General features: G+C 19.2%; 58 protein-coding genes and 3 tRNA genes (2 of these 61 only partly in view). 37 read left to right on the forward strand and 24 right to left on the reverse strand.

Annotation, left to right across the window (positions count from 1 at the left end; all coding sequences use genetic code 11):
- Positions 1 to 162: the 3' end of an iron-sulfur cluster insertion protein ErpA gene (erpA, locus tag GJU05_RS00310; protein ID WP_208753570.1), read on the forward strand. 174 nt of this gene lie to the left of the window's left edge; 162 of the gene's 336 nt are visible here — the last part of the coding sequence; its start codon lies off the left edge, out of view; its stop codon occupies positions 160 to 162.
- Positions 163 to 194: 32 nt separating this feature from the next.
- Positions 195 to 893, forward strand: a complete 699-nt coding sequence (gpmA, locus tag GJU05_RS00315) for a 2,3-diphosphoglycerate-dependent phosphoglycerate mutase (protein ID WP_208753571.1) — start codon at positions 195 to 197, stop codon at positions 891 to 893.
- Positions 894 to 905: 12 nt separating this feature from the next.
- On the opposite strand, the gene pta is transcribed toward gpmA, so the two are convergent.
- Both pta and GJU05_RS00325 read right to left on the reverse strand, forming a co-directional pair.
- Positions 906 to 3,050 (reverse strand): phosphate acetyltransferase, encoded by a 2,145-nt coding sequence (gene pta, locus GJU05_RS00320; protein WP_208753572.1) that lies wholly within the window; start codon positions 3,048 to 3,050, stop codon positions 906 to 908.
- 32 nt (positions 3,051 to 3,082) lie between these two features.
- Positions 3,083 to 4,288, reverse strand: coding sequence for an acetate kinase (locus tag GJU05_RS00325; RefSeq protein WP_208753573.1), 1,206 nt, complete (start codon positions 4,286 to 4,288; stop codon positions 3,083 to 3,085).
- A gap of 151 nt (positions 4,289 to 4,439) precedes the next feature.
- On the opposite strand from GJU05_RS00325, the gene GJU05_RS00330 reads away from it, so the two are divergent.
- Both GJU05_RS00330 and GJU05_RS00335 read left to right on the forward strand, forming a co-directional pair.
- Positions 4,440 to 4,510, forward strand: a tRNA-Cys gene (locus GJU05_RS00330).
- A gap of 39 nt (positions 4,511 to 4,549) precedes the next feature.
- Positions 4,550 to 4,636: transfer RNA gene (locus tag GJU05_RS00335), tRNA-Leu, on the forward strand.
- 11 nt (positions 4,637 to 4,647) lie between these two features.
- On the opposite strand, the gene GJU05_RS00340 is transcribed toward GJU05_RS00335, so the two are convergent.
- Both GJU05_RS00340 and truA read right to left on the reverse strand, forming a co-directional pair.
- Entirely contained in the window at positions 4,648 to 5,118 is a 471-nt protein-coding gene (locus GJU05_RS00340; protein ID WP_208753574.1) for a CvpA family protein, read from the reverse strand.
- A 122-nt stretch (positions 5,119 to 5,240) separates the two neighbouring features.
- Positions 5,241 to 6,068 (reverse strand): tRNA pseudouridine(38-40) synthase TruA, encoded by an 828-nt coding sequence (gene truA / locus GJU05_RS00345; RefSeq protein ID WP_208753575.1) that lies wholly within the window; start codon positions 6,066 to 6,068, stop codon positions 5,241 to 5,243.
- Positions 6,069 to 6,224: 156 nt separating this feature from the next.
- Between truA and GJU05_RS00350 the strand changes: the two genes are divergently transcribed.
- From GJU05_RS00350 to lipA, 3 genes are read left to right on the forward strand one after another with little or no spacing between them, the layout of a single operon-like run.
- Positions 6,225 to 7,439, forward strand: a complete 1,215-nt coding sequence (locus GJU05_RS00350) for a serine-type D-Ala-D-Ala carboxypeptidase (protein WP_208753576.1) — start codon at positions 6,225 to 6,227, stop codon at positions 7,437 to 7,439.
- Positions 7,440 to 7,469: 30 nt separating this feature from the next.
- A complete protein-coding gene (lipB, locus tag GJU05_RS00355) occupies positions 7,470 to 8,096 on the forward strand; it encodes a lipoyl(octanoyl) transferase LipB (RefSeq protein WP_208753577.1) in 627 nt (208 codons plus the stop codon).
- Between the two features lies 1 nt (position 8,097).
- Positions 8,098 to 9,048 carry a lipoyl synthase gene (gene lipA, locus GJU05_RS00360; RefSeq protein WP_246228879.1) on the forward strand — a complete coding sequence of 317 codons (951 nt, stop codon included), beginning with the start codon at positions 8,098 to 8,100 and terminating at the stop codon, positions 9,046 to 9,048.
- 190 nt (positions 9,049 to 9,238) lie between these two features.
- Here the strand turns inward: lipA and cspE are convergent, their stop codons facing one another.
- Positions 9,239 to 9,448 carry a transcription antiterminator/RNA stability regulator CspE gene (gene cspE / locus GJU05_RS00365; protein WP_168820769.1) on the reverse strand — a complete coding sequence of 70 codons (210 nt, stop codon included), beginning with the start codon at positions 9,446 to 9,448 and terminating at the stop codon, positions 9,239 to 9,241.
- A 204-nt stretch (positions 9,449 to 9,652) separates the two neighbouring features.
- Between cspE and GJU05_RS00370 the strand changes: the two genes are divergently transcribed.
- From GJU05_RS00370 to GJU05_RS00380, 3 genes are all read left to right on the forward strand, one after another.
- The gene (locus GJU05_RS00370) at positions 9,653 to 10,417 is read left to right on the forward strand and encodes an enoyl-ACP reductase FabI (RefSeq protein ID WP_208753579.1); all 765 of its coding nucleotides are present in this window, start codon (positions 9,653 to 9,655) and stop codon (positions 10,415 to 10,417) included.
- A 109-nt stretch (positions 10,418 to 10,526) separates the two neighbouring features.
- Positions 10,527 to 12,074, forward strand: a complete 1,548-nt coding sequence (locus GJU05_RS00375) for a Re/Si-specific NAD(P)(+) transhydrogenase subunit alpha (RefSeq protein WP_208753580.1) — start codon at positions 10,527 to 10,529, stop codon at positions 12,072 to 12,074.
- A gap of 13 nt (positions 12,075 to 12,087) precedes the next feature.
- Entirely contained in the window at positions 12,088 to 13,494 is a 1,407-nt protein-coding gene (locus GJU05_RS00380) for an NAD(P)(+) transhydrogenase (Re/Si-specific) subunit beta (protein WP_208753581.1), read from the forward strand.
- A 113-nt stretch (positions 13,495 to 13,607) separates the two neighbouring features.
- Here the strand turns inward: GJU05_RS00380 and GJU05_RS00385 are convergent, their stop codons facing one another.
- Positions 13,608 to 16,091 carry an Rne/Rng family ribonuclease gene (locus GJU05_RS00385; RefSeq protein WP_208753582.1) on the reverse strand — a complete coding sequence of 828 codons (2,484 nt, stop codon included), beginning with the start codon at positions 16,089 to 16,091 and terminating at the stop codon, positions 13,608 to 13,610.
- Between the two features lie 358 nt (positions 16,092 to 16,449).
- On the opposite strand from GJU05_RS00385, the gene GJU05_RS00390 reads away from it, so the two are divergent.
- From GJU05_RS00390 to GJU05_RS00440, 11 genes are all read left to right on the forward strand, one after another.
- Positions 16,450 to 17,403, forward strand: a complete 954-nt coding sequence (locus GJU05_RS00390) for an RluA family pseudouridine synthase (protein ID WP_208753583.1) — start codon at positions 16,450 to 16,452, stop codon at positions 17,401 to 17,403.
- Positions 17,404 to 17,509: 106 nt separating this feature from the next.
- Positions 17,510 to 17,692 carry a 50S ribosomal protein L32 gene (rpmF, locus tag GJU05_RS00395; protein ID WP_208753584.1) on the forward strand — a complete coding sequence of 61 codons (183 nt, stop codon included), beginning with the start codon at positions 17,510 to 17,512 and terminating at the stop codon, positions 17,690 to 17,692.
- A 52-nt stretch (positions 17,693 to 17,744) separates the two neighbouring features.
- On the forward strand, positions 17,745 to 18,191 hold the full coding sequence (locus tag GJU05_RS00400; protein ID WP_208753585.1) for an ACP S-malonyltransferase: 447 nt from the start codon (positions 17,745 to 17,747) through the stop codon (positions 18,189 to 18,191).
- Between the two features lie 182 nt (positions 18,192 to 18,373).
- Positions 18,374 to 18,706, forward strand: a complete 333-nt coding sequence (locus GJU05_RS00405; protein WP_208753586.1) for an ACP S-malonyltransferase — start codon at positions 18,374 to 18,376, stop codon at positions 18,704 to 18,706.
- Between the two features lies 1 nt (position 18,707).
- Complete coding sequence (fabG, locus tag GJU05_RS00410; protein WP_208753587.1) at positions 18,708 to 19,460, forward strand: 3-oxoacyl-ACP reductase FabG; 753 nt, start codon at positions 18,708 to 18,710, stop codon at positions 19,458 to 19,460.
- 63 nt (positions 19,461 to 19,523) lie between these two features.
- Entirely contained in the window at positions 19,524 to 19,760 is a 237-nt protein-coding gene (gene acpP / locus GJU05_RS00415) for an acyl carrier protein (RefSeq protein WP_208753588.1), read from the forward strand.
- Between the two features lie 94 nt (positions 19,761 to 19,854).
- Positions 19,855 to 21,099, forward strand: coding sequence for a beta-ketoacyl-ACP synthase II (gene fabF / locus GJU05_RS00420; protein ID WP_208753589.1), 1,245 nt, complete (start codon positions 19,855 to 19,857; stop codon positions 21,097 to 21,099).
- 90 nt (positions 21,100 to 21,189) lie between these two features.
- Complete coding sequence (tmk, locus tag GJU05_RS00425; RefSeq protein WP_208753590.1) at positions 21,190 to 21,810, forward strand: dTMP kinase; 621 nt, start codon at positions 21,190 to 21,192, stop codon at positions 21,808 to 21,810.
- Between the two features lies 1 nt (position 21,811).
- Positions 21,812 to 22,840, forward strand: a complete 1,029-nt coding sequence (locus GJU05_RS00430) for a DNA polymerase III subunit delta' C-terminal domain-containing protein (RefSeq protein ID WP_208753591.1) — start codon at positions 21,812 to 21,814, stop codon at positions 22,838 to 22,840.
- A gap of 36 nt (positions 22,841 to 22,876) precedes the next feature.
- Positions 22,877 to 24,331 (forward strand): PTS glucose transporter subunit IIBC, encoded by a 1,455-nt coding sequence (gene ptsG, locus GJU05_RS00435; protein WP_208753592.1) that lies wholly within the window; start codon positions 22,877 to 22,879, stop codon positions 24,329 to 24,331.
- A gap of 16 nt (positions 24,332 to 24,347) precedes the next feature.
- Complete coding sequence (locus GJU05_RS00440; protein WP_208753593.1) at positions 24,348 to 24,698, forward strand: HIT domain-containing protein; 351 nt, start codon at positions 24,348 to 24,350, stop codon at positions 24,696 to 24,698.
- A 101-nt stretch (positions 24,699 to 24,799) separates the two neighbouring features.
- On the opposite strand, the gene gap is transcribed toward GJU05_RS00440, so the two are convergent.
- From gap to GJU05_RS00475, 7 genes are all read right to left on the reverse strand, one after another.
- Positions 24,800 to 25,798, reverse strand: a complete 999-nt coding sequence (gene gap / locus GJU05_RS00445; RefSeq protein WP_208753594.1) for a type I glyceraldehyde-3-phosphate dehydrogenase — start codon at positions 25,796 to 25,798, stop codon at positions 24,800 to 24,802.
- Between the two features lie 52 nt (positions 25,799 to 25,850).
- Positions 25,851 to 27,668, reverse strand: coding sequence for a signal peptide peptidase SppA (sppA, locus tag GJU05_RS00450; RefSeq protein WP_208753595.1), 1,818 nt, complete (start codon positions 27,666 to 27,668; stop codon positions 25,851 to 25,853).
- A gap of 31 nt (positions 27,669 to 27,699) precedes the next feature.
- Positions 27,700 to 28,509 carry an exodeoxyribonuclease III gene (gene xthA / locus GJU05_RS00455; RefSeq protein ID WP_208753596.1) on the reverse strand — a complete coding sequence of 270 codons (810 nt, stop codon included), beginning with the start codon at positions 28,507 to 28,509 and terminating at the stop codon, positions 27,700 to 27,702.
- A gap of 67 nt (positions 28,510 to 28,576) precedes the next feature.
- Positions 28,577 to 30,043, reverse strand: coding sequence for a cardiolipin synthase (gene cls, locus GJU05_RS00460; RefSeq protein WP_208753597.1), 1,467 nt, complete (start codon positions 30,041 to 30,043; stop codon positions 28,577 to 28,579).
- A gap of 87 nt (positions 30,044 to 30,130) precedes the next feature.
- Complete coding sequence (ychF, locus tag GJU05_RS00465) at positions 30,131 to 31,153, reverse strand: redox-regulated ATPase YchF (RefSeq protein ID WP_208753598.1); 1,023 nt, start codon at positions 31,151 to 31,153, stop codon at positions 30,131 to 30,133.
- Positions 31,153 to 31,752 (reverse strand): aminoacyl-tRNA hydrolase, encoded by a 600-nt coding sequence (gene pth / locus GJU05_RS00470; RefSeq protein WP_208753599.1) that lies wholly within the window; start codon positions 31,750 to 31,752, stop codon positions 31,153 to 31,155. Before pth ends, ychF begins: the two co-directional genes overlap by 1 nt.
- 25 nt (positions 31,753 to 31,777) lie before the next feature.
- Complete coding sequence (locus GJU05_RS00475) at positions 31,778 to 32,725, reverse strand: ribose-phosphate pyrophosphokinase (protein ID WP_208753600.1); 948 nt, start codon at positions 32,723 to 32,725, stop codon at positions 31,778 to 31,780.
- Between the two features lie 203 nt (positions 32,726 to 32,928).
- Here GJU05_RS00475 and prfA point away from each other — a divergent pair, with 203 nt between their 5' ends.
- From prfA to tyrS, 10 genes are all read left to right on the forward strand, one after another.
- Entirely contained in the window at positions 32,929 to 34,002 is a 1,074-nt protein-coding gene (gene prfA, locus GJU05_RS00480) for a peptide chain release factor 1 (RefSeq protein WP_208753601.1), read from the forward strand.
- Positions 34,003 to 34,015: 13 nt separating this feature from the next.
- Positions 34,016 to 34,858 carry a peptide chain release factor N(5)-glutamine methyltransferase gene (prmC, locus tag GJU05_RS00485; protein WP_208753602.1) on the forward strand — a complete coding sequence of 281 codons (843 nt, stop codon included), beginning with the start codon at positions 34,016 to 34,018 and terminating at the stop codon, positions 34,856 to 34,858.
- 147 nt (positions 34,859 to 35,005) lie between these two features.
- Complete coding sequence (gene thrS, locus GJU05_RS00490) at positions 35,006 to 36,262, forward strand: threonine--tRNA ligase (protein ID WP_208753603.1); 1,257 nt, start codon at positions 35,006 to 35,008, stop codon at positions 36,260 to 36,262.
- 12 nt (positions 36,263 to 36,274) lie between these two features.
- Complete coding sequence (gene infC / locus GJU05_RS00495) at positions 36,275 to 36,814, forward strand: translation initiation factor IF-3 (RefSeq protein WP_208753932.1); 540 nt, start codon at positions 36,275 to 36,277, stop codon at positions 36,812 to 36,814.
- A 26-nt stretch (positions 36,815 to 36,840) separates the two neighbouring features.
- Entirely contained in the window at positions 36,841 to 37,038 is a 198-nt protein-coding gene (rpmI, locus tag GJU05_RS00500; RefSeq protein WP_208753604.1) for a 50S ribosomal protein L35, read from the forward strand.
- Between the two features lie 46 nt (positions 37,039 to 37,084).
- A complete protein-coding gene (rplT, locus tag GJU05_RS00505; protein ID WP_208753605.1) occupies positions 37,085 to 37,432 on the forward strand; it encodes a 50S ribosomal protein L20 in 348 nt (115 codons plus the stop codon).
- A gap of 97 nt (positions 37,433 to 37,529) precedes the next feature.
- Positions 37,530 to 38,525, forward strand: a complete 996-nt coding sequence (gene pheS / locus GJU05_RS00510; RefSeq protein ID WP_208753606.1) for a phenylalanine--tRNA ligase subunit alpha — start codon at positions 37,530 to 37,532, stop codon at positions 38,523 to 38,525.
- On the forward strand, positions 38,522 to 41,008 hold the full coding sequence (gene pheT / locus GJU05_RS00515) for a phenylalanine--tRNA ligase subunit beta (protein WP_208753607.1): 2,487 nt from the start codon (positions 38,522 to 38,524) through the stop codon (positions 41,006 to 41,008). Before pheS ends, pheT begins: the two co-directional genes overlap by 4 nt.
- A 107-nt stretch (positions 41,009 to 41,115) precedes the next feature.
- Positions 41,116 to 41,739, forward strand: a complete 624-nt coding sequence (locus GJU05_RS00520; RefSeq protein ID WP_208753608.1) for a riboflavin synthase — start codon at positions 41,116 to 41,118, stop codon at positions 41,737 to 41,739.
- A gap of 19 nt (positions 41,740 to 41,758) precedes the next feature.
- Positions 41,759 to 43,042: a tyrosine--tRNA ligase gene (tyrS, locus tag GJU05_RS00525; protein ID WP_208753609.1), complete on the forward strand. Its 1,284-nt coding sequence runs from the start codon at positions 41,759 to 41,761 to the stop codon at positions 43,040 to 43,042.
- A 28-nt stretch (positions 43,043 to 43,070) separates the two neighbouring features.
- Here tyrS and GJU05_RS00530 read toward each other — a convergent pair.
- Positions 43,071 to 43,143 (reverse strand) — tRNA-Val (locus tag GJU05_RS00530).
- Positions 43,144 to 43,189: 46 nt separating this feature from the next.
- Positions 43,190 to 44,533 (reverse strand): MATE family efflux transporter, encoded by a 1,344-nt coding sequence (locus GJU05_RS00535; protein WP_208753610.1) that lies wholly within the window; start codon positions 44,531 to 44,533, stop codon positions 43,190 to 43,192.
- Positions 44,534 to 44,679: 146 nt separating this feature from the next.
- Here GJU05_RS00535 and grxD point away from each other — a divergent pair, with 146 nt between their 5' ends.
- Entirely contained in the window at positions 44,680 to 44,994 is a 315-nt protein-coding gene (gene grxD / locus GJU05_RS00540; RefSeq protein WP_208753611.1) for a Grx4 family monothiol glutaredoxin, read from the forward strand.
- 16 nt (positions 44,995 to 45,010) lie between these two features.
- Here the strand turns inward: grxD and rnt are convergent, their stop codons facing one another.
- On the reverse strand, positions 45,011 to 45,652 hold the full coding sequence (gene rnt / locus GJU05_RS00545) for a ribonuclease T (RefSeq protein WP_208753612.1): 642 nt from the start codon (positions 45,650 to 45,652) through the stop codon (positions 45,011 to 45,013).
- Positions 45,653 to 45,839: 187 nt separating this feature from the next.
- Between rnt and minC the strand changes: the two genes are divergently transcribed.
- Genes minC through minE form a run of 3 tightly spaced genes read left to right on the forward strand, consistent with a single transcriptional unit; the run spans position 45,840 to position 47,737 of the window.
- Complete coding sequence (minC, locus tag GJU05_RS00550) at positions 45,840 to 46,607, forward strand: septum site-determining protein MinC (RefSeq protein ID WP_208753613.1); 768 nt, start codon at positions 45,840 to 45,842, stop codon at positions 46,605 to 46,607.
- 34 nt (positions 46,608 to 46,641) lie between these two features.
- Complete coding sequence (gene minD, locus GJU05_RS00555) at positions 46,642 to 47,451, forward strand: septum site-determining protein MinD (RefSeq protein ID WP_208753614.1); 810 nt, start codon at positions 46,642 to 46,644, stop codon at positions 47,449 to 47,451.
- Position 47,452: 1 nt separating this feature from the next.
- Positions 47,453 to 47,737 carry a cell division topological specificity factor MinE gene (minE, locus tag GJU05_RS00560; RefSeq protein WP_208753615.1) on the forward strand — a complete coding sequence of 95 codons (285 nt, stop codon included), beginning with the start codon at positions 47,453 to 47,455 and terminating at the stop codon, positions 47,735 to 47,737.
- 21 nt (positions 47,738 to 47,758) lie between these two features.
- On the opposite strand, the gene tsaB is transcribed toward minE, so the two are convergent.
- Positions 47,759 to 48,439, reverse strand: coding sequence for a tRNA (adenosine(37)-N6)-threonylcarbamoyltransferase complex dimerization subunit type 1 TsaB (gene tsaB / locus GJU05_RS00565; protein ID WP_208753616.1), 681 nt, complete (start codon positions 48,437 to 48,439; stop codon positions 47,759 to 47,761).
- Between the two features lie 253 nt (positions 48,440 to 48,692).
- On the opposite strand from tsaB, the gene hslV reads away from it, so the two are divergent.
- Both hslV and hslU read left to right on the forward strand, forming a co-directional pair.
- Positions 48,693 to 49,220 carry an ATP-dependent protease subunit HslV gene (gene hslV / locus GJU05_RS00570; RefSeq protein ID WP_208753617.1) on the forward strand — a complete coding sequence of 176 codons (528 nt, stop codon included), beginning with the start codon at positions 48,693 to 48,695 and terminating at the stop codon, positions 49,218 to 49,220.
- Positions 49,221 to 49,240: 20 nt separating this feature from the next.
- Positions 49,241 to 50,560 (forward strand): ATP-dependent protease ATPase subunit HslU, encoded by a 1,320-nt coding sequence (gene hslU, locus GJU05_RS00575; protein WP_208753618.1) that lies wholly within the window; start codon positions 49,241 to 49,243, stop codon positions 50,558 to 50,560.
- Positions 50,561 to 50,635: 75 nt separating this feature from the next.
- Here hslU and hisIE read toward each other — a convergent pair whose 3' ends face one another.
- The 7 genes in view from hisIE to hisG are tightly spaced (at most 27 nt apart) and all read right to left on the reverse strand, a layout consistent with a single transcriptional unit that may run on beyond the window.
- Positions 50,636 to 51,244, reverse strand: a complete 609-nt coding sequence (gene hisIE / locus GJU05_RS00580) for a bifunctional phosphoribosyl-AMP cyclohydrolase/phosphoribosyl-ATP diphosphatase HisIE (protein ID WP_208753619.1) — start codon at positions 51,242 to 51,244, stop codon at positions 50,636 to 50,638.
- Complete coding sequence (gene hisF, locus GJU05_RS00585; protein ID WP_208753620.1) at positions 51,238 to 52,017, reverse strand: imidazole glycerol phosphate synthase subunit HisF; 780 nt, start codon at positions 52,015 to 52,017, stop codon at positions 51,238 to 51,240. The genes hisIE and hisF overlap by 7 nt, the downstream gene beginning before the upstream one ends.
- A complete protein-coding gene (locus tag GJU05_RS00590) occupies positions 51,999 to 52,739 on the reverse strand; it encodes a 1-(5-phosphoribosyl)-5-[(5-phosphoribosylamino)methylideneamino] imidazole-4-carboxamide isomerase (RefSeq protein ID WP_208753621.1) in 741 nt (246 codons plus the stop codon). The genes hisF and GJU05_RS00590 overlap by 19 nt, the downstream gene beginning before the upstream one ends.
- Positions 52,740 to 52,748: 9 nt before the next feature.
- Positions 52,749 to 53,339, reverse strand: a complete 591-nt coding sequence (hisH, locus tag GJU05_RS00595) for an imidazole glycerol phosphate synthase subunit HisH (RefSeq protein WP_208753622.1) — start codon at positions 53,337 to 53,339, stop codon at positions 52,749 to 52,751.
- Positions 53,336 to 54,406, reverse strand: coding sequence for a bifunctional histidinol-phosphatase/imidazoleglycerol-phosphate dehydratase HisB (gene hisB / locus GJU05_RS00600; RefSeq protein ID WP_208753623.1), 1,071 nt, complete (start codon positions 54,404 to 54,406; stop codon positions 53,336 to 53,338). Before hisB ends, hisH begins: the two co-directional genes overlap by 4 nt.
- Positions 54,407 to 54,433: 27 nt before the next feature.
- Positions 54,434 to 56,845 carry a histidinol dehydrogenase gene (gene hisD, locus GJU05_RS02300; RefSeq protein WP_211080471.1) on the reverse strand — a complete coding sequence of 804 codons (2,412 nt, stop codon included), beginning with the start codon at positions 56,843 to 56,845 and terminating at the stop codon, positions 54,434 to 54,436.
- Between the two features lie 4 nt (positions 56,846 to 56,849).
- Positions 56,850 to 57,671, reverse strand: the 3' portion of a protein-coding gene (gene hisG, locus GJU05_RS00610; RefSeq protein ID WP_208753624.1) for an ATP phosphoribosyltransferase. 78 nt of this gene lie beyond the right edge of the window; the window shows 822 of its 900 coding nt (coding positions 79–900); its start codon lies off the right edge, out of view — the gene reads right to left on this strand; its stop codon occupies positions 56,850 to 56,852.

Here is a 57,671-nt window from a genome sequence, read left to right on the forward strand (position 1 = left end):
ATAAATTTATCAGGTATTAATATTGTAATAGATAAAATAAGTATGCAATATTTATCAGGAAGTATTATTGATTATATTGAAAGTATTGAAGAATCTAGATTTATTATTAGAAATCCATATATGAAAAATACATGTAGTTGTGGTTCTTCTTTTGATATTTAATTTTAAAAACTTATTAATATGAGGAAAAATTTATGTCTAATACAAAATTAGTATTATTACGTCATGGTCAAAGTGAATGGAATAAAAAAAATTTATTTACTGGATGGCATGATATAGAATTATCTCCAGAAGGAGAAATTGAAGCAATACAAGCAGGAAAAATTTTAAAAAAAAATAATTTTAAATTTGATTATGCATATACTTCTTTTTTAAAAAGAGCAATAAATACTTTATGGTTAACTTTAAAAGAATTAGATCAACTTTGGATTCCTGTTAAAAAAACATGGAGATTAAATGAAAGACATTATGGAAAATTACAAGGAATGAATAAAGATGAAATTACAAGTAAATTTGGTATAGAAAAAGTACAAAAATGGCGTCGTAGTTTTACTACTGAACCACCATCATTATCAATTAATGATCCAAGATGGTCCAGATTTGATCAAAAATATTCTAAATTAGAAGATTATCAGTTACCTTTATCAGAAAGTTTATTTAAAACTTTAGAAAGAGTCATATATATATGGAAAAGTAGTATATCATCTAAAATTATGAATGGAGAACGAATTATTATTGTTGCTCATGGTAATTCATTAAGAGCTTTAATTAAATATATTGAAAACATTAATGATATTGATATAATTAATTTAAATATTGCTACTGGTATCCCTATAATTTATGAATTTGATAATAATTTAAATTATAAAAAAAAATATTATTTAAATAATTAATATAATTAAATATTATTTTATTTTTTTTTGAGATCCAGATTGGAGTACTGTAACTGCAATTGTATAGATTATATCTTCAATTGAAGCGCCTCTTGAAAGATCGTTAATTGGTTTTTTAATACCTTGTAATATAGGACCTATAGAAATTATTTTAGATGTTCTTTGAACTGCTTTATAAGTAGTATTACCTGTATTCAGGTCAGGAAATATAATAATATTAGCTTTTCCAGCAACTAAAGATTTTGGTGCTTTATATTTACCAATACTTTTTATAACAGCTGCATCATATTGTAACGGGCCATCTATTATTAGATTTGGTAATTTATTTTGTACTAATTTAGTTGCTTTATGTACTTTTTCAACTTCAATACCTTTACTGGAGGTACCTGTTGCATAAGAAATCATTGCTATTTTAGGTATTATATTAAATAATTTACTAGTTTTTGCTGATTGTATTGCTATTTCAGCTAACTGTTTATAATTAGGATTAGGATTAATTGCACAATCACTAAATATTAATACATTTTCAGGTAATAACATAATGAATATTGATGAAATTATAGAATATTCTGGTAAAGTTTTAATAATTTGTAATGCAGGTCTTATAGTATTAGCAGTTGTTGCATTAGCTCCAGAAACAATACCATCTACTTCATTATTTTCTAACATCATAGTAGCTAAAAACATATTATTTTTTAATAATTTTATAGCATTTTTTTCATTTAAAAACTTATTTTTTCTAATATACATTAATTTTTCTATATAATTATTTCTAATATGTATAGGATCAATAATATTTATATTATTATTTAAATTTATATTATTTATTTTTGCTATATTTATAATTTCTTTTTTATTACCTAATAATATACATTTAGCTATATTTTTTTGAGAACATATTACTGCTGCTTTAAGAGTACGTAATTCATTACCTTCTGGTAATAATATTGTTTTTTTAAGTTTACAAGCTTTATTTATTAAATTATATTTGAATATAAATGGAGAAATATAAAATTTATAATTTAAATATTTTTTATTATTAAAAATATTAGAAGGAATATATAAATTAATAAAATTAATAATATTTAATATTAATTTATTATCATTAATTGGGAAATTATTTTTATAAATATTTTGTATTTTTAAATAAGTTTTATAAAAATTATTTTTTGTATATAAAAGATATATATTATTATTAATAATTTTAGAAATTTTTTTTATAATTAAATCATATTTTTTTTCTACAAAATCTGTCAATAATATAGCTTTACAAAAAATATTTTTAGATAAAATATTATATATTTTTTTAATAGTATTATTATCTTTTATAGATATAATTATTAAAGATTTAACAAAAAATTCTTTATTTATAAAAATTTGTTTGCTAAAAAAAATAATATATTTAATATTACTATATTTTAAATCGATAGGTAAATTACAGTCTAAATATTTACATATAATTTTTAAATCTATTCCAAATACAAAATTTTTTAACCATGGAATACATATAATTTTTTCTTTATTAAAAGATAATAAATTATTATTTTCAATATTTTTTTCTTTTTTTAAAAAAAAATTTTTAAATATATTTATATTATAAAAGAAAGGATTATTATTTTGATTAATAAATAATTTTTTAGCAAAAGAAAACATATAATTTGATTTTAAATTAAAAATTTTTTCTTTAAAAATCATATCAATTATAGATTTTGTTTTTTTTAAAGTTTCATTTTTTAAAAACATAGATGTAACAAAAATAATTTTTGCATCAAATATATTTGCTATATCACAATTTAATTTAAATAATATTTGTTCAATATAAAGAGGTATTATTCCTTCTATTAGGATAATATCTGTATCTTTTATATTTTGAAAATATTTTTCAATTATATTTTCAATAATATTATTATATGAAGTATCATTATTTAATAAACTAATATCATTAATTTTTATTGAATCAATAGATTTTATATTAAAATTATATTTATTTAAAATATTATTAGTATAATTAAAATTATAATTTTCTATTTGAGAAACAGGTTTAAAAAATTTACATCTTAATTTCTTATTATTAAAATAATTTAATAATCCTATATTTATACTAGTAAAAAAATGAATATCAATATTTATTGGTATTGACATAATTATTTTTAACATTATTATATACCTTTTAAATTGATTAATTTTTATTATTTATTAATAATAATATTAAATGTATCTTGTGCTATCATTAATGCTTCATTTGTAGGAATAACTAATATTGGGATACTATTTATAGTATTTATAAATCCAGTTTTGCCAAATTTTATTTCATTATTTAATTTTTTATCAATAAAAATATTCAAAATTTTTAATTTTTCTATTGTTTTTTCCCTAATTAATACACTATTTTCTCCAATACCTCCTGTAAAAATAATTGCATCTATTTTTTTTTTCATTAAAATACTATAAGAAGCTATATACTTAGATAAACGATGTATAAATATATCAGCAGCTCTTTTTATTTTAGAATTTTTAAAATAATTATTTTCAATATATCTAAAATCACTAGTTATATTTGTTAAACCTAACATACCTGATTTTTCAGTTAAAATTTTATAAATTTTATCTATTTTAATATTTAAATTATTAAACATATAAAAAATAATTGCAGGATCAATATCTCCACATCTTGTCCCCATAACTAAACCTTCTAAAGGAGTTAATCCCATTGAAGTATCAATACTTTTACCATTTTTTATAGCAGTAATAGATGAACCATTACCTAAATGACATGAAATACAATCTAATATATTTAATGGAATATTTAATATTTTTGAAGCAATTTCAGTAACATATCTATGACTAGTACCATGAGCACCATAACGACGTATTTTATATTTCTTATAAAATTCTATTGGTAAAGCATATAAATATGATTTTTCAGGCATTGTTTGATGAAAAGAAGTATCAAATACAGCAATTTGTTTATTTTTTAAATGAGGTAATATTTTAATTATTTCTTTAATACCTATTAATTGAATAGGATTATGTAAAGGAGCGAAAATAGATGAATTTTCTATTGCTTCTAAAACTTTTTCTGTAATTATTACAGAATTTATAAATTTTTCTCCTCCATGTACTATACGATGACCTACTGCCATTATATTATTATATAATAAATTTTTTTTTAAAATAATATTTATTATATAATTTAATATTATTTTATGATTAATTTTTGAATAAAAAATTTTTTTTTTTTTTATGTTATTATAATTCCATTTAACATAAGAATGTTCATTATTGAAATTTTCTGCTAAACCAAATAATAAATTTTTTTTTTCTAAAATATTTATAACTGAAAATTTTAAAGATGAACTACCACAATTAATAACAAGTATTAATTTACTTGACATATATTTTCCTAAATAAATATTTATTTAATAAATAAATTTTATTATATATAAAAAAATAGTAAAATTATATATAAGATATATGATAAAAATTTTTAAAATAAAAAATATAATATATACATAACTACTAATTTAATATATTATATATGTAAATGGCGCATTGGCAGAATGGTTATGCAGAGGATTGCAAATCCTTTTATTTCGGTTCAATTCCGGGATGCGCCTTTTAATTAATATATAAAATAAAATAACTTACTTTATTTTGCCCAGATGGTGGAATTGGTAGACACAAGGGACTTAAAATCCCTCGGCATGTATATTGCTATGCGGGTTCAATTCCCGCTCTGGGTATTAAAAATTTTTTATAAAAAATATTTATATTTTTGTAAAATATTATTAAAATAAATAAAAAAAAAAGATTGTTTTTTAATTAAAAAATAATTATATAAATTTTGATCAATATGATTTAGTGAATATAATAGAAGAAAAATTATTAAACATCCTTTTAAAATACCAAAAAATAATCCTAATATCTTATTAAGATTATTTATATGATAAGAATAAATAATTTTTTTATTTAAAAATTTTTTAATCATATTTCCTGATATTATATTTAATATAAAATAGATAAATAATAAAAAAATTTTTTTAAAATAAAAATTAATTGTTGTAAAATTTTTTATAAAAAAAAAATAATTATAATATTTTCTAGATAAATAAAAAGATATAAACCAAATAAATATTGTTAAAATTTCTTTTACAAATCCTCTAAAAAAACTAAATATTGTAGAAAATAATAATATTAATATAAATAAATAATCAATTATTAACATATTTTTTATATATTTCTTTATTTGTATTAAATTATTTAAAATTTAAAATAATTTAAAATAGTTAAAGATAAAATAAATTATACAATTTATTTAAGGCAAAATCTTTTTTTACTAAAATTTTATTAAATTAATTTTTTAAAAAAAAATAAATTATGTTTTATATTTGGTATACCAAAATGTTTTGGATATTCTACTTCTGCTAAAAATAAACCATTTGGTTTTACTGTAGCTGCAGCTTTAGTTCTATCTTTAATTTTAATTAGTTCTAATAACCAATCTTCATTTTTATTACCAATACCTATTTCTATTAAACTTCCTACAATATTTCTAACCATATGATATAGGAAAGCATTTGCTTTTATATCTATTAAAATATAACGACCATATTTTTTAATATCACATTTTAAAATATTTCTAAAAGAAGAACCATTTAATTTTTTACCAGATTGAAAAGAAGAAAAATTATGTTCTCCTAATAAATATTTTATTGAATTTTTTATTTTTTTAATATCTAATTTGTAATTAGATAAAGTACTGAAATTATTAAATATTGCTGACCTATATTTATTATTATAGATAATATAAAAATATCTACGTGATAAAGCACTAAATCTAGCATGAAATTTTTTTTTTACAGATACTATCCAATTTATAACTATATCTTTAGGTAAAAGACTATTTATACCTAAAATCCATGATTTTTTTTCTCTAAAACTATATGTTTCAAAATGGATAACTTGTCCTAAACTATGTACTCCTATATCAGTTCTCCCTGCACAAAAAATAATTACATTATGATTAGCTATTTTAGAAATAGCATTTTCTAAATGTTCTTGTATAGTTTTTTTTTTATAATATTTTTTTTGTTTTTGCCATCCATGATAATTAGTACCATTATATTCTACACCTAATGCAAATTTATATTTTTTTTTAAATTTTAAATTTATCATTTTATATTTATATATCTTTAATATATTTTAAAAATTGTATTTTACTAAAAATTAGTTACATTTTATTAAAAATTCTATAAAATAATATTTTAAGAAATAAAATTTTAATAATTTGAATAAAATTTTAAAACATAATTATGCATGAGTATAAATATAATGAAAATATATAAAAAAAATAATAAATTTATTAATAAAGTATTAAAATTAATTGCTACTATATTTATAGTATACTCAACGATTATATATGCAAATGAAAATATATTTAATATTATATCTCAACCAAATATTAATGTTAAATCATATATTTTAATAGATTATAATACAGGTATTATTTTAACAGAAAAAAATGCAAATGATATTCAAAAACCTGCTAGTTTAGCAAAAATTATGACTAGTTATGTAATAGGAAAAGCATTATCTAAAAATAGAGTTAATCGAAATGATATGGTGATAGTAAGTAAAAATGCTTGGGCAGCTGGTAATAATGAATTTAATGGTTCATCGTTAATGTTTTTAAAAGTAGGAGATCATATTTCTGTAAAAAATTTAATTAAAGGAATTATATTACAATCTGGAAATGATGCATGTGTTGCTATAGCAGAGCATATATCTGGTAATCAACATAATTTTGTTAGATTAATGAATTTTTATGCACAAAAAATAGGATTAAAAAATACTTTTTTTAAAAATGTACATGGATTAGATGAAGATGGGCAATATACATCTGCAAAAGATATGGCTATTATGGGTAAATCTTTAATTCATGATTTTCCTTATGAATATAATATATATAAAGAAAAAAAATTTACTTTTAATCATATTTCTCAAAAAAATCGTAACTTATTATTATGGGATAAAACATTAAATGTAGATGGGATTAAAACAGGTCATACTGAAAATGCTGGTTATAATATAGTAGCTTCAGCAACAAAAAACAATATGAGATTAATTGTTGTTATTTTAGGAGATAAAACTGAACAATATCGTAAAAAAAATAGTAAAAAACTATTAAATTGGGGTTTTGAAACATTTCGTACCATTAATCCAATAAAAAAATATCAAAAAATATCTTCTATCCCAGTTTTATATGGTAAACATAGTTACGTAAGGATTGGAATTAAAAATAATGTTTTCTTAACAGTACTTAAAAATCAAGAAAAAAAAATAAAAATTTTGTATCATATAAAAAATAATAAAATATTTGCTCCAATTTATAGAAACCAAGTATTAGGTCATTTAACTTTTATGATTAATAATCATATAGTTGGTCATTATCCATTAATTGCATTAGAAAATGTACCAAAAGGTAATATTTTTATTTGTCTATTAGATTATATAAGATTATTATTAAGTAAATGGATTCATCAATAAAATATAATAATATTATTTATATAAAAAATAATGTATAAAAAAAATTTTATTATAAGAGATTTAGGTATAGAATCATGGTATATAACTTATAAAAAAATGTATAAATTTAATTATATAAGATCTAATAATACATTAGATGAAATATGGTTAGTTGAACATTATCCTATTTTTACTCAAGGAAAATTATCTAAAATAAAAGATATATTATTTTATAATAATAAAATACCAATATTTAATACCGATCGAGGAGGGAAAATTACTTATCATGCCCCAGGACAACAAATTTTGTATATTTTAATTAATTTAAAAAAAAGAAAAATAAAAATTAAATCATTAATTTTTATTTTAGAAAAAACAATCATTAATATATTATTATATTTAGGAATTAAACCTGATTATTCTTTTAATAATATGCCTGGTGTATATGTTAATAATAAAAAAATTGCATCTATAGGGATAAAAATTTCAAAAGGATTTACTTCACATGGAATATCATTTAATATTAACATGGATTTATTACCATTTAGTTATATTAATCCTTGTGGTTTATACAAATTAAAAATGACTCAAGTAAAAGATTTCATTCCATATATAAAAATAATTACGATTAAAAAATTATTAATAAAAGAATTTTTATTCTTAATTAATAATATTTGATATTAATTTAATTATTTTTTTTTTAAAATTTTTATTTTATAATATTATCATATTTTTTTTAAAAATAAATAATTTATATAATATGAAACAAAAAATTTTAAAAAAACCTAATTGGATAAAAATTAAATTTTCAGTAAAAAATATTAATAAAATAAAACAAATTAAATCTACATTAAAAAATAATAAATTATATTCAGTTTGTGAAGAAGCATCTTGTCCTAATCTAATAGAATGTTTTGGTAAAGGACAATTAACCTTTATGATTTTGGGTAATATATGCACAAGAAATTGTCCATATTGTGATGTAACACATGGTAGACCAAAAATAAAATATGATAAAGAAGAAGCTTCTAATTTAGCTAAAATAATTTTTAAAATGAAATTAAAATATGTTGTTATTACTTCTGTAAATCGTGATGATTTACATGATGGAGGAGCAAATCAATTTATTAATTGTATAAAAAAAATAAGAGAAACAAATAATAATATAAAAATTGAAATACTAGTTCCTGATTTTAAAAACTGTATAGAAAAAGCTTTAAACATATTAAGTTATGAATTACCTGATGTTTTTAATCATAACATAGAAACAGTAGAACGTTTGTATTATAAAATACGTCCTTCAGGAAAATATCAAAAATCATTAATATTATTAAAAAAATTTAAAAGCTTATTTCCTCATATTCCAACCAAATCAGGATTAATGGTTGGGTTAGGAGAAACAAAAAAAGAATTATTTAATACTATAAAAGATTTAAAATATAATAAAGTTGATATCCTAACCATAGGACAATATTTACAACCTAGTAAAAATCATATACCTGTCAATAAATATTTTAGTTTAAATGAATTTTCTCAAATTAAAAAAGAAGCAAAAAAACTTGGTTTTAAAAAAGTAATATGTGGTCCCTTTATACGTTCTTCATATAATGCTGAAAAATTTTTCTTTTAGAATTATTTTTAATAAAATATAAGATGCCTCTGATAAAATTTAAAAATTTTATTTTTAATTATTTATAATTAATAAAATAAAAAAATTTTTATTTATTAATTAAAATAAATAAATATTTTAAATAATTTTAATAAAAAATAAATTTTTCAGAGGCAATTTTATTAAACCTTTTCTTACTGACTAAAGAAATTTAAAGAGCAACAACATTAGCAGCAGAAGGTCCTTTGGCTCCGTTAGTAATTTCAAATTCTACTCTTTGGCCTTCGGTTAATGTTTTAAAACCACTACTTTGAATTGCAGAAAAATGTACAAAAACATCTTTACTACCATCTTCAGGAGTAATGAAACCAAAACCTTTAGATTCATTAAACCACTTAACGTTACCTTTAATCTTGGACATCAATTATTACCTTTACATAAAAATAGACACCAAATTTGTGTCATTTAAAAGTACATCAATTAATAATACATTTGTCTAGTGAAACAAATCAAAAAAGTGATAAATATCGAATTTTTGAAATATTTTTAAAAAAAAATATTTATTTTTTTTTTAATTATATTAAATTTATTGATATAATGTGGATTATTTTAGGATTAAATTTTTATGTATTTATTATCAGGTAAAAAAATATTAATTACTGGTATTTTAAATAAATACTCTATTGCATATGGAATAGCTTGTGCTATGTATAAACATAAAGCAAATTTAATATTTACATATCAAAATAAAAAAAATAAAGAAAAAATAAAAAAATTAGTAAAAAAAATGACAAAAAATCCAATTATAAAATGTGATGTATCTAAAGATACGGATATTAAATATTTGTTTTTTAAAATATCAAAAATATGGAATAAATTTGATGGTTTCGTACATTCTATTGCATTTACACCTAATAATAGTTTAAAAGAAGATTTTATTAAAAATACATCTCGTTTAACATTTCAAATTTCACATGATATTAGTTCTTATAGTTTATTAGGTATGGTAAAAGAATGTATAAATATATTAAATAAAAAATCTTCAATTATTGTATTAACTTATTTAGGTTCAAGAATAGTTATTCATAACTATAATGTTATGGGATTAGCAAAAGCTTCATTAGAAGCTAACATTCGTTATATAGCATCTAATATTGGTGATAAAAATATTAGAATTAATGGTATTTCACCAGCACCAATAAAAACTAGTGCATCTTCAAAAATAAAAAATATTAATAATTTTATAAAATTATATCAAAAAAATAGTCCTTTATCAGAAAAAATTACTATAAAACACATAGGTAATGTTGCTACTTTTTTAGCTTCTGATTTATCTTTAGGTATTACTGGAGAAATAATAAATTTAGATTCTGGATTTAATATAAAATAAATATTTGAAAAATAAATTAATAAATGATAATTTTTAAGTTTGAATAAATATTTTTTTATTTTATATATTTTTATAATATAAATAAATTTTTTATACTTAAGGAATAAATATGATAATTGGGATACCTAAAGAAAAATATTTTAAAGAAACAAGAATAGCAATGACTCCTTTAAATATTAAAAAATTAATAAAATTAAAATTTAAAGTATATGTCGAAAAAGGAGCTGGGATTCTTTCTTATTTTCAAGATCAAGATTTTATAAATGCAGGAGCAAAAATAGTAGAAAATAAAAAAATTTGGGAATCAAATATAATAATCAAAATTCATCCTCTTGATACAGAGGAAACTAAATTAATAAAAAATAATAGTATATTAATTAGTTTTATTTGGCCAAATAAAAATAGTATTTTATTAAATATTTTAGCAAAAAAAAATATAACTACTATTGCAATGGATACAGTTCCAAGAATATCTAGAGCACAATCTTTAGATGCTTTAAGTTCAATGAATAATTTATCTGGTTATAGAAGTATTATAGAATCTATAAATTTATTACAAAGAACACCAAATGGACAAATAACAGCTGCAGGTAAAATATTACCAGCTAAAATAATGGTTATTGGAGCAGGAGTAGCTGGATTATCAGCTATTGGTACTGCTAAAAGTTTAGGAGCAGAAGTAATTGCTTTTGATAAAAGAAAAGAAGTAAAAGAACAAATTCATAGTATGGGTGCTAAATTTTTAGAATTAAAAGATCAACAAGAAGATGATGATAATGAATATAAAACTCTTTCATCAAAAAAGAAATTACAACTAGAAAAAGATTATTTTAATAATATTGTAAAAACAACAGATATTATTATTACAACAGCAGTAATTTTAAATAAAAAAGCACCTATTTTAATTACTAAAGATATAGTTAAATTAATGAAACCAGGTAGTATCATTTTTGATCTTGCAATTGAAAATGGTGGTAATTGTGAATTAACAGAAATAAATAAAATAATTACTACAAATAATAATATAAAAATATTAGGATTTACTAATTTACCTAGTAAATTAGCACCACAAGCTTCACAATTATATAGTACTAATATTATTAATTTAATAAATTTATTATCTAAAAATAATTTAGGTAAAATTTTTATTAATTTAGAAGATGAAATTATAAGAAATATGACTATTATTTATAATAGTAAAATTATTTGGCCTGCACCAAAAATTATTTTAAAAAAAACAAAAAAAGATATAGAAGATAAAAATAATTTTGAAAAAAAAAAGAATATTGCAAATATAAAAAAAAATACATGTTTTTTTAAAAGTAATTATTTTTTATATACTATAGGATTATTTTGTATCTATTATATAACAAATTTTATTCCTTATAAAATAATACCTCATTTTATAATTTTTTTGTTATCTTGTATAATAGGATATTATGTAGTATGGAATGTAGATCATACATTACATACCCCATTAATGTCTGTTACAAATGCAATTTCTGGTATTATTATTATTGGTTCTATATTACAAATAAATAGTAATTATTTTACTATAATTATATTAGCATTTTTAGGAACTTTATTATCTAGTATTAATATTTTTGGAGGATTAACTATTACTCAACGTATGTTAAAAATGTTCCGTAAAAATTAAGGAGAATCTATAGATGTTTTTTGATAGGTCATTAATATTTATATATACTATATCAGCAATATTATTTATATTAAGTATTGCAAGTCTTTCAAAAAAAGAAACCTCTCAAAGAGGTAATTTACTTGCTATTTATGGAATGCTTATTGCTATTATAATAACTATATTAAAATCCCCGATTAATAATATTGGTTATGTCTTTGGGGCAATTTTTTTTGGCGCAATTATAGGAATTAGTATTTCTAAAAAAATTGATATGACTAAAATGCCTCAATTAATTGCAATATTACATAGTTTTGTTGGATTAACTGCTATTCTTGTTGGATTTAATAATTATTTATCATTAATTTATAATAAAATTATATTTTATGAAACTACTAATATTCAATTAGTAGAAATATTTATTAGTATTTTTATTGGATCAATAACTCTGATCGGATCTATTATTGCTTTTAATAAATTATCTGGATTTATTAAATCAGAAACTTTAAATATTAAACATAAAAATAAAATACATATTTTAACTTTATTTGTATCATTTGTATTTATGATAATTTTCTTAAAAACACATAATATAAAATTACAAATTATAATTTTAGGATTAATATTTTTAATTTCACTAATATTTGGTTTTCATTTAATAATGAGTATTGGTGGGGCAGATATGCCTGTAGTAATTTCAATGTTAAATTCTTATTCAGGATGGGCAGCTGCATCTTCTGGATTTATGTTAACTAATGATTTATTAATTATAACTGGGGCATTAGTCGGATCTTCTGGAGCTATACTTTCATATTTAATGTGTAAAGGTATGAATAGATCATTTATTAATGTACTTATTGGAGGAAATAATAAATTTTTTAATAAAAAAAAATCTCTTTTAAAAAATAAAGAAATTCAACATTATAAAAAAATATCTATTGAAAATACAGTAGAAATATTAAAAAATTCTAATAATATTATTATTGTCCCCGGATATGGGTTAGCTGTATCTCAAGCACAATATCCTCTTTCTGAAATAGTTAAAAAATTACTTTCATTAAATATTAATGTAAGATTTGCTATTCATCCTGTAGCAGGTCGTTTACCAGGACACATGAATGTTTTATTAGCAGAAGCTCATATACCATATAATATAGTTTTAGAAATGGATGAAATTAATAAAGATTTTATTAATACAGATACTGTACTAGTAATAGGTGCTAATGATACAGTTAATCCATCAGCACAAGAGGATATTAATAGTCCAATATCAGGGATGCCTGTTTTAGAAGTATGGAAAGCAAATAATATTATTATTCTTAAAAGAAGTATGAATCAAGGATATTCAGGGGTTAGTAATCCTTTATTCTACAGAGAAAATAGTTATATGTTATTTGGTGATGCTAAAGATTTAATAAATAAAATTCTAAAAATAATTTAATAGAAAAGTTTACTCACTGTATATAAATAAAAAAATACTAGAGTAAACTTTACTTATGTTAAAATAATTTAATAAAAATTTTTAAAATTAAATTTTTTATAAGATAAAAAAAATTAAGGTCTTTTTACTGGAGAAGTTGCATATCTTTTAGCTGCATGCCCACCAGCACCTTTTTTACTATTAAAATTAAATGAGGAATTAATTAATTTATTATTATAATAATTTGTAAAATTATTTTGTATTTTTTTCCCACTTGATGAAATATAATTTTTATATATTTTTCTTTTTGTTATAAAATTATTATTTTTTATTTTAGAATGATTTTTATTAATAAAATCAGATACAATAATGTTTGTCGTTTTAAACATTATCTTTTTTTTATTATGTGATTTAGTTTTATCTATTATAATTTTATTAATTTTAACAGGATTTTTGAATTTATTAAATTCTATCCTATTTTCCAAAGAAATATTAGACATATTATTTTTCTTATCATTATTAAGAATATTATTTTTATTAATAAGAGTATTAATATATTTTTTTTTACGAAAAAAATAATTTTGATCTATTTTTATTTTTAAAAAATTTTTTAATTTAATATAATTAAAATTATTTTTGTTATTTTTTGTTTTTTTTAAAATTAAATTATTATTTAATTTTATTGGTTTTAATTTATTTTTTATAAATTTTTTATCAGAAATAGATATAATTTTTTTTTTATTAAAAGTTAAAAAATTTTTTTCTATATTTAAATTAATTTTATGAAAATTATTATTAATATTTTTATTAAAATTATTTTTTTTATTATTTAAAAAATATTTATTAAAAATATTTAAAATAATTTTATTTATAAATATTATTTTTTGTATAAAAAAATTTTTTATTTTTTTTATATAAAAATATTTTTTATTTAAATAATTAAATAGTTTATTCATTTTAATAAATGAATATTTTTTTTGTTCTATTATAGATTTATTATATATATTTAATTTTTTAATTTTATTATTTTTATCTATTAAATTTTCATGTAAAAATTTATTTTTAAAATAATGATAATTATAAATATTTGAATTTAATTTATGAATTTTCTTTATTATAAAATAAACATTTTTTTTATCTTCTCCATGTTTTATTCTTAAAATAGAATAATTAGGTGTACTTAATTTATCATTAGGAATGATAAATGTTCTTATTTTTCTATTTTCAATTGCATTTACTGCATTTCTCTTTTCATTTAATAAATAAGATGCTATTTTAACAGGAACTATAGCATATACTTCTTTTGTATTTTCTTTAAAAGATTCTTCTTCTATTATTCTTAGAATAGATAAAGATAAAGATCTACTATCTCTCAAATTTCCATTACCTAAACATCTAGGACATAAATAATAATTAGATTCTTTTAAAGAAGATCGTAATCTCTGACGAGACATTTCTAATAATCCAAATTTTGAAATATTATTTATTTGAATTTTTGCTCTATCTCCACGTATATTATTAAATAATCTTTTTTCTACAGCTTTTTTATTTTCTAAAAGTGACATATCAATAAAATCAATTACAATTAATCCTCCTACATCACGTAATCTTAATTGTCTAATAATTTCATCTGCAGCTTCTAAATTAATATTTAATGCTGTTTCTTCAATATCTATACCTTTAGTTGCTTTAGAAGAATTTACGTCAACTGAAGTTAATGCTTCTGTAGTATCAATAACAATCGAGCCACCTGATAATAACCTAACTTTTCTTTGAAAAGCTGTTTCAATTTGTGATTCTATTTGATAATGACTAAATAAAGGTACAGTACCTGTATATAACTTAATTTTATGATTTAAATCTGATCTTCCTAAAATATTAATATGTTTTTTTGCTAATTTTAATATTTTAGGATTATCAATTAAAATTTCATTTATATCTTGATATAAATAATCACGTAACGCTCTTATAATTATATTACTTTCTTGATATATTAAAAAAGGTGCTGATTTATTTTTAGCTATTTTTTTTATCATTTTCCAATGTTTTAATCTAAATTTTAAATCTAATTTTAATATTTCTATATCTTTACCTAATCCAGCCGTACGAATAATTACACTCATATTATTAGGTAAATACAATAATGATAAAATTTTTTTCAAATTTTTTCTGTTTTCTCCTTCTATTTTTCTAGATATTCCATTAGAACTAGGATTATTTGGCATTAAAACTAAATAACTTCCAGCTAAACTAATAAATGTTGTTAATGATGCACCTTTATTACCCCGTTCTTCTTTATTTATTTGTACAATAATTTCTTTTCCAATTAATAAAGAATTTTTTAAATTTAATTTATTAAATAAATTTTTATTAGAATAATTAGATAAATATTCTTCTGTAATTTCTTTAATTGGCAAAAAACCATGTTTATCTACTCCATAATCTACAAAAACAGCTTCTAAACTTGGTTCAATCCGTGTAATTTTTCCCTTATATATATTAGATTTTTTTTGTTTATAATTAGAATTTTCTATATCTAAATCATATAACTTTTGTCCATCTACTAGAGCAACACGTAATTCTTCATGTTGAGTAGCATTTATTAACATTCTTTTCATAATAACTTACTCATGTATTTTTTTATAAATTGATTAATATTTTTATATAAAATAAAAAAATTATATAATAAGAAAATTATATTTAATATTTTATGAATAGGTTTAAATCAAAAATTTTAATTGTTTTAAAATCATAAAATATATTTTATGATTATTTATAATTTATAAAAAAAATTTATAAAATATTTTTTTTATTAATATTTTATAAAATTATTTACTAAAATAATAGTAACATAAATTTTTATTTTAAAATAATGATTTTGCATGAAAAATATATCAAATATTATTATAATTCTTTATAATTATTATTATATTAATAATAATGATTAATTTATTTTAAAAAAGTTTTTATAATTTTATGTATAAAATAATAAATAATAAAATAATAACGATTCCATCTACTATTGAACATCAAAGAATTGATAATTTTTTAATAAATAAATTTAAAAATGTTCCTAAAAGTATGATATATAGAATGTTAAGAACAGGAAAAATAAAAGTTAATAAAAAAAAAATACTCCCAAATTTTAAAATTAAATCTCAAGATTTAATAAAAATCCCTTTTATTTATATAAATAAAATTAAACCTATTAAATATCATTTAACATTAAATAAAATAAAATTTTTTAAAGATATGATAATTTTTGAAGATAAATATATTTTAGCTATTAATAAACCTTCTGGTATAGCAGTTCACGGAGGTAGTGGGATTAATTATGGTATTATTGAAAATTTTAGATATTTATTTAAAAAAATAAAATTTTTAGAACTTGTACATAGAATTGATAAAGAAACTTCTGGAGTTTTATTAATAGCTAAAAAAAGATCAATATTAAAAATATTACAAAAACAATTAATAGAAAAAAAAATACTTAAAGAGTATATAGCCTTAGTTAAGGGAAATTGCTTTGAAAAAAAAAATATCTATATTAAAAATTTTTTAGTAAAAAATTTTTTAAATAAAAAAATTAAAGTAAAAATAAATAATAATAAAGGTAAATATTCAGAAACTAAATTAAAAATAATTAAAAATTATAAAAATTTTATGTTAGTAAAAATCAACCCGTTAACAGGAAGAACACATCAAATTAGAGTTCATATGGCTTATTTAAAACATCCTATAATTAATGATCAAAGATATGGTGATAGTAGTTTAAACTTTAAATTTAAAAAAAAATTTAATATAAATCGATTATTTTTACATGCAAAAAGTATTCAATTAATACATCCTAAAAATAATAAAAAAATTAAAATTTATGCTCCATTAAGTAATGAATTAAATAATTGTTTATTAAATTTAAAACAATACTAAATAATATTGCATATATAAATAAACATATTTATAATGTATATTTAATTCAGTTAATATAATATATTATATAATATTTAATAAAATAAAAGGTATATAAATAAATAATATGGCTGTTCAAAAACATAAAAAATCAAGATCTAAAAGAGGTATGCGACGTTCCCATGATAAATTATCTCATAATAAATTTTTATTAATCAATAAAAAAACAGGTAAAAAATATTTATTTCATCATATGACTGATGATGGTTTTTATAAAGGTATACAAATTATTAATAAAAATAATAAATAATTATAAAAATTTTTTAAATTTATTAAATATTTATTATAAAAAAATATAAAATATGAAAAAATTTGCTGCTATTTTTCCAGGACAGGGAACTCAATTTGTTGGTATGATATCTTCATTATATATCAAATATAAAATTATAAGAGAAACTTTTGATTCCGCCTCCGAAATTCTTAAATATAATTTATGGAATATTATTCAAAATGGTCCATTAAAAAAATTAAATATAACATATTATACACAACCTGCTATTTTAACTACATCTATTGCTATATATAGATTATGGTTACAAAAAAATAATATTTTACCTGAAATAGTTACTGGTTATAGTTTAGGAGAATATGCTGCAATGGTATGTAGTGATATTATTAGTTTTATAGATGCTATTAGAATAGTACAATATCGAGGTAAATTAATGCATGAAATATCATCTAATTTAAATGATTTTCATATAAATGGATATTATATGCAAACTATTATTGGTTTAAAAAAAAAAAAATAGAAAAAATTTGTAAAAAAATATCTAAAAATAATTATATTATATCAATATCTAATTATAACTCATCTTATAATGTAACAATTAGTGGAAATAAATTAGCTATAGTAAAAGCTATTAAAATAGCTAAATCTTTAGGTGCATATATAATACCTATTAATATAAATATACCGTCTCATTGTTTATTAATGAAACCTATAGCATATAAATTTAAAAAATTTTTAGATAAAATTATTATTAATAAACCAAAAATTAAATTTATTAATAATATAAATTGTAAATATGAAAAATCATCTAAAAATATTAAAAAAAATTTAGTAAAACAATTATATTCTACCATTAATTGGATTGGATGTATAAAATTTATAGAAAAACAAAATATATTTAATATAATAGAATTTACACCTAAAATTATGCTTAAAAAAATATCAAAAAAGATTACAAATAATATGAATATAAATTCAATTTATAATTTACAAACATTTCTTTTAACATCAAAAAAATATAAAATTTATAAATAATATGTTAAAAAATTTTAATTTAAATAATAAAATAGCTTTAGTAACAGGAGCAAGTAAAGGAATAGGCTACAGTATAGCTAATACATTAGTAAAAAATGGAGCATATGTAATAGGTACATCCACTAATATTAGTGGAGTTAAAAAAATTAATAATTTTTTAGGTAAAAAAGGTGTTGGTTTAATTCTTGATTTAAAAAATAAATCACCTTATATTATTAATAATTTAATTAGATATATTATTAAAAAATTTAAAACTTTAGATATACTTATTAATAATGCAGGAATTATATATGATAAACTTGTATTAAATATGAAAGATTATCAATGGGATAATGTTTTACAAATTAATTTAACTTCTATATTTAGAATTTGTAGAGAAGTTATTTATTATATGATAAAAAAATCATTTGGTCGTATAATTAATATTGGATCAACTATTGGCATCACTGGGAATATAGGTCAAGCTAATTATGCAGCATCAAAATCAGGAATTATTGGATTTAGTAAATCTTTAGCTAAAGAAGTAGCTTCAAAAGGTATTACTGTAAATATTATATCTCCTGGTTATATTAAAACTGATATGACATTAAATCTTAAAAAAAGAGATCATGATAATATCATAGCACAAATCCCTTCCAAACGTTTCGGTTATCCTCAAGAAATAGCTGATGCTGTAATTTTTTTAGCTTCCGATAAAGCATCTTATATAACAGGAGAAACACTTAATATTAACGGTGGTTTATATATGGGATAATTTTATTATTTTATTTTTTAGAAAAATTATCCTAAAATAATTTTATAGGAAAATATAACGAGTATGAGTAATTCTATTACTAAACGTGTTAAAAAAATTATTATTGATCAATTAGGAATAAAAAAAAATATTATTAGTTCTTCCTCTTTTAAAGAGGATTTAGGTGCAGATTCTCTTGATACTATTGAAATTATAATGGCATTAGAAGAAGAATTTAATATTGAAATTTTAGATGAAGATGCTGAAAAAATTACTACTATTCAAGAAGCTATTAATTATATTAATAATTATAAAAAATAAAATTTAATTAAAATTATGGAATTAAGAGTAATATATTTTACTCTATTCCATAATAATAATTTTTAAAATATATGATCTATATAGAAAAAATACAATGTTTAAACGTAGACGTGTAGTAATTACTGGTATTGGAATGATTACTCCAATAGGAAATACAATAGAATCTAATTGGTATAATCTTATTAATGGTAATAGTGGTATTAATTTAATTAATACTTTTAATACTGATAAATATAAAACTAAAATTGCTGGATTAATAAAAAATTTTAAGTATATAAATAATCTTTCTAATAGAAAAAAGAAAAATATTGATTTATTTATTCAATATGGATTAATAGCATGTAATGAAGCTATTAATAATTCTGGTTTAATACTTAATAAATATGATAATCCTAGATTTGGAATTGCTATAGGTTCTGGATTAGGAGGTATTAATTTAATAGAAAAAAATATTCAAATATTAAATAAAAATGGTCCCAAAAAAATAACTCCATTTTTAATGACAGCAACTCTTATGAATATGTTAACAGGGAATATTGCAATTAATTATAAATTAACAGGACCTAGTTTAACTATTAGTACAGCTTGTAGTTCTGGAATACATAATATTGGAATTGCTTTTAAAATTATATCTTATAATGATGCTGATGTTATGATAACTGGAGCATCAGAAAAAGCTGTAACTCCTTTAAGCTTAAGTGGTTTTTGTTCAATGAATGCTTTATCAAAAAGAAATCATGAACCAAAAAAAGCAAGTAGACCTTGGGATAGAGATAGAGATGGTTTTGTTATTGGAGATGGAGCAGGTATTCTAATATTAGAAGAATATAATCATGCTAAAAAAAGAAACGCAAATATTTTTGCAGAATTAGTAGGTTTTGGTATGAGTAATGATTCTTATCATATAACTTCACCACCTATAAATGGAAAAGGTGCTCAGTTAGCAATGTTTAATGCATTAAAGGATGCTAATCTTAATCCTGAAAATATTAAATATATAAATGCACATAGTACATCAACAAAAATAGGAGATATAGCAGAAGTAAATGCTATTAAAAAAATTTTTAAAAATAACTATTATAAATTATTTGTAAGTTCTACTAAATCAATCACTGGACATTTATTAGGTGCTGCTGGAGCTATTGAATCTATTTATTCAATTTTATCATTAAAAAATCAAATAGTTCCTCCTACAATTAATTTAGATCATCCTGATAAAAATTTAGATTTAGATTTTATTCCTAAAATTTCTCGAGATGTTAATAATATGAATTATGTATTATGTAATTCTTTTGGTTTTGGAGGGTCTAATGCTTCGTTAATTTTTAAAAAAATATAATTTTAAAAATAAAATTTTAATTTTGAATATTTTTATTTAAAAAAATAAATATTAATTATAGTATTATAATAAATATTTAATTTTAAAAAAATGAATAATAAAAAATTTATTGTAGTAGAAGGAATAGATGGTGCTGGAAAATCCACTATTTGTAATTATATAGTAAAATTATTAAATAATTTTAATATTACAAATATTATTCAAACTCATGAACCTGGAGGAACTCCGATCGCAGAAAAATTAAGGAATATTATTAAATTTTCTCAAGGAGAAAAAATTTCTTACAAAACAGAATTATTATTAATATATGCAGCTAGATTACAATTATTAGATAATATAATAAGAAAAAATATTAATATAAATTGGATTTTATCCGATAGATATGATTTATCTACATATGCCTATCAAATAGGCGGGAGAAATATAAATAAAAAAATTATATTATTTTTACAAAATTTTATTAATAATAATATAAAACCAGATATTATTATTTATTTAGATGTAAATCCTGTAATTTCTTTACAAAGAATAAATTCTAAAAATTACGATAGAATTGAAAAAGAATCTATAAACTTTTTTTCTAGAGTAAGGAAATATTATTTAAAAATAGCAAAAAAAAATAAAATTATAAAAATAGTTGATGCTAATAATAATCTAAAAAATGTAAAAATATCAGTAAAAAAAATTATTAACAAATTAATATTAGTATAAAATGAAAAAATATCCTATATTATTATCAACATATCCATGGTTAAATTTTTTTTATAAAAAAATAATTAATCAATTTTTAAATAAAAAAAATTATAAAGCATATATTTTTTGTTCTTTAAATGAATTAGGTATAAATAATTTAATTTATGCTTTAACTAAATGGATTTTTTGTATTAATAAAAAAAAAATATATAGTTGTTCTAAATGTCAAAATTGTATTTTAGTAGAAAAAAATATTCATCCTGATTTACATATTATTAAAAATAATAAAGAAAAAAATAGTATTAGTATAGAAGTAATTAGAAATCTGACTGAAATTATTTATCAATCATCTTATAAAGATGTTGGTAAAATTATATGGTTTCCTTATGCTAATCAATTAAATATTTCATCTAGTAATGCTCTTTTAAAAATTTTAGAAGAACCTTCAGATAATATTTGGTTTTTTATACAATGTAATAATAAAAATGAATTATTACCTACAATATATAGTAGATGTCAATTTTGGCATATATATCCTCCTAATGAAAAAATAGGTATATTATGGTTAAAAAAAAAAGTACAAAATTATAAAATTTTTCAAAAAGAATCAATAAAAACTGCATTACGTTTATGTAATAATTCACCAATTGATGCATATCAATTATTAAATAATATAATATGGAAAAGTAGAAATATTTTATATACTATTTTAGTCTCCTCTTTAGAGGAGGATATAATGAAATTATTATCTATTTTAAATAATAAAAATATTCTGTTATATTTAAATTGGATTTATCTAATTTTATTAGATGTAGTTAAAATTCATCTAAATATAGATAAAAAATTTTTATATAATTTAGATCAAATATATTTTATACATAAAATATCTAATTTAATTGTAGTAGATAAAATTTTATTAATGATAAAAAAAATATTATTTTATAGTAATATTTTAATAAAAATTAATAATATTAATTATGAATTAGTATTAATTAATTTATTATTATCTTTAGAAAAAATATATACATCTAATAATAAATATAAATAATATTTATTAAATTTCATTTAAAATAGGATATTTATAATGTTTAGTAATACATTCGCTAATATGCAAAAAATAGGTAAATCTTTAATGTTACCAGTATCTGTCCTGCCTATAGCAGGAATATTATTGGGTATAGGATCAGCTAATTTTTCTTGGTTACCTAATATTATTTCTAATATTATGGAAAAAACAGGTAGTTCTGTTTTTGCTAATATGCCATTAATTTTTTCTATTGGAATTTCTTTAGGATTTACTAAAAATAATGGTGTATCTGCATTAGCATCTGTTGTTTCTTATGGTATTTTAACAAAAACTATTGAAGTTATGATTCCTATTTTATTACATAATAATTATACACAAGAAATGGTTATTCAAAAACATCTTGCAAACACAGGAGTATTAGGTGGAATTATTGCTGGTTCTATCGCTGCATATATGTTTAATCGTTTTCATAATATCAAATTAGTTGATTATCTTGGTTTTTTTTCTGGTAGTCGTTTTATTCCTATAATTTCAGGTTTAACATCAATTTTTGTTGGGTTATTATTATCTTTTATATGGCTTCCAATTGGAAAAATAATTCAACATTTTTCATATTGGGCTGCTTATCAAAACCCAGTTTTTGCATTTGGTATTTATGGAATAATAGAAAGAACTTTATTACCTTTTGGTTTACATCATATTTGGAATGTTCCATTTCAAATGGAGATAGGTTCATTTATGAATATATTTACTAAGCAAGTATATCATGGTGATATTGCAAGATATATTGCTGGAGATCCATCTGCAGGTAAATTAGCAGGAGGTTTTTTATTTAAAATGTATGGATTACCAGGAGCAGCTATTGCTATATGGCAAACATCAAAAAAAGAAAACAAAAAAAAAATTGGTAGTTTAATGTTTTCAGCAGCATTAACATCTTTTTTTACAGGAATTACTGAACCAATAGAATTTTCTTTTATGTATGTAGCACCATTATTATATATAATACATATTATTTTATCAGGATTATCTTTTCCTATTTGTATTTTATTAGGAATGAGAAATGGAACAAGTTTTTCTCATGGATTAATTGATTTTATTATTTTAAGTGGTAATGGTTCTAAAATATGGTTATTCCCAATCGTAGGTTTGATTTATACATTTATATATTATTATATATTTAAAATAATAATTATTAAATTAGATTTACAAACTCCTGGTCGTGAAAAAATACAAAATAATATATATAAAGAAAATGATATATCATTAAATTATGGAAAAAAATTAGTTGAAGCTTTTGGAGGTAAAAATAATATTACTAATTTAGATGCATGTATTACTAGATTACGTATAACTGTTCTTAATATCAAAAAAGTTAATGAAAAAGAATTAAAATTGTTAGGAGCTTCTGCTATTATTATTTCTGGTAATGGTGTACAAGCTATTTTTGGTACTAAATCAGATAATTTAAAAACAGAAATGGATAATTTTATAAAAAAAAATAACTATTAATAAATATAAAAATATTATGAATAATAAAAAAAATATATTTCAACAAATTCTATCTAAAAAAATAATTACTAATATTATTTATCAAGATGATTTAGTAACAGCTTTTAATGATATAAAACCACAAAGTCCAATACATATTTTAATTATACCTAATATTTTTATACAAACACTTAATAATATTAATCATAAACATGAATTAATTCTAGGAAGAATGTTATTAGTGGCATCTAAAATAGCAAAAAAAAAAAAAATTCATAAATCTGGTTATAGAATTGTTATTAATTGTAATGTTCATGGATGTCAAACAATATTTTATTTACATATGCATTTATTAGGTGGTAGACAAGGTGTAAATATTTTCTTTTAGTTTTAAAAATTATATTTTTTATTTTTAATAATATTTTAAAAAATACAAATTGTGTATTGCTATGTATTTATTAAAATAATACATAGCAAATGTTTATATTTTTATTTAAAAATATGTAAGATTAAATCTAATATTTTAGAAGAATAACCTGTTTCATTATCATACCAAGCAATTAATTTAAAAAAATTATTATTAATAGCTATACTTGCTTTTTTATCAAAAATAGATATTAATGTTGAACCATTAAAATCACTAGATACTACATCATCTTCTGTATAACCAATAATTTCTTTCATATAATTATTAGATGCAAATTTAATAACTTCACAAATATCTGATAATGTAGTTTTTTTTAAAATTTTAACAGTAAAATCAACAACAGAAACATTAGCAATCGGTACTCTTAATGATATTCCTGTTAATTTATTATTTAATTCTGGTAAAACAATTCCTACTGCTTTTGCAGCTCCTGTACTTGAAGGAATAATATTTTGATATGCCCCTCTTCCTCCTCTCCAATCTTTCATAGAAGGACTATCCACTGTTTTTTGTGTAGAAGTTACTGCATGAATAGTTGTCATAAGACCATTTTCAATAATATAATTATCATTGATAATTTTAGCTAATGGAGCTAAACAATTAGTAGTACATGAAGCATTTGAAATAATATTTTCTCCATTATAACTATTAAAATTAACTCCTTTTACAAACATAGGGATTGAATTATCTTTAGGAGGAGCTGTAATAATAACTTTTTTAGCCCCAGCAATAATATGTTTTTTTGCTAATTCTTTTGTTAAAAAAATACCTGTAGATTCAACAACAATATCAATATTTAAATCGTGCCATTTTAATTTACTAGGATCTGATTCAGAAAATACGTGAATAATATTTTTATTTATAATTAAATTATTTTTATGAACTTTAATTTTTTCTTTAAAAGATCCATGTGTTGAATCATATTTTATCATATATGCCATATAATTGATTTCTAATAAATCATTAATAGCTATAATTTTAATTTTCGTATTTTTTTGAGCAGCGCGAAAAAAAATACGTCCTATTCTTCCAAATCCATTAATAGCAACTCTAATAGACATTAATTATCTCCTAATCATAAATACAAAATTATGAAAAAATAAAATTTTAAATTTATATAACATATAAAGAATATATTTTTTCGGAATTTAAAAATTTTTCATTATTTAATAATGAAAAATTTTTATTAAAAATAAAATTTATATAATTTTGAATTAAATTAGATATAATAAAATTATTTGATTTTATAAAATAATCTAATGGAGAAAAAGTATTTACATTTATCCATTGTAATTTTACTTTTTTTATTTTTGTTAATTGTGCAATTTTTATTATTGCACTATCAAAATCACCTAAATCATCAACTAATCCATATTTTTTAGCATCTTTACCTAAGATAACCATACCATTAGCTATTTTTTTAACTTTTTCAATAGGTAAATTTCTGTCTTTAGAAACTAAATAAATAAATTCATCATAACCAGTTTTAATATTTATGCTCATTATCTTTTTTTCTATAGAAGATAATTTTTCATTAATAGAATTATTAAATCTATCTGATATATTAATACCATCTTTTTTTATACCAACTAAATCTAAAATATCACTAATATTATATACAACACTAAAAATACCAATAGAACCAGTTAAACTTACTGGATCTGCAATTACAAAATCAGCTATTGTAGAAATCCAATATGCACCTGATGCAGCCATTTTCCCCATAATAACTACTATTGGTTTATGAATTTTTTTTAATAAAATTAATTCATTATAAATTGCTTTTGCAGCTAAAATATCTCCTCCTGGACTATTAATTTTTAATATTAATCCTTTAATTTTAGGATTTCGATAAACTTTATTTATTTTATTTGTGATAATATCACTTCCATTTTTACCATACATCATAATTCCATCTATTGTAATAACTGCAATATTACCATTATTTTTTTGTATTCCATTATCTATATATAATTTTATATAATCGTTAATATTAATTTTATTATATGTATTTTTAATTTTATCTAATCCAAAATTTTGAATCATTTCTTTTTCAAAATCATTATTATTAGAAATTTTATCTACTAATTTATTTTGTAATGCAAATAAAGCTAAATTTCCATGAGATTTTTTAAGAGATATTAAAAAATTTTCATCTGTAGGAAAAATTTCTTCTTTAGTTAATTGTCTATTAATTGATATAGTTGTTAAATAATCATCCCATAAATTATTTATTAATTGATTCATCACTATTTTATCATCATTAGACATATCTTTTCTTAAAACAGATTCAACTGCAGATTTATATTGTCCAACTCTAAATACATGAGTTTGTATTTTTAAATTTTTTAAAAAGTTTTTTATAAAAAACTTTTTAAAATTTAGACCATATAATTTTACATGACCATATGGTAATAAAAATACTTTATTAGCAAAACTAGCTAAATAATATTGATTTTGGTCATACATATCTGAAATTGCATATATTTTTTTACCACTTGCTTTAAAAGCATTTAAATATTTACCTATATATCTTAAATTAGGAATATCATAAATATTTAAATTATGAAGTTTTAATATAATACCATGAATATTTTTATCTTTTTTTGCAAAATTTATAGCATTAACAATATTAATTATTGGATCATTATTTTTTTTACTTGAGAATATGTTAAATAATTTAAATATTAAATTATTTTTATAAAAAGATTCATTATCAAAGTTTTCATTAAAATTAATTTCTAATACTTGATTATTTTTCCTTAAAATTTTGTTATTTATATTTTTTCTATGATTAACATTATATATGTAATAACATAATAATGATATTAATAATATAAAAATAATATTTATTATTAATATTCTAGTAAAATTAATTAATGACCATAAATAACAACAAAAGAATTTTATTATATTCAATAACTTAATCATTTTTCACCTAATTTTTTAAAATAAAAATTTATTAAATATTTTTAAACTTTACCCAAATAGGAACATGATCTGAAGGTTTAATTAAATTACGAATAGAATATTCTATTCCTGAATTTAAATAATATTTTATTAATGAATAAGTAATTAAAATATTATCAATTCTTAATCCTTTATTAATAAGAAATCCTTTTGATCTATAATCAAACCAAGAAAATTTATTATTTGTTAAAGGATTCATTAATCTCCAAATATCAAATAGACCCCAATTAAGTAATTGATTCATATAAAATCTTTCTTTTGGTAAGAAAGAACATTTTCCTTGTTTTAACCATTTTTTACGATTTTTTTCTCCTATTCCAATATCCAAATCAGAAATACTAATATTAATATCTCCCATAAGTATAATATGATTTTTTGGATCTAAATTTTTTTTGATATAAAAATATAAATTTTTTAAAAAATTAATTTTATATTTAAATTTTATATTATTTTTTTGATTATCTCCTTGAGGAAAATAACAATTTAAAATCTTTATATTACCAATAGAACTATCTAAATCAATCATTATTAATCTTTTTTGATTATTAAATAAATCTTTTAAAAAATTTTTTTGAATATTTAAAGGTTTTTTTTTGCTTAATAAAGCTACTCCATAATTTTTCATTTGGCCACATATATAAATGTGATATCCTAATTTATATATTTCTTCTTTAGGAAAATCTTTATTATTTACTTTTATTTCTTGTAACCCAATTATATCAGGATTATATATTTCTATAATTATTTTTAATTGATGTATATGCGCTCTTATTCCATTAATATTGAATGAAAAAATTTTCATAAAATTAAAATGTTAATATAAATTCTTATAATAAAATAATTTTTTTATAAATATCATTTTTTTTATTTTATAAAATAAATTTAAATAAAAAAAATAATTTTTCTATTATTTTTTTCCAATACGGTCTTTGTATCCATAAATTATATTCTAATTTTTGTGATTTTGAAATATATTTATTTTGTATATATAAAAGTGATTTATTAAATATAATATCATCAATAATTAAATTAATTTCAAAATTTAAATAGATACTTCTTATATCTAAATTTACAGTACCTATAAAACTAATTTTTTTATCTATAATAATACTTTTTGTATGTAAAAATCCTGTTTTTAATTGATAAATTTTAACTCCTTTTTTTAATAATTTATAAAAAAAAAATTTACTAGCCCAATAAATAAAAATTGAATCATTATATTTAGGAATAATAATTTTTACATCTACTCCACGTTCAGAAGCTATACAAATAGCAGATAATAAATTTTTACTTGGTATTAAATAAGGTGTTGTAATAATTAAACTTTTTTTAGCTAAAAATATAGCTGTAATTAAAGAATTATGGATTATTTTTTTAGATAATTTTAATCCTGAAAATATTACTTGTATTCTATTAATATTATTTTTATTTTGATATTTTACTAAGTTATTTTTTAATTGATTAATAGATAATATATTTTGTCCCGTTTCTATTTCCCAATCATATGAATAAATAATACTGATTGTATTAACAATAGGTCCAGTTATACGAATCATTAAGTCAATCCATTTACATATTTTAGTATTTTTTTTAAAATTTGTTGAATCTACCATATTCATACTGCCAACATAAACTATTTTATTATCAATTAATATTATTTTTTTATGTTGTCTTAAATCTATTCTAGAACAAAAAAAATTAAAAATTGTAATATTTAATGATTTAATTATAAAAACACCAACTTTTAACAAACGATAATACCAAGAACTATAAAAAAAATTTTTACTGCCAATATAATCTAACATAATATAACATTTAACACCTCTTTTAGCTGCTATTATAATAGATTCTGAAAACTTATTTACTAAGCCTCCTGGTATCCATATATAAAAAACAATATGAATACTATATTTTGCTGATTGTATATCATTAATTAATGATGTAAATAATTTAAATGATGAATTTAATAATTTAATAGAATTATTAGTCATACTAAATAAATTTTGTTTATTTTCACATAATTGAAATAATGTTTCTATTTTTTTATTTACATGCATATTTTTAATATATAATTTATAATATAATTGTAATTTTTTTAATAATTCGCTATAACGAAACCATATTTTTTTAGCTTTCTGAGATTTATATTGTGTTTTTGAATAAATTTCTCCAAAAATAAAATAAAAAATAATTCCTATTTTAGGGAAAACATATAAAATAAGATACCATAATATATAAGATTTTATATCTTTATATTTTATAAAAATTCTAATTATAATTAATATTAATAATATATTAATGCTATATAAAAGAATTAAATTTAAAAAATTAATCATACTATCTAAACTATTTAAATATAGTTTTAACAAAATTAAAATATAAACATTTTAATATCAAATTTTAAAATAAAAAATATATATTTTTTAAATTTTAAAAAGAAAATTAATAATATCACCATCTTGTATTATATATTTTTTACCTTCTATTTTCATTTTACCAAATAATTTTGCTTTTGTTTGACTTTTATAAAAAATAAAATCTTTATAATGTATTACTTGAGCTCTAATAAATCCTCTTTGGATATCACTATGAATTTTTTTAGCAGCAATTAATGTAGTTGTACCTTTTAAAATACTCCATGATCTAGTTTCTTTAATTCCTACTGTATAAAAAGTATGTAAATTTAATAGTTTAAAACTACAAAGTATTATGTTTTTTAAATCATCATTATTTATTGATAATATTTTTTGTTTTTTATTAAGATTAATAATACAAATTTTTAAAACTAAATATTCTTTCTTAAGAATATTTATTTCATCTAAAAAAAATTGGTTATTAATATTATTTTCATCTGTATTAGCAATAATAATTATTGGTTTAATTGTTAGTAGTTTTAATTTTTTTAAAAAATCTATTTCTTCTATCTTTAATTTTAATAAATTTAATAATCTACCACTTTTTAAGTGATTTAAACAAATATCTAATAAATATTTCCATTTATTAAAATATTTTTTATTATCTTTTAATTTACATAATAAATTTATATCAAAATTAATAATTTCATTATTTATGATATTTACATCTTTTATAGGTCTATATGATAGACTTAATATATTTTTTTTTTTAAAACAACGTATTACATGAATAATAGCATCAACTTCTGATATATTATATAAAAATTGATTTCCTAATCCTTCTCCTTTAGAAGCTCCTTTTATTAAACCAGCAATATCCACAAAAGTTACTGTCGATTGTATCGTTTTTTTAGATTTTATTATTTTAGATAAGTAAAATAATCTGTTATCAGGAACTGTTACTATACTAGTATTCGGTTTTATTGTACAAAAAGGATAATTTAATGCATCTACATTAGAATTAGTTAATGCATTAAATAATGTTGATTTACCTACATTTGGTAAACCTATTATACCACATTTTAATGCCATTATTTTATTCTCTTATTATTATTAGAATGTAAATAATTTACTGCTTTATTATAATTATTAGTTTTAATAAAAACTAGTAAAGCTTTAATACTATTTTTTATAGTAAAATTAATATTTTTTTGTTCAGTTAATGTAGGAGAATTTAATACAAAATTATTTACTTGATTTTTATTTCCAGGATGTCCTATACCTATACGTAATCTATAAAATAATGTATCATTAAATATTTTAATAATACTATTAATTCCATTATGTCCTCCACTACTTCCTCCATATTTAAATTTGATAATGCCAGGTAAATAATCTAATTCATCATGAATAACTAAAATATTTTTTAATAAAATTTTATAAAAATTAGAAACAATAAATATTGATTTTCCTGAATTATTCATAAAAGAGTTTGGTATTAATAAAATTATTTTTTTATTTAAAATATTTAAATAACCAATATTTTCATTTAATTTTTTTACTTTTTTAAATTTAACATGAAATTTTTTAGATAAATTAATTATGTAATTAGAACCTATATTATGACGAGTTTTAATAAATTTATTATTTAAATTATTACCTAATCCTACTATCATTTTTATATTATTCAAATATTTACCTATTTATTATTTTAATTTATTTAAACATTACAGATATAGATTCTTCATTATTAATTCTTCTTATTGTTTCTGCAAGCATATAAGATAGAGTTAATACTCTAACATTTTTTAATTTTTTTATTTTCTTTGTTAATGGGATACTGTCACAGACAATAATTTCATCTATTACAGAATTATAAATATTTTCAATAGCATTTCCAGAAAAAATAGCATGAGTAACATAAACAAATACTTTTGTTGCTCCATTATTTTTTAAAGCTTTTGCTGCTTGACATAATGTTCCTGCAGTATCAACAATATCATCTATTAAAATACAATCTCGTTGATTAACATCTCCAATAATATTCATAATTTCTGTAGTATTTAAATTATGTCTTCTTTTATCTATAATAGCCATATCTGTACCATGAAATAATTTTTTTGCTATCGATCTTGCACGAATTACTCCACCAATATCAGGAGAAACTATTATAGGATTATTATATATATTTTTTGATATATCTTTTAAAAAGATAGAACTTGCGAAAACATTGTCTACAGGAACATTAAAAAATCCTTGAATTTGTTCTGCATGTAAATCAACTGTTAATATTCTATTAATTCCTACTCTAGATAAAAAATCAGCTATTACTTTTGCAGTAATAGGTACTCTAGCGGAACGAATTCTTCGATCTTGTCTAGCATAACCAAAATAAGGAATAACGGCAGTTATTCTTCCAGCAGATGCTCTTTTAAATGCATCAATCATTATAATTAATTCAATTAAATTATCATTTGTAGGATTACAAGTTGATTGTATGATAAAAATATCACTTCCTCTTACATTTTCATTTATTTTAACAGAAACTTCTCCATCACTAAATTTACCTACAAATATCTTACCTAAATTAATATATAGATGATTAGCAATATTTTTTGCTAATCTAGGAATAGCATTACCAGCAAATAATTTCATATTAACCATATAAAATCCTTAAAAATTATATTTATAATTTTATTTAAATTTTTTATATAAAAAATAAAATTTTAATATAGAATTAGTATTCTCTATTAAAAATAGATAAAATATTATTATATAATAATATTACTAATATAATATATATTATTATTAATGTAATTTTAAAAAAAATATTTTATTTATAACATTTAAATATTAAAATAATAATTATGAATTCTTCTATTTTAAAAAAACTTAATCTCTTATATAAGAGATACAATTATATATCAAAAAAATTAAGTGATTATAAAACATATAATAATCATATATCTTTACGTAATTTATCAACTGAATATTCTAAATTATCAAATATAATTAAACCATTTATAAAATGGAAAAAATTAGAATTAAATTTATTAAATAATAAAACTTTATTAAAAGAAAAAGATAAAGAAATATATCCAATGGTATTGGAAGATATAAAAAATATTAAAATTAAACAAAAAAAAATAGAAAAAATATTGTATAAATTACTTTCTCCTCAAAAAAAAGAAGAAGATAATCGTAATTGTTTTTTAGAAATAAAAGCTGGTTCTGGAGGAAATGAAGCAGCAATTTTTGTAAAAAATATTTCAAGAATGTATATTAGATATGCAGAATCAAAAAAATGGAAAATAGAAATAATAAATATTCATTATAATGAAAATGGTAATGGGTTTAAAGAAATTATTTTAAAAATTATAGGAGTTGGAGTTTATGGTAAATTAAAATTTGAATCAGGAGGACATAGAGTACAGAGAGTTCCTGAAACAGAATCTCAAGGAAGAATACATACTTCTACTTGTATTATTGCAGTTATGCCTGAATTATTAAAAAAAGAAATTCCAGAAATAAATAATCAAGATTTAAAAATTGATACTTTTAGATCCTCTGGAGCAGGAGGACAACATGTTAATACGACTGATTCAGCTATAAGAATTACTCATTTTCCAACAGGAATTGTTGTAGAATGTCAAGATGAAAGATCACAACATAAAAATAAAGCTAAAGCTTTAGCTGTCTTAGCTACAAGAATATACACATTAGAAATAACAAAAAAAAATAAAGATAATGCAATAAAGAAAAAAATATTATTAGGTAGTGGGGATCGTTCAGATAGAAATAGAACATATAATTTTATTCAAAAAAGAGTAACAGATCATCGTATTAATTTAACATTATATAAATTAAATGAGATTATGGATGGTAATTTAGATATTTTAATAAACCCAATTATTCGTCAGTATAATACTGATAAATTATAGTTTTAATAAAAAAATGATTATTAATCAATGGTTAAAATACGCTTCTAATCTTTTGAAACAACATAAAATATTAACACATCAATTAGAATCAGTCGTATTATTATCTTTTGTTTTAAAAAAATCTAAATCATGGATTTATGGTTTTGATGAAACTAAAATAAATTTAGAACAATTTAAAATATTACAAAATTTTTTAAAAAGAAGGATTAGAGGAGAACCTATAGCTTATTTATTAGGTTTTTGTGAATTTTGGTCATTAAAAATTAATGTATCACCTTATGTTTTAATACCTAGAGAAGATACAGAAATTTTAGTAAATATTGTTTTAAAAAAAATTAATAATAATATAAAAAAAATTTTAGATTTAGGTACTGGAAGTGGAGCAATAGCATTAGCAATTGCCTCTAAATATAATTTTCTTAAAATTACTGCTGTAGATATTTCTCAACAAATTATTAATTTAGCAAAATATAATGCTAAAAAATTATATATTAATAATATTAATTTTTTAATAAGTAATTGGTTTAGTAATTTAAAAAATAAGAAATTTGATATCATAATGAGTAATCCACCTTATATAAGTAATTATGAATATTATCAATTAAAAAAAAAATTAAAATTTGAACCTATTAAATCATTAATATCATTAAATGATGGATTATATGATTTAAATTATATTATTTCTAAATCTTCAGAATATTTAAATAATTATGGATGGTTAATATTAGAACATGGATATAAACAAGGATATATTTTAAAAAAAATCTTTAAAATTAAAAATTTTAAAAATATATCACAATATTGTGATATACAAGGATATTATCGAGTTATTTGTGGACAAAAATTTTCAATTTAATAATTTTTAAAAAAAATTAATTAATAATTTGAAAATAAATTTTTATAAAAATTTATTTTATTTAAAATAAAATTTAAACTATTTTTAATATATTTAAAAGAAAAATTTTGTTATTATTATTAAAAATTAATATTTTAAAAGTAAAAAATGGCACAAAATGATAATTTTAAAAAAATAGATTTATCTAATAAATTATTAGAAATAGATCATAGAAGTATTGGTAAAAAATTAAATTTATATCATTTTCAAAATGAATCTCCAGGAATGGTTTTTTGGCATCATAATGGTTATATTATTTTTAAAGAATTAGAAAAATTATTACGTATAAAATTAAATCAATATAATTATTTAGAAGTAAAAACTCCTTTAATTACTGATTTTACTATTTGGGAAAAAACAGGACATTGGAAAATTTATAAAGAATCTATTTTTACTACTTTATCAGAAAATAGAAATTATTGTATAAAACCTATGAATTGTCCTGCTCATATTCAAATATTTCAACAAAAATTGAAATCATATAGAGATTTACCTTTAAGAATTGCGGAATTTGGTATTTGTCATAGAAATGAACCATCTGGTTCTTTACATGGTTTAATGAGATTAAGAAATTTTACACAAGATGATGCTCATATCTTTTGTACAAAAAATCAAGTAATTAAAGAAATAGAATATTGTATTGATATGATGTATGATATTTATCATCTTTTTGGTTTTAAAAAATTTCTTGTAAAATTATCAACTAGACCAAAAAATAAAATTGGAGATAATGAAATTTGGGATCAAGCAGAAAATAATTTATCTTATATTTTAAATAAATTAAATATTAATTTTGAATATCAAATAGGAGAAGGCGCTTTTTATGGTCCTAAAATAGAATTTTCTTTTTTTGATTGTTTAAATCGAGAATGGCAATGTGGTACAATTCAGTTAGATTTTACATTACCAAAATGTTTAAATTTGTTTTATATAAATAAAAAAAATAAACATAGTACTCCAATAATAATTCATCGTGCTATTTTAGGTTCCTTAGAAAGATTTATAGGGATTATTCTTGAAGAATTTTCTGGATATTTACCTATTTGGTTAGCACCAGTTCAAATTATAATATTAAGTATTAGTGAAAAACATATTAAATATGTTTTAAAATTATTTAAAATAATTAAAGATAATAATATTCGTGTTAAATATGATATAAATAATGAAAAAATTTCTTTTAAAATTAGAAAATATGCAATAAAACATATTCCATATATTTTAATTTGTGGAGATAAAGAAGTTAAAAATAATTTTATTTCTGTGAGAGATTGTTTTGGTAAAAATTTGGGATTTATGAAAATTCATGATATTATTAATAAAATAATGAAAGAAATTAATAATTATTATATTAATAAAAAAAATTAAGAGAGGTAAGATATTAAAATTGGAAAAAAAACCATACAATTATCACGACCTAATAGAATTAATCAAAATATTAGGAGTAAAATTGTAAGATTAATAGGATTAAATGGTGAACAAATTGGTATAATTAGTTTAAAAGAAGCTTTAATAAAAGCAGAAAATACAGGATTTGATTTAGTTGAAATTAGTCCTAATTCAGAACCTCCTGTATGTCGTATTATGGATTATGGTAAATTTTTATATGTAAAAAATAAAGCTTCTAAAGAACAAAAAAAAAAACAAAAAATAATAAATTTAAAAGAAATTAAATTTCGTCCGGGAACAGATATAGGAGATTATAAGGTAAAATTACGTAATTTAATTCGTTTTTTAAAAAAAGGAGATAAAATAAAAGTTACTCTAAGATTTCGAGGAAGAGAAATGATGCATACTAAATTAGGATTTTCTATGTTAAATCGTATAAAAAGTGATTTAGAAAAATTAGCTATAGTAGAATCATTCCCCTCAAAAGTTGAAAGTAGACAAATTATAATGATTTTAATACCAAAAAAATAATTATTAATAATCTGGATATATTAATTATGAGTAAATTAAAAACAGTACGTAGTGCTGCAAAACGTTTTAAAAAAACTGGTACTGGTCTTTTTAAACATAAACAAGCTAATTTAAGACATTTATTAACTAAAAAAAACAAAAAAAAAAAAAGATTTTTAAGACAAAAAAAAATAGTTAAAAAAGGAGATTCATATTCATTAAAAATTTGTTTACCTTATTTATAAATAAGGCAAATATATTAAATATAATAATTATAGGAATTTAAATTATATGGTAAGAATTAAACGTGGAGTAACAGCAAAAGCAAGACATAAAAAAATAATAAAACAAGCTAAAGGATATTATGGAGCAAGATCTCGAACTTATAGATCTGCTTTTCAAGCAGTGATTAAATCAGGACAATATGCTTATAGAGATAGAAAACAAAAAAAAAGAAAATTTCGGCAATTATGGATTATGAAAATTAATGCAGCAGCTCGTCAAAAAAATATATCTTATAACTGTTTAATATATAGATTAAAAAAAAATAACATCAATATAAATAGAAAAATTTTAGCTAATATGGCTATGTTTGATAATTTATCTTTTAATAAATTAATAAATTTTACAAAAAATTAATTTATTAATTATATTAATTAAATTTAATTATTTTCTATAATATATATTTATAATAGGATAAATAATTATTTATTTTATATTAATGAGAATATCATATATGATATCTGATAATATAGTTATTATTGCAAAAAAAGAAATTTACGCAGTAAAAGATATTAATGAATTAAATATATTAAAAGTTAAATATTTAGGAAAAAAAGGATATATTACAAAACAATTTTTGTTAATAAAAACTTTAAAAAAAGAAGAAAAAATTAATAAAAGTATTATTTTAAATAAACAAAAAAAAAAAATAATAAAAATAATAAAAAAACGTCAAAAAGAAATAGAAATAGAAAAAAATAAAAAAAAACTTTTAAATCAAAAAATTGATATTTCGTTACCTGGAAAATATATTAAAATAGGATCTGAACATCCTATAAAAAGTACAATTAATAAAATTGAAAAATTTTTTATGAAAGTTGGTTTTAAAATAGTTATAGGTCAAGAAATAGAAGATGTTTATCATAATTTTGATGCATTAAATATCCCAAAATATCATCCTATAAGAACAGAACAAGATACATTTTGGTTAGATAAAAATACTTTATTAAGAACTCAAACTTCTAATATTCAAATTAGAATAATGAAAAAAGAAAAACCTCCTATACGTATATTAACTTCTGGCAAAGTATATCGTAATGATTACGATCGTAATCATACCCCAATGTTTCATCAAATAGAAGGATTATTTATTGATAAAAAAGTAACATTTACTGATTTAAAAAGTATATTAGTTTTATTTTTAAACTTTTTTTTTGGTAAAAAATGTAAAATACGTTTTAGACCTTCTTATTTTCCTTTTACAGAACCTTCTTTAGAAGTAGATATTTTAAATCAAAAAAAACAATGGATAGAAGTATTAGGAGCAGGGATGGTACATCCTAATGTTTTAAAAAACGTTAAAATAAATTCTTCTAAATATTATGGATATGCTTTTGGCATGGGAGTAGAAAGATTAGCTATGTTACAATATAATATTGATGATATTAGACTTTTTTATGAAAATGATATACGTTTTCTTAAACAATTTAAATTCAATAACTTTATATGATTAAATTTAGTGAGTCATGGTTACATGAATGGTTAAATTATGATAAAGATACTTATTCTTTATCAAAAGAAATAACAATGTTAGGATTTGAAATTGAAAAAATTGAATATTTTAAAAAAAATATAATTTTTGATAATATTTTAGTAGGAGAGATAATTAAATATTCTTTATATCAAAAAAAACCTAAAATTTATAAATTAAATATATTAATTAATAATAAAAAATTATTAAAAATATTTTCTGATATAAATAATTTAGAAAATAAAACTAAAGTTATTTTAGCTACTAAATATTCTTCTTTATATAAAAAGTATATTAATATTCCAGAGTATTATTTTTTATTAAAATCTGAAGGATTATTATGTTCTTATAAAATTATTAATATTTCTAAAAATTATTTTTCAAATAATAATTTAATTAAATTACCTATTAATAGTAATAATGGGGAAAATGCAAATAAATATTTAAATATAACTGAAAAAATTTTACATATTAATACCCCAACTAATAGAACTGATTGTTTAAGTATATTAGGATTTACTAGAGAATTATCTGTTTTAAAAAAAATTTTTTTTTTAAAAAAACCATATAATGATATTCTGATTAAAAAATCAAAAAAATATAAAATTAATATTAATATTAATAATAATATTAATAATATTCTATATCAGTACAATTATTGTATAATTAAAAATGTTAATTTTAAAAAAAATATTCCGTTATTTATTAAAAATAGATTATTTCAATCTGGAATTGAAATTATATCTCAAAACCCATTATTAAATATTTATAATTATATAATTTTAGAATTAGGATATCCAATACAATTTTACGATTTTAATAAAATTAAAGGAGATATTTATATTCAAATTAAAGAAAAAAATAAATATAATTTTTTAAATTTTGAAAACCAAAATATTAAATCAATAATTAATGATTCTTTATTAATTATAAAAGATAAAGATAAAATTTTATCTATACCAGGTATCGCACAAAATAAAGATATAATTGTTACATTAACAACAAAAGATATTTTAATAGAATGTTTATTCATAAATAAAACATATTTTACATCTTTATTTAATAAAAATAATTATTCTAATAATACTTCTAATATCTATAATAGATATTTAGATCCATTAATACAAAAAAAAGTTATGATAAGAACCATAAATTTAATACTAGAAATATTTGGAGGTGATAGAAGTAAAATTTATACTATTGATATTAATAATATTAATAATTTACAAAAAATAATTAAATTTTCTTTTAAAAAAATATATAAAATTTTAGGTTTTTATATAAAAAAAAAATATATAATTAATATTTTAAATGAATTAGGTTTTTTAATTATTAAAAAAACTAATAATAATTGTAGTATTAATATACCAAGTTGGCGTAGTGATATAAATATTGAAGAAGATCTAATAGAAGAAATTATTCGTATATATGGATATAATAAAATTCCTAATAAAATAAAAATAAATTTAATTAAAAAAAATATTTTAGAAAAAAAATCAAAATCAAAAAATATAAAAATAAATTTCAAAAAAATTAAAAATATATTAATTAATAAAGGATATTATGAAGTTATTAATTATAGTTTTATTAATCCTGTAATACAATCTATTTTATATCCAAAAATACAACAAATTAAAATTATTAATCCTCTTACAATTGAAACATCTGTTATGCGTAATTCTTTATCATATGGATTAATAAATAATATTATTTATAATCAAAATAGACAACAAAAAAATCTACGTTTTTTTGAATATGGGTTATGTTTTTTTAAAAATTTAAAAAAAAAAATAGGAGTTTCACAAAAATTAATGTTATCTGGGATAATAAACGGAAACTTATATTCCAATTATTGGAATGAAAAAAATAAATTAATAAATTTTTATGATATAAAAGGTGATATAGAATATATTTTTAATTTTTTAAATAAATATAATAAAATAGAATTTCGTCAACAATGTGAAAAAAATACAATATTACATCCATATATAAGTGCATTAATATATATTAATAATATCCAAATTGGATCTGTTGGAATGTTACATCCTAAATTAATAAATTATTTTAATATAAAATATGATACTTTTTTATTTGAAATTTTTTTTGATAAAATTATTATTAATAATATTTTTAATTTTCAAAAAATTATTCATTATCCAATAAATAAAAGAGATATTTCTTTTTCAATAAAAAAAAATATTTATTTTATAGATATTTTATCTGTTTTAAAAAAATTAAAATTAAAAGAAATAATTAAAATTAACTTAATTGATTTATATCAAGGACATAATATCCCAATAGGATATAAAAATATAACATTAAGTTTATTAATACAAAATAAAAACTATACATTAAATGAACAAGAAATTAATAAAATCATAAACAAATGTATTTTAGAATTAACAAAAAAATTTCAAATTTTATTAAGAGATCATATTCTTGACAAGAATAAAAAATGTTAATTTATTTATTTATATAATAAATTAATTTTATTAGTTAAGTATTTTAATGATATATAATATATATTATCTATATAATAAATATATTTTTTTCATACAAAAATAAAAAAATGTTTACAGGCATTATTCAATCTATAGGTAAAATTCAAAATATTATTTTGAATAAAAATTTATATTATTTATATATAAAAACAAATAAAAATTTTATAAAAAATTTAAAAATAGGAGAATCCATTTCAAATAATGGATGTTGTTTAACAATTGTTAAATTATATAATAATATTATGATTTTTAATATAATTAAACAAACATTTAATATTACAACTTTTAAAAAAATAAAAGTTGGTGATTCTATAAATCTAGAAAAACCTATTAAAATAAATAATTATATTGGAGGTCATATAGTATTAGGTCATATTACTGATACAGCTATTATTACTAATATTGAAAATTATACTTCTTCAAAAATTTTATGGATAAAACCTGATAATATTTTACAAATGAATTATATTTTAGAAAAAGGATCTATATGTATAGATGGTATTAGTTTAACAATAGATAAGAAATTAAAAAATAAATTTAGTGTAAATATAATACCAGAAACATTATCTAAAACTACATTATCTAATAAAAATATTTATAATTATGTAAATATTGAGACTGATATATATGTTAGAAGTATTATTCAAACTGTAAAAAAATTATATAATAATAATATTAAATATTTTAAATAAAATAAAAAAAGGAGTATAAATGATAAAAGAAAATGGAATTAATATTCTAAAAAAATTAAAAAATCGTAATATTCTTTATCAAGTAACTAATCAAAATAATTTATATAAAATTTTAAATAAAAAAAAAATTAATCTTTATTGTGGTTTTGATTTAACAGCAGATAGTCTACATATAGGACATCTAATACAATTAATTACACTTAAATATTTTCAAGAACTAGGACACAAACCAATAATTTTATTAGGAGGTGCAACAAGTTTAATTGGAGATCCTAGTTTTAAACTAAAAAAAAGAAAAATAAATATAATAGATAATATAAATTTATGGTTTCAAAAAATTAGTTTACAAATAAATAATTTTCTAGATTTTAATTGTGGAAAAAATAGTGCTATCATAATTAATAATTATGAATGGTTTCATAAAATGAATGTTCTCTTTTTTTTAAAGAAAATTGGTAAATATTTTTGTGTTAATCAAATGATTAATAAAGACTCAATAAAAAAAAGAATGATAAATAATAATACTGAGGGAATTTCTTTTACTGAATTTTCTTATAATTTACTACAATCATATGATTTTGCTTATTTAAATAAAAATTTTGATGTCATACTCCAAATTGGAGGTTCAGATCAATGGGGTAATATTGTATCTGGAATAGATTTAATAAAAAAAATATATAAAAAAAAAGTTTTTGGTATAACTACTAATTTAATTATTAAAAATGATGGAACAAAATTTGGTAAAACTGAAAAAGAAACTATTTGGTTAGATCATAAAAAAACTAGTACATATAAATTTTTTCAATTTTGGTTAAATATACCAGATTCAATTGTATTTAATTTTTTAAATATGTTTACTAATTATGAATCAAAAATTATCAATAATTTTAATAAAAAAAAAAATAATATTAAAAAAAATAGTCCACAATATCTTTTAGCCGAATATATGACTAATATGGTACATGGAAAAAATAATTTAATAATATCCAAAAGAATAACTAATTTACTTTTTTATGAAAATATAAATAATTTTTCAGAAAATGATTTTTTAATATTATCTCAAAATATTAAAAATCTTTATTTAGAAAATAAAAATTTTAATTTACAAACAATACTAATTTTGAGTAAATTTGCATCTTCTAAAAATAAAGCTTCTATTTTAATAAAATCAAACTCAATATATATTAATAATGAAAATATTTCTGATATTTCATTTATATTTACACAATACTATAAAAAATTTAATCATTTCACTTTATTACGTAAAGGTAAAAAAAATTTTTGTTTAATTTACTGGAAATAAAAAAAAATCTATATTTTAAATATATTTATGCGTTCTAGAGGATTTGAACCTCTGACTTTCACCATGTCATAGTGACACTCTAACCACTGAGTTAAGAACGCATAAAGAGTATTAATTAAATAATAATATACTATAAATATATAATAATCAATTTTTTTGTATTTTTACAATACGTATTAAAATTAATATTGCTGAAACTGTTAATCCAATTATAAATCCAATCCAAAAACCAGATGGTCCCATAGGACGAGAAGTAATAAAATTAGTAACAGATAAAATATATCCAATAGGTAAACTTATAATCCAATAAGATATAAATGTAATAAAAAAAATATATTTAGTATCTTTATATCCTTTTAAAATACCAGATCCAATAATTTGAATAGAATCTGAAAATTGATAAATAGAAGCTAATAGTATTAAATGAGATGATAAATTTATAATATTTTTATTAGGATTATATAATTTAGCAATTTTTTTTCTAAAAAAAATACTTATTAAAATAGTAAAAATAGATATTATTATGCCTATAATTTGTGAAATCCAACTAATAATTTTTGCTTTATTTGTATGACCTAAACCTAAATAAAATCCTATTAATATAGTAGTAGCAATACTTAATGATAAAGGAATAATAAAAATTAAAGAACTAAAATTTATAGCTATTTGATGACTAATAATATCATCTATCCCCATAGATAATGATATTAATAAAGAAACAATACTAAATAATGTAATTTCAAAAAAAATAGATAAACCAATAGGTAATCCTAATTTTAGAATTTTTTTTAAAATTTTAAAATCTAGATTTTTTGAAAAATTAAAAAAATTAATTTTTTTAAAATAAATTGATTTAGACATCCATATTATTGTTATAAGAAATAATATCCAATATATTAATACTATAGAAAAACTACATCCTAAAACTCCTAATGGAGGTATATAACTAAATCCATAAATTAAAATATAATTAATTGGAATATATAAAATTACTCCAATCCAACTGATAATCATATCAGGTATCATTAATGATGATGATATACATAAACAACGTAATATTTGTAATAATAGATATCCTGGTATACTCCAAATAATAATATTTATAAATTTTTTAATTTTAAAAATAAAAATTTTATTATGAAATAATAATAAGATTAAATAATTTATTTGATATAAAATAAACATCATAATTAATGATAAAATTATTGCTAATAAATATGATTGTTTAATATAATTTATTATTTTTTTATTATTATTAGATATATATAATTTTGTAATAATAGGAATTAAAGATAAAAAAATACCATGGCCAAATAATATTATTGGTAACCAAATTGATACTCCTATTGATAATACTGCTATATCAATTTTATTAAAAGAACTTGACATAATCATATTAATAATGCTTATTAAAATATAAGCTATTTGTGTTAAAATTATTGGTATAGTAATATTAAACAATTTTTTTATTTCAATTAAATATTTTTGCACATATAACCTTTTTTATTTTATTAAAATTTATAAAAAATAAATTTTATGAAATAAATAATATTTTACTTTTAAAAAACTTTAAATTATTATATATATAATTATTTTAATTTAATTATTTTATTATAATAAATAAAATAGAGAATTTTATGAAAATTTTTAATAAAATTAAAAAACAAATTAATAATAATCCTATTATTTTATATATGAAAGGTAATCCAATACATCCTCAATGTGGTTTTTCTGATAAAGCTGTAAAAATTATTTTATTTTATAAAATAAAATTTACTTATATTGATGTTTTAAAATATCCTGATATTAGAAAATATTTACCTAAATATGCTAATTGGCCAACATTTCCTCAATTATGGGTTGATAATAAATTAATAGGAGGTTATGATATATTATATACATTACATTATAATAATAAATTAAAAGATATTTTAAATTTTAAAAAAGAATAATTTATACTTATAAAAATTAAGGAAAAGAAGAAGGAGGCCATCCACCTTTTTTTTTCCATTTATTAACTAATCTGCAAAATAATTTAGCAGTACGATTAGTATCGTATAAAGCTGAATGTGCTTGATTATTATCGAATGGAATACCAATTGCATAACATGATTTGGCTAGAACAGTTTGACCTAAAATTAATCCACACATTGATGCTGTATCAAATATGACAAAAGAATGAAAAGGATTATTATTTTCTAATTTTGTACGTTTTGCAGCTTCCATAATAAAACTGTGATCAAAAATTGCATTATGAGCTACTATAACTGCTTTTTTACATTTATTTATTTTTAAATCTTGAGAAATTTTTTTAAAAATTATTTTTAAGGCTTTTTTTTCAGTTATAGCACCTCTTAAAGAGGTGTTTATATTAATACCATTAAAAGCTAGTGCTTCTGGCGAAATATTTGATCCTTTAAAAGGTAAAATATGAAAATGTAATGTTTCATTAGTTTCTAACCAACCGTTATGCATTTTTAATGTTATTAAGCTTATTTCTAATATAGCATTAGATTTAGAATTAAATCCCGAAGTTTCAATATCAATTACAACAGGATAAAAACCTCTAAATCTATAAGATAATAGATCTAATTTTGATAAGTTATTCATTTTTATTCTTTAAATTTTTATTTAAATATATTTTATATTAATATTATATACATAAATAAATTATACTTTTATTAAAAAAATTACAAGTATAAAATATTTTATATATGTTTATATTTTAAAAAATATTAATGTAATTAATAAAATTATTTTAAATAAGAATGATTTTAGTTAATTAAAGGCGATAAAAATGTTAACAAAAATAATTAAATTTAAACAAAATAATTTTTCATTTTATGTAATTTATTTATATAATAATCAACCTGAACTTATATTTAATGCAATTAAAAAAAAAATAAATCATTCTCCTATATTCTTTAAAAAAATATCAGTTATTATAAATATTAATTATATAAAAAATGAAATAAATTGGGAAAAAGTTTATAATGCTATTATTTCTACAGGAATTAATATTATAGGAGTAAGTGGTTGTAATAATAAAAATATAATTAAAAGTATAAATAATACTGGTATACCTATTTTATTTACAAATAATAAAAATAATAAAAAAATTCAAAATAATGATTTTAAAGATCAAAAAAAAAATATTCATAATATAACACAAAAATCTATTATTAAAATAATAAAGGAAAAAAGTTCTTTATCATTAAATAAAAATTTTACTTATAATAAAAGTAAAATTATTTATAATCCAATTAGATCTGGACAACAAATTTATGCTTATAATAGTGATTTAATTATCATAAATAATGTTAGTACAGGAGCGGAATTAATAGCAGATGGTAATATTCATGTTTATGGGTTCATGAGAGGAAAAGCTTTATCTGGAGCTAATGGAGATAAGAATTGTCAAATTTTTTGTACTCAATTATTTGCTGAATTATTATCTATTGCTGGTGAATATTTACTTCAAGATCAAATTCCTAATAATTTTTTAGGAAAATCATCAAGAATATATTTAAAGAATAAAGTATTAACAATAAAATCATGTAATTAAACTTTATTTAAATTTATTATTAAAGGAAATTCTAATGCGTATAATTGTTGTTACTTCAGGTAAAGGCGGAGTAGGAAAAACTACTTCTAGTGCAGCTATAGCTACAGGATTAGCTAAATATGGTAAAAAAACTGCTGTTATTGATTTTGATATTGGATTACGTAATCTTGATTTAATCATGGGATGTGAAAGAAGAGTAGTATATGATTTTATTAATGTTTTACAAGGAGAAGCAACATTAAATCAAGCTTTAATAAAAGATAAAAAAAATAAAAATTTGTATATTTTACCTGCCTCTCAAACAAAAAATAAAGATGCTTTAACTTATAAAGGTGTAGAAATAATTTTTAAAAACTTACATATAATGAATTTTGATTTTATAATTTGTGATTCACCAGCAGGTATTGAAACTGGGGCTTTAACTGCATTATATTTTGCAGATGAAGCTATTATTACTACTAATCCTGAAATTTCTTCTATTAGAGATTCTGATAGAATATTAGGTATTATTTCTTCTCAATCAAAAAGAGCAAAATATGGAGAAGAACCTATTAAAGAATATTTATTATTAACACGTTATAATCCTATAAGAGTAGATTGTGGAGATATGTTAAGTATTGATGATATTATTGAAATTTTAGGTATCAAAATAATAGGTGTTATACCAGAAGATCCTTTAGTTTTAAGAGCATCAAATCAAGGTAAAAGTATAATTTTAAATAAAGATTCTAATGCTTCCCTAGCATATAATGATACTGTTAAACGTTTATTAGGAGAGAAAATTCCTTTACGTTTTATAAAAAGTGAAAAAAAAAGTTTTTTACAACGTTTGTTTTGGAGATAATATGAATTTTATTAATTTTTTTTTATCAAAAAAAAAAAAAACTGCTAATATTGCTAAAAAAAGATTACAGATTATTATATCAGAAGAATCAAAAAAAGGATATGTATATCCTTATTATATAATGCAGTTAAAACAAGAAATATTAAAAGTAATTTCTAAATATGTTAAAATTAATCCTAATATGATTATTATAGAATTAGATGATAATAAAAATAATATATCAACATTAGAATTAAATATTAAATTACCTAAAACTAAAGAATGCGTTAAAAAAATAAAAAAATAATAATATCTAAAAAATTTATATTTAAAATGTATTTTTAATATAATTAATAACGTAATTGTTTTTAATTTTTTTTTTATTTAATAACATATTATTAATAATATTAATAATTTCTTCTGAAGAAGAAATTTGATTTTTAATAAAAGATATTTTTAAATTTTTATTTAATATTAATTTCATATTATATTTTAAATATTTATTTATATCTGAAATTAATGCCCATATTCCTTTTAATAATAAAATTTTATTTATAACATCATTATATTTTAATAAACATTCATTATTTTTACCAATCCATAAACCTTTTTTAGTTCTTTTATATAAAGAAAAATATAAAAATTCTTTATTACATTTTATAATAGTTATTATTTGATTAATCCCTGTTATTTTCCAAGATTTTTCTGCTAAAATCATTAAATGTGATATTCCTATTTTAGGAATATTTAAAGCATAAGAAATACTTTCTATTGTTGCTATCCCTATTCTTATACTTGTAAAATTACCTGGTCCTAAATTATATCCTAATAAATTTATTTCAGATAATAATACATTAGTTTCATTTAAAATACTATTAATTAAAAATAATATATATTTAATATGTAAAAAAGGACAAAATTGAATTTTTTTATAAATAATTCCATTATTTTTTAAAATTACTAAACAATATTTTGTAGATGTATCAATAGTTAAAATATTTTTATACATATATCTCTGATTTAAAAATAAATTTATTGTTTAAAATTTAAATTATGTTATAATTTCAGTGTTTTAATAACAATTCAAACTATTCTATCAAATAATTATAATATATTATTTTATAAAATAAAATGTTAAATATTTAAATTTATAATAAATTTAATAATTAATAATTTTATTAAAATTTTATTTATAATAAAATTATTTACATAATTATTATAAAATATAAAATAAATAATAATTAAAGTAAGGAATAAAACTCGTGACAACAATAGTTAGTGTAAGGAAAAATGGGAATGTAGTTATTGGTGGTGATGGACAAGCAACTCTTGGTCACATTATAATGAAAGGAAATGTCAAAAAAATTCGTAAATTATATCATGATACAGTTATTGCAGGTTTTGCTGGTGGTACTGCAGATGCTTTTACTCTTTTCGAATTATTTGAACAAAAATTAGAAGTATATCAAGGAAATTTAACTAAATCAGCAGTTGAATTAGCTAAAGATTGGAGAACTGATCGTATTTTACGTAAATTAGAAGCTTTATTAGTAATTGCAGATAAAGTTACTTCTTTAATAATTACAGGTAGTGGAGATGTTATCCAACCTGAAAATAATATAGTAACTATTGGTTCTGGTGGACCATATGCACAAGCATCAGCTCGTGCTTTATTTGAAAATACTAATTTAAATGCATATGAAATAGTAAAAAAATCTTTAAAAATAGCAGGAGATATTTGTATATATACAAATCATAATTTTACTATTGAAAAATTACCATGTAAATAAGCATGAGGAAAATGCTAATTATGTCTGAGATGACCCCAAAAAAAATTGTTAAAGAATTAGATAAATTTATTATTGGACAAGAAAGTGCAAAAAAAGCTGTTGCTATAGCATTAAGAAATCGTTGGCGTCGCATGCAACTAGATGAAAATTTAAGACAAGAAGTTACTCCAAAAAATATATTAATGATTGGACCTACAGGGGTAGGAAAAACAGAAATTGCACGTAGATTAGCTAAATTAGCTAATGCACCTTTTATAAAGGTAGAAGCTACTAAGTTTACTGAAATTGGTTATGTTGGAAAAGAAGTAGATTCTATTATTCGTGATTTAACAGATGTAGCTATAAAAATGATAAGAATACAAGCATTTAATAAAAATTGTTATAGAGCAAAAGAAATGGCAGAAGAAAGAATTTTAAATGTTTTAATTTCTAATAAAAGTAATTGGAATAAAGATGATAATATTGAATCTATAAGACAAAAATTAAAAATTCAACTTAAAAATGGATTATTAGATAATCAAGAAATTGAAATTAATGTAGCTAGCACCCCTATGGGTATTGAAATTATGGCTCCTCCAGGTATGGAAGAAATGACTAGTCAATTACAATCATTATTTCAAAATTTAGGAGGTAATAAACAAAAAAAACGTAAATTAAAAGTTAAAGATGCTATTAAATTATTAATAGAAGAAGAGGCTGGTAAATTAATTAATAATGAAGATATTAAACAAAAAGCTATAGAAGCAGTAGAACAAAATGGGATTGTATTTTTAGATGAAATCGATAAAATTTGTAGAAGAAGTAATAATGTATCTTCAGATATTTCTAGAGAAGGAGTGCAAAGAGATTTATTACCTTTAGTAGAAGGATGTACAGTATCAACAAAACATGGGATGGTTAAAACAGATCATATTTTATTTATTGCTTCAGGATCATTTCAAATATCTAAACCTTCTGATTTAATTCCAGAATTACAAGGTAGATTACCTATTAGAGTAGAGTTAAAAGCATTAACTAGTAATGATTTTAAAAGAATTCTTATAGAACCAGATACATCTATAACAATACAGTATAAAGCGTTATTAGAAACTGAAAAAGTTAATATCATTTTTACTGAAGATGGTATAAAAAAAATTGCAGAATCTGCATGGAAAGTAAATGAAACAACAGAAAATATAGGAGCTAGAAGATTACATACTGTTTTAGAACATTTAATGTCTGATATTTCTTATAATGCTAATGAATACTATAATAAATCTATTATTATAGATAAAAATTATGTCAGTAAACACCTAGATACATTAATAATTAATGAAGATATTAGCAGATATATTTTATAAAAAATTTTAAATTATATATATAAAGTATATAAATAAAAAATAAAAATTATTTTATTTTATTTAAAATAATTAAAATTAAGAATTTCTTTTTCTTAAAATTTTAATAATATCATATAAGTTAATATTTTTTATTTTTAATAAAACTATTAAATGATAAATTAGATCGGCTGCTTCTTGCATAGTTTCTTTTTTGTTATTATCATTTGCAGCTATAATAGTTTCTATAGCTTCTTCTCCTACTTTTTGTGTAATTCTCTTTAATCCACTTTGATATAATTTGTAGGTATATGAAGGTTCTATGGAACTTTTTTTTTTATTTAAAATATTTTCTAGTAAATATAAAAAAGTAAAATCTGATATAGTATTTTTAAAACAGCTATATTCATTTAAATGACATGTTTTATTTACGGATTTTACTAAAATAAGTAATGTATCTTTGTCACAATCTGTAGTAATTTTTTTTGCATATAAAAAATTACCTGTTGTTTCTCCTTTTGTCCATAACTTATTTTTAGTTCTGGAAAAAAATGTAACTTTTTTAGTTTTTAATGTTATTTGAAGAGCTTTTTGATTCATATATGCATGCATAAGAATTTGACCTGAAATTTTATGTTGTATAATAACAGGAATTAATCCATTTATTTTAGTCCAATTTAAAGTATTTAAAATATTTTGTTTTAACATATTCTAACCTCAATATTTTTTTTATGTAAAAATTTTTTTAAAATATTAATATTAATTATATTTTTATGAAATACTGATGCAGCTAAAGCACCATCAACATTTACTTTTTTATGAAAAACATCATAAAAATTATTAAAAGAACCTGCTCCACCAGAAGCAATTAAAGGAATTTGACAAATTTTTCTTATTTGTTTTAACTGTACTATATCATATCCTGAACATAATCCATCTTGATTCATCATATTTAATACTATTTCTCCTGCTCCTAATTTTTGTACTTTTTTTACCCATTCAATTGTTTCCCAATTAGTTATTTTTATATTTTTTTTATTACCAGTATATTTATATACATAATATTTTTTATCTTTTTTGTTATACCAAGAATCTATTCCAACAACAATACATTGTTTACCAAAATATTTAGATAATTTTGTAATTAAAGAAGGGTTATTTAATGCAGGAGTATTTATTGATATTTTTTCAGCTCCTGAATGTAATATTTTTGCAGCATCATCTATAGATTTTATACCTCCTGCTATACAAATAGGTATACTAATTATTTTTGCAATTTTTGATATCCATTTTTTATCTACTAATCGATTATCAATAGATGCTGTAATATCATAAAATACTAATTCATCAGCTCCATCCTTATCATATTTACTAGCTAAAGACAAAATATCTCCTATAACTTTATGATTTTTAAATTGTTTTCCTTTTACTACTACATTATTATAAACATCTAAACAGGGTATTATTCTTTTTGCCAACATAAATTAGCCTCTTGAATAGTAAATTTTTTTTCTAAAAAAGCTCTTCCTATAATTATATGTTTTACTCCACTTTTTTTTAAATTAATAATATCTTGTAATGATGAAATACCTCCTGATGCTTGAAAAAAAATTTGGGGATATTTTTGAACTATTTCAGTATATAAATTTATATTTGGTCCTAAAAAAGTTCCATCTCTAGAAATATCGGTACATAAGACATGTTTTAATCCTAAATCTAAAAATTTTTCAATAATATTTTCAAAAATTACGTTACTTTTATCTTGCCATCCATTAATAAAAACAATTTTTTCATTTTTTTTATTAATTTTAATATCTAATGCTAAAATTATAGAATTTGGATTATATAATTTAAACCATTTTTGTACATTTTTAAAATTTTTAATAATAGAAGATCCTAATATAATTTGTATTTTAGGTATTAAATTAAAAATTAAATCTATATCTTTTTTACATCTAATTCCTCCTCCTAATTGTATAGGAGGTAAATTATATTTAAAAATATTTTTTAATAAAATTATTTGTTTTTTATGGGGATTTTTTGCTCCATCTAAATCTATAATATGAATTTTTTGAGCTCCTTGTTTTATATATTTTTTTATATAAAATAAAGGTTCATATAAATATTTACGTTTTAAATTAAATTTTCCTTGATGTAATCTAACTACTTGTCCTTTTATTAAATCAATTGCTGGGATAATCATATTTTAATTTTATATATTTAAAAAATTTTTAATTAATTGAATACCATTAATTCCTGATCTTTCTGGATGAAACTGAACTCCAAAAAAATTTTCTTTTTTAACAACAGAACTAAATTCTTTTTCATAATTAGTAGTAGCTATTGTATAATTATTAATATTAACATTATAACTATGTGAAAAATAAAAATAAGAATTTTGATTAATATTATGAAATAATGGTGATGATATTATATTATGTACTTTATTCCATCCCATATGTGGGATAGGTTTATCTCTATTATTCATTAAATTTACAGAATAATTTAAAATTCCTAATGTAGAAATTCCTTCATTTTCTTCACTATATTCTCCTAAGATTTGCATACCTAAACATATACCTAAAATATCTTTTTTACAGTTTTGAATTAATTTTATTAAATTATCGTTTTTTAATTTTTTTATTATAGAATTAGCAGAACCAACACCTGGTAAAAAAATTTTATCAGCATTTAGAATTAAATCTTTTTTATTTGTAATTTTTGAACTAAATCCTATTTTTTTTATAGTAGATTGTAAAGAGTAAAAATTACCACAAGATGTATCTAAAATAACAATTTTCAAATTAAAACTCCTTTTGAACTAGGAATAGTAGTATTATTTACTATTTTAATAGCTTGTTTTAAAGAACATCCAAAAGCTTTAAATAAGCTTTCAATTTTATGATGATCATTTTCTCCTGTAACTTTTAAGTATATATTACATGACATAGAATATGATAAAGAATAAAAAAAATGTTTAATCATTTCTGTACTTAAATCACCAATTTTTTGATATTTAAATTTTACATAATATTGTAAATATGGTCTTCCTGATAAATCAATTGAACATTGAGCTAATGATTCATCCATGGGTAATAAAAATCCAAATCTATTAATTCCTTTTTTATTACCAATAGCTTTTGAAAAAGTTTTTCCTAATGATATTGCAATATCTTCTATTGTATGGTGATCATCAATGTATAAATCTCCTTTACTGTAAATATTTAAAATAAAACCTCCATGTATTGCTATTTGTTCTAACATATGATTTAAAAAATTAATTCCAGTATTAATATTATTTTTACCCTTTTTATCTAAAAATAATTCAACATATATTATTGTTTCTTTTGTTATTCTTTTTATTGTAGCATATCTTTTTAATGGTGTTAATTTAGTTAAAATATCTAGCCAATTACATGTTTTTTGATTATATAAAATACCATTAACTCCAATATTTTTTGCTAATTGCATATCAGTTAAACGATCACCTATAACATAACTATTTATATTATCTAAATTATTATTTAAATATTTTTTTAATAATGTTGTATTCGGTTTTCTACATATACAATTATCATAAGAATAGTGAGGACAGATGAAAATGTTTTCAAATTCAATACCTTGAGATTTAAAAATATTAATCATAAAATTATGAGGAATATTAAAAGATTCATAAGAAAAACTTTTACTACCCAAACCATCTTGGTTTGTAATTATTACAAATAAATAAGAAAATTTTTTTAATTTTGATAATGCAATAATAACATTTTTTTCAAAAAATAATTTATTAATATTATCAACTTGATAATTTTTTTTAGGTTCAGATATTAAAGTACCATCTCTATCTATAAAAAGTATTTTTTTTAGCATATAATAAAGTCTTTTTTTATGAAATTTTTAAAGAGATAATTGTTGTATTTCAAAAAATAATTTTTTACATTCAATAAATGTTCCTATAGTAATTCTTAAACAATTATTTAATTTTTTTTCATGATTTTGATTTCTTACAATAATTTTTCTTTTAATTAATTCTTTAAATATGATTTTAGAATCATGAAATTTTATTAAAATAAAATTAGTTGAACTATTAAATATATTTTTTATACAACTACAATTATTAAGATTTTTTATTAACCATTTTTTATTATTAATTATTGTTTTTACATTATTTTTCATAATAATTAAATTTTTTAAATTTAAAGATTGTATTGCAATATCTATAACAGGTTCAGGTATTGGATAAGGAGCAATAACTTTAACTAATATATCAATAATATATTTATTTGTTAAAATAAATCCACAACGTAACCCTGCTAATGAAAATGCTTTTGATAAAGTTCTTAATATAATTAAATTATTATATTTGTTTATAAAATTAGTTAAAGTTTGATCTATACAAAATTCAATATATGCTTCATCAATAACAATAATTATTTTATTTTTTGTTAATTCTAATAATTTTATTATATTATTTTTATCGATATAATTACCAGTTGGATTATTAGGATTACAAATAAAAATAATTTTAACATTATCAAGATTTTGTTTAATTTTATTTAAATCTAAATCCCAATTATTATTACTATTAATCATGATATATTTTATATCTAATATTTCAGCAGTAACACGATACATATCGTATGTTGGTGGGCAAAATAGTATTTTATCATTTTTTTTATTACAAAATGTACGCATTATTAAATCAATACCCTCATCTGCCCCTCTTGTAATTAAAATATTTTTTGTATTTAAATTTACATATTTACTATATAAACTAATTAATTCTTTTGATTGTGGTTCTGGATATCTATTAAATATTTTTTTATTTAAAGAAAAAATAGAAGTAATAGGAGATTCATTTGCATTTAATGCTATTAAATTATTAGTATTATTTTTATATAAAAATCTTGCAGATTTATATGGATTAAAATTAAGAAGATTTTTTCTAACTATTTTATAAATATTATTACTTGTTTTATTTTTTTTTTGATCAAAATAATTTTTATAAATATATTTTTTTCTTTCTGTAATAGAATTACTATGACCGAATAAGTTTTCTTTTTTTGCCATAATTTCTACTGTATCGGAAATATTTAATAATCCTTGTTTTGTTAATTTTTGAACAGATATTCTTTTTTGAAAATCATAAATTCCTAAACATGAATATGTTGACGCATAACCATAAGTAGGTAAAACATGATTAGTTCCTGAAGCATAATCTCCTACTGATTCAGGAGACCAATGACCTAAAAAAATTGATCCTGCATTAATAATTTTAGATAAAATTTTGTCATAATTATTACATTGGATAATAAGATGTTCCGGAGCATATTCATTTACTATTTTTATACATTCTTCAATATTATTAACTATAATAATAAAACTATTATTAAGAGACTTTTTTGCTATATTTTTTTTAGGTAATTTTTCTAATTGTTTAGAAAGTTCTTTTTTAACTAATTTAGCTATTTTTTCTTCAATAGTAATTAAAAATACTTGTGAATCTATTCCATGTTCTGCTTGAGATAATAAATCAGCTACAATAAAATTGTAATTTGCAGATTTATCAGCTAAAATCATTAATTCTGATGGGCCTGCTGGCATATCAATAGATATATTTTTATCAGATTTATTTTGATTACTTACTTGTCTTTTAGCTTCTGTAACAAAAAAATTTCCTGGTCCAAAAATTTTATCTACCTTATTAATAGATTCTGTCCCATAAGCCATTGCTGCTATAGCTTGAGCTCCACCTACCTGAAAAATATTTTCTATATTACATAAATATGAAGCAAATAAAATTTCATTAGATATTGGTGCTGGAGAACATAATATAATATTAGGACATAATGCTAATTTAGCTGGAATACCTAGCATTAATACAGTAGAAAATAATGAAGATGTACCTCCTGGTACATATAATCCTATTTTTGATATGGGACGATAAATTTGGTAACAAAATACTCCAGATATAGTTTCAATTTTTTTTTTTTTTAAAATTTGATATTTATGAAATTTATATATATTATTATATGCATTAATTATTGCATTTTTAATGTCTTTATCTATATAAAATTTTGAATTATATATTTTTTTTTTATCTATTTTTAGAGTATTAATATTTATTTTATCAAATAAAAAATTATATTTTTTTAATGCACTATCTCCTTTATTTTTAACTTTCTCTAAAATATTTGTTACATCATTTTTAATTTTTTTATCTATTAAAAATATTGGTCTAGATAATATTTTTTTTTTTTGTTCTTTATTATAATTATGCCAATAAATTAAATTATTTAAAATATTCATTTTATTACTCCATTATTTTTTCAATAGGTAAAACTAAAATAGAATGTGCACCTAATAATTTTAATTTCTCCATTTTTTCCCAAAATAGTGTTTCACTACATACCATATGTATAACTACATTTTTAGTATTTCCTATTAATGGTAAAATAGTCGTATTTTTAACATATGATAATAATGACATTACTTTTTTCAATTTCTTATTAGGAACATTCAAAATTATATATTTAGATTCTCTTGCTTGAATAACTCCTTTAATTCTTGCTAACAATTTATTTACTAATTGTTGTTTAAAATTTGTTATTTTATCATAACGTTGTATTAAACATGCTTGTGAAATATATATAATTTCTACTTCTTTAATTCCATGTGCTTCTAAGGTAGCCCCTGTTGAAACTAAATCACAAATAGCATTAGATAAACCTAATCTAGGTGCTAATTCTACTGATCCATTTAACATACAAGATTTAAATGTAATATGATGTTTATCAAGATATTTTTTTAATAAATTAGGATAAGAAGTTGCAATACAAGCATTTTGTAAAGATTGTAATCCTGTATAATTTTTGTTAATAGGTATTGATATAGATAATCTACATATACCAAAGTTTAATTTACGTAATGTTAAATAATTTGCATTATCTCCTCTTGCTAACCTAGCTAAAACTTCTTCTTCTAAAACATTTTGTCCAATAATACCTAAATCAACAACACCTTCCATAATTAATCCAGGAATATCATCATCACGTACTCTTAAGATATCAATCGGCATATTTTCTGCAAAAGCTATTAACTTTTGTTGTTGTAAATTAATTTTAAGACCACAATT

Source organism: Enterobacteriaceae endosymbiont of Donacia fulgens, from assembly GCF_012567545.1.
In the GTDB taxonomy this organism is placed as follows: Bacteria; Pseudomonadota; Gammaproteobacteria; order Enterobacterales; family Enterobacteriaceae.

Bases quoted from the DNA above. Each gene is read 5' to 3' on its own strand.
- gpmA (WP_208753571.1), top strand. From the start codon at position 195: ATGTCTAATACAAAATTAGTATTATTACGTCATGGTCAAAGTGAATGG.
- pta (WP_208753572.1), bottom strand. From the start codon at position 3,050: ATGTTAAAAATAATTATGTCAATACCAATAAATATTGATATTCATTTT.
- GJU05_RS00325 (WP_208753573.1), bottom strand. From the start codon at position 4,288: ATGTCAAGTAAATTAATACTTGTTATTAATTGTGGTAGTTCATCTTTA.
- GJU05_RS00340 (WP_208753574.1), bottom strand. From the start codon at position 5,118: ATGTTAATAATTGATTATTTATTTATATTAATATTATTATTTTCTACA.
- truA (WP_208753575.1), bottom strand. From the start codon at position 6,068: ATGATAAATTTAAAATTTAAAAAAAAATATAAATTTGCATTAGGTGTA.
- GJU05_RS00350 (WP_208753576.1), top strand. From the start codon at position 6,225: ATGAAAATATATAAAAAAAATAATAAATTTATTAATAAAGTATTAAAA.
- lipB (WP_208753577.1), top strand. From the start codon at position 7,470: ATGTATAAAAAAAATTTTATTATAAGAGATTTAGGTATAGAATCATGG.
- cspE (WP_168820769.1), bottom strand. From the start codon at position 9,448: ATGTCCAAGATTAAAGGTAACGTTAAGTGGTTTAATGAATCTAAAGGT.
- GJU05_RS00370 (WP_208753579.1), top strand. From the start codon at position 9,653: ATGTATTTATTATCAGGTAAAAAAATATTAATTACTGGTATTTTAAAT.
- GJU05_RS00375 (WP_208753580.1), top strand. From the start codon at position 10,527: ATGATAATTGGGATACCTAAAGAAAAATATTTTAAAGAAACAAGAATA.
- GJU05_RS00380 (WP_208753581.1), top strand. From the start codon at position 12,088: ATGTTTTTTGATAGGTCATTAATATTTATATATACTATATCAGCAATA.
- GJU05_RS00385 (WP_208753582.1), bottom strand. From the start codon at position 16,091: ATGAAAAGAATGTTAATAAATGCTACTCAACATGAAGAATTACGTGTT.
- GJU05_RS00390 (WP_208753583.1), top strand. From the start codon at position 16,450: ATGTATAAAATAATAAATAATAAAATAATAACGATTCCATCTACTATT.
- rpmF (WP_208753584.1), top strand. From the start codon at position 17,510: ATGGCTGTTCAAAAACATAAAAAATCAAGATCTAAAAGAGGTATGCGA.
- GJU05_RS00400 (WP_208753585.1), top strand. From the start codon at position 17,745: ATGAAAAAATTTGCTGCTATTTTTCCAGGACAGGGAACTCAATTTGTT.
- GJU05_RS00405 (WP_208753586.1), top strand. From the start codon at position 18,374: ATGAAACCTATAGCATATAAATTTAAAAAATTTTTAGATAAAATTATT.
- fabG (WP_208753587.1), top strand. From the start codon at position 18,708: ATGTTAAAAAATTTTAATTTAAATAATAAAATAGCTTTAGTAACAGGA.
- acpP (WP_208753588.1), top strand. From the start codon at position 19,524: ATGAGTAATTCTATTACTAAACGTGTTAAAAAAATTATTATTGATCAA.
- fabF (WP_208753589.1), top strand. From the start codon at position 19,855: ATGTTTAAACGTAGACGTGTAGTAATTACTGGTATTGGAATGATTACT.
- tmk (WP_208753590.1), top strand. From the start codon at position 21,190: ATGAATAATAAAAAATTTATTGTAGTAGAAGGAATAGATGGTGCTGGA.
- GJU05_RS00430 (WP_208753591.1), top strand. From the start codon at position 21,812: ATGAAAAAATATCCTATATTATTATCAACATATCCATGGTTAAATTTT.
- ptsG (WP_208753592.1), top strand. From the start codon at position 22,877: ATGTTTAGTAATACATTCGCTAATATGCAAAAAATAGGTAAATCTTTA.
- GJU05_RS00440 (WP_208753593.1), top strand. From the start codon at position 24,348: ATGAATAATAAAAAAAATATATTTCAACAAATTCTATCTAAAAAAATA.
- gap (WP_208753594.1), bottom strand. From the start codon at position 25,798: ATGTCTATTAGAGTTGCTATTAATGGATTTGGAAGAATAGGACGTATT.
- sppA (WP_208753595.1), bottom strand. From the start codon at position 27,668: ATGATTAAGTTATTGAATATAATAAAATTCTTTTGTTGTTATTTATGG.
- xthA (WP_208753596.1), bottom strand. From the start codon at position 28,509: ATGAAAATTTTTTCATTCAATATTAATGGAATAAGAGCGCATATACAT.
- cls (WP_208753597.1), bottom strand. From the start codon at position 30,043: ATGATTAATTTTTTAAATTTAATTCTTTTATATAGCATTAATATATTA.
- ychF (WP_208753598.1), bottom strand. From the start codon at position 31,153: ATGGCATTAAAATGTGGTATAATAGGTTTACCAAATGTAGGTAAATCA.
- GJU05_RS00475 (WP_208753600.1), bottom strand. From the start codon at position 32,725: ATGGTTAATATGAAATTATTTGCTGGTAATGCTATTCCTAGATTAGCA.
- prfA (WP_208753601.1), top strand. From the start codon at position 32,929: ATGAATTCTTCTATTTTAAAAAAACTTAATCTCTTATATAAGAGATAC.
- prmC (WP_208753602.1), top strand. From the start codon at position 34,016: ATGATTATTAATCAATGGTTAAAATACGCTTCTAATCTTTTGAAACAA.
- thrS (WP_208753603.1), top strand. From the start codon at position 35,006: ATGGCACAAAATGATAATTTTAAAAAAATAGATTTATCTAATAAATTA.
- rpmI (WP_208753604.1), top strand. From the start codon at position 36,841: ATGAGTAAATTAAAAACAGTACGTAGTGCTGCAAAACGTTTTAAAAAA.
- rplT (WP_208753605.1), top strand. From the start codon at position 37,085: ATGGTAAGAATTAAACGTGGAGTAACAGCAAAAGCAAGACATAAAAAA.
- pheS (WP_208753606.1), top strand. From the start codon at position 37,530: ATGATATCTGATAATATAGTTATTATTGCAAAAAAAGAAATTTACGCA.
- pheT (WP_208753607.1), top strand. From the start codon at position 38,522: ATGATTAAATTTAGTGAGTCATGGTTACATGAATGGTTAAATTATGAT.
- GJU05_RS00520 (WP_208753608.1), top strand. From the start codon at position 41,116: ATGTTTACAGGCATTATTCAATCTATAGGTAAAATTCAAAATATTATT.
- tyrS (WP_208753609.1), top strand. From the start codon at position 41,759: ATGATAAAAGAAAATGGAATTAATATTCTAAAAAAATTAAAAAATCGT.
- grxD (WP_208753611.1), top strand. From the start codon at position 44,680: ATGAAAATTTTTAATAAAATTAAAAAACAAATTAATAATAATCCTATT.
- rnt (WP_208753612.1), bottom strand. From the start codon at position 45,652: ATGAATAACTTATCAAAATTAGATCTATTATCTTATAGATTTAGAGGT.
- minC (WP_208753613.1), top strand. From the start codon at position 45,840: ATGTTAACAAAAATAATTAAATTTAAACAAAATAATTTTTCATTTTAT.
- minD (WP_208753614.1), top strand. From the start codon at position 46,642: ATGCGTATAATTGTTGTTACTTCAGGTAAAGGCGGAGTAGGAAAAACT.
- minE (WP_208753615.1), top strand. From the start codon at position 47,453: ATGAATTTTATTAATTTTTTTTTATCAAAAAAAAAAAAAACTGCTAAT.
- tsaB (WP_208753616.1), bottom strand. From the start codon at position 48,439: ATGTATAAAAATATTTTAACTATTGATACATCTACAAAATATTGTTTA.
- hslU (WP_208753618.1), top strand. From the start codon at position 49,241: ATGTCTGAGATGACCCCAAAAAAAATTGTTAAAGAATTAGATAAATTT.
- hisIE (WP_208753619.1), bottom strand. From the start codon at position 51,244: ATGTTAAAACAAAATATTTTAAATACTTTAAATTGGACTAAAATAAAT.
- hisF (WP_208753620.1), bottom strand. From the start codon at position 52,017: ATGTTGGCAAAAAGAATAATACCCTGTTTAGATGTTTATAATAATGTA.
- GJU05_RS00590 (WP_208753621.1), bottom strand. From the start codon at position 52,739: ATGATTATCCCAGCAATTGATTTAATAAAAGGACAAGTAGTTAGATTA.
- hisB (WP_208753623.1), bottom strand. From the start codon at position 54,406: ATGCTAAAAAAAATACTTTTTATAGATAGAGATGGTACTTTAATATCT.
- hisD (WP_211080471.1), bottom strand. From the start codon at position 56,845: ATGAATATTTTAAATAATTTAATTTATTGGCATAATTATAATAAAGAA.